Below are 57671 nucleotides of genomic sequence, written 5' to 3' on the forward strand. Positions count from 1 at the left end.
TTCCGTTATTACCGCTGCGACAGCGCCTCGGCCATCGAGGCCGGCAACGACATCCGCACGGCGCTGGTCTGCTTCGGCATCGACGCCTCGCACGGCTACGAGCGCATCCACGCCGACGCGCTGGAGAGTCTTGTGCGGCTGCTCGTGCTGTACCTGCAGAGCCCGCCGCGGGATTGAGGGGAACGACCTTTCAGCAGCCCGCCCCGTCCCGCCGCACCTCCTCGAGCACGCGGCGCAGCTCGCCGGGGTGCAGCGGCTTGTGCAGGAAGGCACAGCCGCGGCGCTGGCCTTCCAACAGGGATTCTGGCGCGGTCTCGCCGGTCAGCACCACCGCCGGAATGTCGGCCTTGAACAGCTTGCGCACGCGGTCGATGACGTCGAAGCCGGACACCTTCCCCGGCAGGCGCAGGTCGGTCAGAATGGCGTCGGGCGGTCCCTCCAGCCCATCGACAGCAGCGAACACCTCGCGCATGTTGGAGGCCGAGACGAAGGCGCAGCCCCAGCTTTCCAGGGTCAGCAGCAGACCGGACAGCACCATGCTGTCGTCGTCCACCACAAGGATGCGCATGCCGTCCAGCGGCACCCCTTCGGTGCCATGTTCGGACGCCGACGCCGCGGCGGGCGCATCGGCCGGCACGTCCTCCCCCTCCAGGCGGTCGACGGTGACGGCGAAGACGGAGCCACGGCCCGAGCGCGACTGAACGTCGACCGGGGCGTGCAGCAGGACCGACAGGCGCCGCACGATGGCAAGCCCGAGGCCGAGCCCGCGCGTGGGGTCGCGGGCGGGATTGGTCAGCTGGTGGAACTCGTCGAAGATGACGTCCAGCTTGTCCTGGGGAACGCCGAAGCCGGTGTCCCACACCTCGATGCGCCATTGACCGTCGCGCTTGCGCAAGCCGAGCAGGATGCCGCCGCGCTGGGTGTAGCGGATGGCGTTGGCCAGCAGGTTGCGGATGATGCGGCCTAGCAGGACGGGGTCGCTGCGGGTGACCGCCCGGCAGGGCAGATGGACGCGCAGGCGCAGGCCCTTCTCTTCCGCCTGCGGGCGGAATTCCTCGGCCAGCGATTGCAGCAGCGAGTCGAGCGACACCGCCTGCATGTCGGCCTCCACCGTGCCGGCATCCAGGGTGGAAATATCCAGCAGGGCGTTCAGCAACTGCTCGCCCGCCGTCATCGCATTCGCCAGCATGCCGGCGGTGCGGGTGGCCCGCGCGTTGCCCTCCACCTGGGTGGTCAGCGCGTCGAGGAACAGGCGCATCGCCTGGAAGGGCTGGCGCAGGTCGTGGCTGGCCGAGGCCAGGAAACGCGACCGCGCCGCGGTGGTGCGCGCCACCTCCGCCCGCATGGTCTCCGCCAGTTGCGCAATCGCACCATCCAGTGTCGCGGTGGCCAGCACCCCGACAACGCGGCCGTCGACCAGCAGCGGCGCAGCACGCAGGCTCAGCGGCGGGTCGGCCGGCAGAGTGAGCAGAATGCTGTCGGGGGGCGTGGCCGGGCTCTGCGCGCCGCCATCACGGTAGAGCGGCCCCAATGCCTCGGCCACCGCGGTCCAGACGCCAGGCAGCAGGGTCGGACCGCTCTCGTCACGCGTGGCGGCGCGCGGGCGGTTCAACAGGGTGGCCAGGGACTCGTTGCAGCGGACGGCCGCCATTTCCGGCCCGCCGACCACCAGCATGGTCGGCACTGTTCCAGCGGCACAGACACGCCGCGCGTTCTCAAGGCACTCGCGATAGCGCAGATCGGTCGGGGACATGGGGGTGGCCGAAGATCGGTGCATCGCGTCTGAATCTCTTGCGTCGGTGTCTCTGGAGATCGGGGGCTCACGGACGGGCTGGAGGCTGATCGCCATTGGAATCGGCACCGGCACCGGTCGGTCCATCGGACAGTTTCAAAAAGCCCGCAGAGAATAAACGGACAAGACGGCTTCCGAAATCACACGATGGCTCTACTCCCCTCCTATGCGGAAGGTGCAGGACGCGGCGAGCGGATCAGATGATCCTCCACGAAGTATTTACGGCGCAGAAGCGCCATCAATCTGATCTTGAGGACATCCATCGTCTGCCCCTTTCCGACGAAGTCGTCAGCACCCGCTGTCAGGCTTATCATCAGCTGCTCCTCGTCATCCTGACTGGTCAGGATGACGATTTGGAAAAACAGGCCGCGCTGGCGGCGGAACCGGTCGAACCGCTCGCAAAGCTGGGTGCCGCTGGTCCCCGGCATCACAAGGTCGAGGATGACGCAGTCCAATCCATCACCAGCCAGCGCCGCCACCGCCTCGTCGGCGTTGCGGGCGGCTATGACGGTGCAGCCCTCCTGCTCAAGTTCGGCACGCAGGAACTCGCGGTAGGTCGCGCTGTCATCGACGATCAGTATGCGGGCACGACTGAAGATCTCCGGCGCCGTCGGCGGGGCGCTGCGCCGCTCCATCAGCCCGCAGGCGGATTCGACCACCGCTTTGGGATCGGATGGGTCGCTCTCCCCCTTGCCACGGCCAAGCACGATGACGGCGGCGTCGGTGCGGGCGCGCAGTTCGGCCAAGCCGGTGGGGCCGGCAAGCTCCCCCTCGACGATCAGCAGATCCTGCGGAGTTCCGGCGATCTCCGCCAAAGCGGGCTCGACGCCGTCGACGCAGATGGTCTCCACGCCGCGTTCCTCCAGCAGCAGCTTCAGCAGAAGCCCCTGCGTCTGGGAACCCATGACAACCAGAGTGCGGAGTCCGTTCATGACGCCATCTTATCGTCGGAGGTCAGTTGCAGCAGCCGTCCGGCCACCCGGTCGAGCGGCAGTTCCTCCACCGCACCGCCCAGCCGCACCGCGGTGCCGGGCATGCTGTGGATAACCGCCGTGGAGGCGTGCTCCGCTATGGTGTAGGCACCGGCCCTGTGCATGTCGGCCAGCCCCCTGGCGCCATCCTCTCCCATGCCGGTCAGCAGCACGCCGATGCCGGATGCGCCGTAGGCGCGCGCCATCGACTGGAACAGCACCTCGCCCGACGGGCGCTGGCCGCACACCATCGGGTCCGCCGACAGGCGTATCGTGGCGCCGTCCACCAGCAGGTGCCGGTCGCCCGGCGCAACATAGACCGTGCCCGGTCGCGGCGTCAGCCCAGCCTCCCCCAATTGCACAGGCAGAGGGGAGACGGTGCCGAGCCAGCTGGCGAAACCGGCCATGAAAGGCGCGCCCATATGCTGGACCACGAAGACCGGCAGCGGGAAGTCGGCCGGCATGTCCTTCAGGATCTTCGCCAGCGCCGCCGGGCCGCCGGTGGAGGCGACGAGGCCCACCCCGCGGAAGCGCCGCCCCCGCCCGTCGGCCGCCACCGCCGCCGTCGGCAACCGGCTGTCCTGAGACGGCGCATCCGCCGAAACTCCTGCGGAAACACTGGAGGCAGGGCGTGAGCCGCGGGCAGCGATGCGGTGGCGGATCACCTTCACCTGGCTCATGATGACAAGCTGGGTGCAGAGATGGTGCGCGACCGTCTGGTAGTCGGCACGAGCCATGCTCCCGGGCTTCTCCACCACCGCCAGCGCACCGGCCTGCAGCGCCCGCATCGGGATGTCGAGGTCGCGCACGTCCGACGCCACCACCACGATCGGCAACGGGTTCTGCCGCATGATGCGGCTGGTCACCTCGAAGCCGTCGATGCCCGGCAGCCGGATGTCGAGCGACACCACATCGGGGGCGGTGCGGTCGATCATGCGCAACGCCTGCTCGCCGCTGGAGGCGATGCCCGCCACCTCCAACCGCGGGTCGGCGCTGATGACGTGGCTCAGGAGTTGCTGGATTACGGGGCTGTCCTCGACCACCAGCACGCGGATGCGCCTGGAACCGGTGGTGGGGGTGCCGCTGTTGCCCGTCGCGCTCACAGCAGCCGCCGGATGCCGGCCAGAAGCTCGTTCTGGTCGAAGCGGGTCTTGACGATGTAGGCGTCGGCGCCCAGGCGCAGGCCACGCTCGCGGTCCTCGTCGCTGGCGCGCGAGGTGACGAGGATCACCGGGATCTCGGCAAGCCGCTTGTCCGCCTTCACCGCCTGCAACAGGGCGAAGCCGTCCATCCGGGGCATTTCGACGTCGCTGATGATCAGGCCAACCTCCATCCCTTCCGACAGGCGCTCCAGGGCTTCGCGCCCGTCCACGCAGAGCGTCACCCGATAACCATGGGCTTCGAGAATGCTCTTTTCCAGCGTGCGGGTGGTGATGCTGTCATCGACAACCAGGATATGCGCCCGGTCAGGGGTAACCTCTTCCGCCGGGCGTGCCGGGGCCGGCAGGGTGCTGCCGGGCAGCGGCATCAGGCCGGGAATGTTGAGCACCAGCGCCGGACCGCCATCGTCCATCAGCACGGTGCCGAGATAGCGGCCGGCGTCCAGCCCGGTCTCCTCCGCCGCGGTCACCACCGTCTCGCGGGTGGCGATGAAGCGGTCGACCGCCAGCGCCAGCCGCCGGTCCGCCGCCCGCACCACAACCAGCGACAGACCACGCTCGGCCGACGGCACCACCGGCGCTTCCATGCCCAGCAGGGCAGCCAAGGAAGTAACAGCGATCTCCTCCTCCCCGATGCGGATCATCGGCGTGCCGACGCCGGAGAACAACGTCTCCGCCGCCGCGGTGCGCAGACGGACCACGTCGGCGGACGGGATCGCCAGGATCTGGTCCTGCACCGCGACGAAGACCAGCCGCTGACTGAGCAGGCTCAGCGGCACCTCGATGATGACGGCGGTGCCGCCGCCGGGGCGGTCGGCGATGGTCAGGTTGCCCTGCAGCCGTTCCACCTCCCGCCGCGCGATGGCGAGGCCCATGCCGCGTCCGGCCAGCTCTGTGGTGTGGGAGGCCGTGGAGAAGCCGGGGTGGAACAGGAACTCGGTCAGCCGCTCCAGCGGCAGCTCGTCGGTCGAAGACAGCTCGTCGGCATCGATCAGGCCGCGTTCGGCCGCCTTACGCAGGATGGCGGCACGGTCCAGTCCACGACCGTCATCCTCGATGCGCAGGCGCAGGCGCGCGCCCTCCACCGACGCGGCAATGGTGACGCGCGCCGCCGGCCGCTTGCCCAGCGCCAGCCGCTCGGCCGGCGTTTCGATGCCGTGGCTGATGGCGTTGCGGGCGATGTGCAGGATCGGATCCTTCAGCCGTTGCAGGACGGCGCGGTCGGCCTCCACCTCCAGGCCGCGGACGTCGACCTCGACCTCCTTGCCCTCGGTCCGGCTGATGTCACGGACCATGCGGCCGAGGCCGCTCAGCTGGTTTTCCGCCGGCAGCATGCGCAGGCGCCGCATGTCCTGCTGGAAGCCGCCGCCCCAGCGCCGCATCGACCACAGGAGCCGGTCGTGGCTGCGGTGCGCGGTGTCGAGCGCGCCACCGAGAGCGCGGAAGCGTCGCTCGAAAGCCATCAGGGCAGGCAGCGCGCCGCGGCCGTCCAGCGCGTCCGCAGCGGCCCCACGGCCGATCTGCACCCGCAGATGCCGCCATGCCCGGTCGAGCGCCCGCCATTCCTGACGCATGGCGCGGAGCTGCTCGCCAAGCCCGGCCTGGGCCTCCACCTCCGGCAACAGGGCCGACGCGGTTTCCGACAGGCGCTCCAGCCCTTGTGCCGCGATGCGGACCAGGGCGGCGGTGTCGGCCTCTGTAGCGCCATCACGCTGGCGCGCGGGCCGACGCTCGGGGTTGCGGGTGGGGACTGCCGAAATGGCGGCGGGGATCGGCCCGCCGATGCGGCCGGCGGCCAGTGCGTCGAGGTCGGCGAGCACGCCGGCCGTCTCCACCTCGCCGCCGCCCTGGAGAGACCAGCCGACCAGATCCTCGATGGCGTCGAGCGAACGGCGGACCACGCCGACGGTGACGGGGTCCAGCGCGATCCCGCCCTTCTGCACGGCGATGAAGGCCGCCTCCAGCCGGTGGGAGATCGCCTCCACCTCCGGCAGGTCGACGGCGCGGGCGGCGCCCTTCAGGCTGTGGGCACGCCGGTGGATGTCGACGAGGTCCGGCGCGTCGCCCGTCGCCTCCGCCTCGCGCAGCGCGGTGCGAATCGCGGCGAGATGCTCCTTGTGCTCCAGGTCGAAGGCGGCGAGCAGACGCTGGCGGATGTCCATCAGAGGCTCCGCATCACACCCGATAGTTCCGCACCGCCTCGACCAGCCCCTGGCCGAGATTGTTCAGATTGGCGGCCGCCCCCTCCAGCTGGCGGGTGCCGGCCGCCGTCTGGCTGCTGGCCTCGCGGATGTTCTGAAGCGCCTGGATCACCTGCTCCAGACCGATCTGCTGCTGGTTGGTGCCGGCGACGATCTGCTGGAAGGCCAGAACGCTCTCCTGGATGTTCTCCGCCATGGTGCGGATGGTCGATTGGGTGGCGTCGGTCTGGCGCTTGCCGGCGGCGACGCGCTTCACCGCCTCCTCCGTCAGCATGACCGAGGCGTTGATGCCGTGCTGGATCTCCGACAGGTTGGAGCGGACCTGGGCGGTCGCCTCCTTCGACTGGTCGGCGAGGCTCTTGATCTCGCCGGCGACGATGGAGAAGGTGCGGCCATGCTCGCCGGCCGCCGCCGCCTCGATGGCGGCGTTCAGCGCCAGCAGGTGGCAGCGCTCGGCGATGTCGTTCACCGTCACGATGATCTCGCCGATCGCCTGCGTGCGTTCCGACAGCATGACGATGTTCTCGGCCACCGCCTCGGCCTGTTCGCGGATGGCGTCCATCGCCTGGATGGTGTCGTCCACCGCCTTCATGCCGGAATGGCTGGAGGCCGCCACCGTCTGGGCGCCGTGCGAGACGTCCTGGGCGCGGCGGTTGATCTGGGCGCCGGATTCGGTGATCTCCGACAGGGTCGCCGTGGTCTGCTCCACCGCCGCCAGCTGTTCGGCGACGCTGGCCGACTGCTGCTGGGTCGAGGCGCGGATCTGGGCGGTGGCGGCGTGCACGCTCTCGGCCGTCTCCCGCGTGGTGCGGGCCATCGACTTCAGCCGCCCGGCCATCTCGTTCAGATGCTGGCCCAGGATGGCCAGCTCGTCCTTGCCGGCGATCACGATCTCCTGCGTCAGGTCACCGTGGCCGATCTTGGTGACGAAGTCGATGGCACGGCCGAGGCGGCGGGTGATGGAGCTGCCGATCAGATAGGCGACCGCCACCGCGATCAGGAAGACGACGACCAGCGCAATGATCGAGGACTGGATGGCGGAATTGTAGATCGCCCGGATATCGTCGCGGCCGGCGGCTGTCAGATGGTCGATGGCGGTCTGGGCGGCATCGATGCGCTGCTCCATCACCTTGCGCAGCTCGTCCACCCGCTGGCGGCGTTGCAGCGCGTCGGCGATCTGGTTGCGCTCCAGCAGGGTGTAGATCGTCCGCGCCTCGTCCCCCACCGCGCCGATGGCGCGGTTCATCTCGTTCACCGCGGTGTCCAGCTCCACCCAGCCCTTGCGGCGGCTGTCGGTCACGCTGTTGGTCGAACGTTCGGCGACCATCCCTCGCAGCTTGCCCAGCGTCTCGCGCAGCTTGGCGCCGACCTCGTCATATCGGGTGCGCAGCGGCGCCATGATGGTGGGGATGTCGGCGACCCGCCCTTCGGCATTGGCGACCGACACCGCGTTCAGCGCCGTTTCGCGCGTGCTGCGCAGCTCCGCCTGATAATTGCCGACCGCCGTCACCATGTCGGCCGCCTCGGTGTCGTAGGTCGAAACCGCGATGATGACCGACAGCGCGTCGGAGAAGCGCGACATCTGGTAGAGCGCCAGCAGCGCGGTCAGGACGCAGACCACGCCGAAACCCAGGACCAGCTTATGGGCGACTTTCATGTTCATTCTTCTGCTCCGGTCCCGGACGGCTCTTGAGTTGGATCGGCTCTTCAGAGGGATGGGTCGTTCTTCAGGTCTTCACGACGTCGAGCAGCGCCGTCATGTCGATGACCGCCATGCGCTCAGCGGTAATCGCCCGGATCAGCGGCCCGGCCTCCACCGGGGCGGATGCGCGTGGCACCATGATGTCGGCCACCCGCTCCACCTCGCGCAGGCGCAAGGCGGCCGGACGGCCGGTGCCGGTGCGCAGCACGATGGCGTAGCCGGTCTGGTCGGCCTCGGCGCTGCCGGCGGCCCCCCGGGCGGACGTCCCGCTGCACAGCCGGTCGAGGTCGAACAGCCGCATCACCCGGCCGGCGACGGCGATCACCCCCAGGACGGCGGGCGGCGCGCCCGGCACGCGGGCCAGCCGCGGCATCGGCACGATATGGCCGAGATGGCGCAACTCCAGCCCATAAAGGGTCTCCACCCCGCGCGCAATCAGCATGGACGTGCCGATGCCGGCCTCGTCGTCGGGCTGCGGAGTTTCCGCCAGCTCCTCGGCCCGGCGGGCAAGCACGGCGTCGGCCCAGGGGCCACGGCCGGCGAAGATCGCCTCGAGATCGGCGGTGCGGCGCGCCAATTTCTCGCGCACCGCATCCCAGTCGATGGATGCGCGGGCGGCGGCGCGGTCCGGCGACGCGCTATCGAGTGCGGCGATGAGCGGTGCGGCTCCAGGGCCGGCGCCGGCAAGCGTCTCGTCCATCAGCCCTCCTCACCGGTCAGCCAGAGGTCCAACATGCCGCGCAGCTCCTGAACGGTCAGGCCGCCGCCCTCGGTCACCGCTTCGTCGTCGGGACGGCTCTCCAGCGCCTCGCGCGCATTGCGGAAATGGCGCTGGGCCGGAACCAGCCGGCCGCGGCGCCAATAGGCCAGCGCCAGATGGTAGTCAGCCAGGACGAAGCGCGGGTCGAGATACAAGGCCCGCTTGAAGGCCGCCACCGGATCGCCGACGCCGAGCTCCTCCTCCACCAGCCCCAGATGATAGTGGGCGGCCGGGTCGAGCCGCTGCGCCTCCACCCGCGCCAGACAGGCTTCCAGCACGGAGGAGCGCTCGTTGGTCTCAGGCGCATCCGGCGGGGTGGGTTCGACGGACGAAGACGCCAGTACGGTCCTGCGGGAGCGCGGGGCGGAGACCGGTCCGGCGGCATCGGTTGCGAGCTTCGCCGCAGACCTTCCGGCCCGACGCGGCGCGATCGTGGCGACCGGCGCGGCCGGTGCCGGAACGGCGGTGGCGCTGCGGATCGGCGCAGCCGTGGTCGTCGTTTCGGCCTGTTTGCGGTAGAGCGTCGCGCCCGGGACCGAGACCGGGATGAACAGCTCGTTCATCTGCGGCCCTGCCTCGGCATGGCCGACCACCAGCCAGCCACCCTCGGCCAGCGCCTTGTGCAGGTCGCCCAGCAGCCGGTGCCGCGTCGCCTCGTCGAAATAGATCATGACGTTGCGGCACAGGATGATGTCGAAATGCCCGATCCCATGCGGATAGGAGGGGATCGCCCCATCCACGAGGTTGAAGGGCATGAAGCTGGTCCATTGCCGGTATTTCGGCTTCACCGACCACAGCCTGTCCCGGCGGTCGAAACAGGCCTCCAGCGTTTCCGGCGACAGGCCGCGCACCGCCCAGTCGCCATAGGCGCCGCGCCGTGCCTGCTCCAGGAAGGCGCCGTTGATGTCGGTGCCGACGATATGGACCTGCCAGCCTTCCAACTGGGCGGCGAAATGTTGCTTCAGCAGGATTTCGATGGTGTAGGCCTCCGGCCCGATCGAACAGCCGGCGCTCCAGATCCGCAGCAGGCGGCTCGACTGGTTGCGGCGCAGGCATTCGGGAATGGCGACGGCGCGCAACGCGTCGAACTGTTCGACATAGCGGAAGAAGAAGGTCTCCCCCACCGCCAGCTCGTTGATCAGTCCCTGGTATTCCGGACCGCCCGGCCCCTCCGCCTCCAGCGCCGCCAGATAGCCGGCGACCGTGGCGATGGGACCGAAGGGCAGCCGGCGGTTGATGCGTTCGGCGAAGGCGGCGTCCTTGTCGGCGTAATAGGCGAGACCGGTGGCGTCGATCACCATCGCCTTCAGGCGCGGGAAATGCGGGTCGCGGCGGATCGACTCGATCGTTGCGGAAGGGTTGGGCATCATACGCCCCCCTCCCCGGCGGCTGTCGCGTCCCGAGGAGAGGCATCGAGGGGATCGGCAGGCTCCTGCCACTGCGCCAGCCGCCGTTCGGCCACCGTGCGGAAGGCGTCGAGCAGCCGGCCCTCCGCCTCGCTCAAAAGCCGGTCGGGGTCGATCAGGGTCACGCCGCCGCCGCGGCCGGTCACCCGGTCCGGAAAGGCGCCGACGGCGCAGCCGTTGAAGCTCAGAGACGGGTCGGACGGCGTGCGCTCCCGCGGATCGACCGCCGTTTCGCCATGGACCTGATCGGCCAGCAGCGCCGCCGGCCGGCCCTGCCATGTGACAAGGAGAAGCGGCGAATAGAGGCCCGGCACCATTCCGCCGGCCCCGAGATCGAGCAGGACATCCAGGCGCAGGACCGGCACCACCTCTCCCTGATAGCGGAACACCCCCTCCACGGGCAGCGGCGCCGTCGGCAGCCGCTCCAGCCGCGGCAACGGCAAGAAACGCCGCACGGTTTCCACCGGCAGTGCCAGAGCCTGCCCGGCGACCGAAAACACGACGCAGCGGAAGGGCGACAGCATCGACGTGCTTGGGGTGTTTCTGGGCGTGGGGAGTGGTGACATCCGTCCGTCGATGGTCAGGAATCCGACCGGGACCATGCCCGATCCCAACAGGAATGCGAATTACGCCAAAGGTTTACGCCATAGGACCTATGCCGTGGTGCTGCAAATCCCTTCCCTTTGACGGGCGATCCGGCCGGGCTACTCTTTGGCCGCAACGATAAGACTTTACCCGAGGGAGAAACGACACGATGCCCGGCCGCCATTTCGAGGATTTCCGCATCGGCGAGGTGTTCGATTCGGAAGGAGCGACCCTGACCGAGAGCCAGATCATGGATTTCGCCCTGCGCTTCGACCCGCAGCCCTTCCACATCGACGCGGTGGCGGCGGCGGACGGGCCGTTCCAGGGGCTGATCGCCAGCGGCTTCCACACGCTGTCGCTGACCTTCCGGCTGTTCCGCGACACCGGGCTGATCACCGGCACCAGCCTGGGCGGGTCCGGCATGGACGAGTTGCGCTGGTTGCGGCCGGTGCGGCCCGGTGACACCATCCGCGTCCGGGTGGAGGTGGTGGAGACGATCCCGTCGCGCCGCGGCGGCCGCGGCACGGTGCGGCTGGCCTACACCACGCTGAACCAGCGCGGCGAACCGGTGATGACCTGCATCATGAACCACATCGTCGCCGGACGCGGCGGCGCGGAGCCGACGATCGCAGTGTGAGGCGATAACCGTGTGACGGGCGATGGTCGATGACGGGGCCATTTGAAGGACGGGCGGCGTCGGATATGATGCCGCCATACAGTTGCGAGGCTTTCCCCGAATGCTGCCGAACGCCACCGTGGTAGAGACCCAGATGGGCCGGTTCCTGCTGTTCGATGCGGTCGACGGCATCACCCGTCACCTGCGCCGCGACGGCCAGTGGGAGCCGGTGACCCTGATGGTCGCCAAGGCGCTGGTCCAGATCGGGGACGGTGCCGGCCACGACCGGGGCTGCCAGGCCGGCGGCACCATCGTGGACGGTGGCGCCAATGTCGGCGCCTTCACCATTCCGACGGCGCTCACCTTCCACGACAGCCACCGTGTGGTCAGCTTCGAGGTGCAGCGGCCGCTCTACCACCTGCTCTGCGGATCCGTGGCGCTGAATGGGCTCGACAATGTCCTGGTCCAGAATCTGGCGCTGGGCGAGCGGATGGACATGATCGAGATCCCCATCCCCGATTATGCCAACGACCGCAACCTGGGCGCGCTCAGCCTTGATCCCGAGGTGCGGCGCGCCCGGCGCGACGCGGGGCTCGGCTGCGACACCGACGCGCCGGGGGTGCGGATGGGGCAGGCCAGCATGGTGCGGCTGGACGATTTCAGCATCACCGACCTTTGCCTGCTGAAACTGGACGTCGAAGGAATGGAACTGCCGGTTCTGAAGGGGGCGACGGAGACGCTGAAGCGTTGCGCCTATCCGCCCGTCCTGTTCGAGCTGTGGGATGCCGATTCCATGCCGGGAATCCGTGCCCCGCAGGAGGCGCTGCTGTCCTATCTGCACGGGCTGGGCTACGAACTGCTGATCTGCGGCGAAATGGCCATCGCCCAGCATCTGAACCGGCGGTCCTATCTGAGGCTGCGGATGGAGGCCGACGGCCTGCGCCAGACTTTCGAACAGGCGGAGCGCTGAAGCGGCCCCCGCCTCACGCCCGTGCAGCCAGGGTGCGGATCGCCAGCGCGGCGGCGGAGGCGCGGTTTTCGACACCCAGCTTGGTGAAGACCTGCTCCAGATGCTTGTTCACCGTGCGGGGGCTGATGCCCAGGATCTCGCCGATGTCGCGGTTGGGCTTGCCGTTGGCAATCCACAGCAGAACCTCCGCCTCGCGCGCGGTCAGGCCCAACGCGTCGCGCAGTATGCCCTCCTGACGGCCGGCGGTCGGCTCGCTGAGGCGGAACAGATATTCGTCGGGATTGGCAGGGCTGAGATAGGTGAACTCCAGCCGCCGCACACCGTCCCCATCAGGCAGCTCAAGCGTGAAGTTCTCCCCCGCCCCGCCGGGGGCTGAGGTCCGGCGCAGCCCCGCCAGACCGGCGGCCAGCGCGGCTGCCGCTTCCGGGTCCAGGCCGGCCAGCAGCCGTTCCGCCTGCGGGGTGCACCACAGCAGCCGGCCCGTCCCGTCCGTCGCCAGCAGGAAACGGCCGGTGGCGTCCAGCGCCGCACGGGCGGCGTAGGCGACGCGGGCGTTGGTCAGATGGACGCGGATGCGGGCGATCAGCTCGTCCACCACGATCGGCTTGGTGACGTAATCGACGCCGCCGGCCTCCAGCCCCTTCACCACATGTTCAGTGTCGCTGAGGCCGGTCATGAAGATGACGGGAATATGCGACAGGTGGGGAACCTGCTTCAGCCGCCGGCAGGTCTCGAAGCCGTCGAGGCCGGGCATCACCGCGTCCATCAGGATCAGGTCCGGCGTGATCTGGCCGACGAGGTCAAGGGCACTCTCGCCGTCGACAGCGACCAGCACGGTCAGGTCGGCCTGTTCGATGGCCTCCGTCAGGAATCCCAGCGTGTCGGGGGTGTCGTCCACCACCAGGATCATGTCGCGGCGCTTCATCCCGTCACGGCCCCGTCTTCTGTCCGATTCTCATGCTGCTGCCTCGCATTCCGCTGCGCCGCCGCCTCTTCCACCGCACGCATATACCCCTTCAGATCGAAGGCGCGCACCAGCGTTCGCAGCCGTTCGACAAATGGCAGGGTGGCGGCGTCCTCCGTCTCGATCTCGCGCAGCTTGGCTTCGATTCCGCGAATATAGCCGATCCGCCCAAGCTGGCGCAGGTCGTCGAGATGACGCAGCGCCGCCTCAGGCAGATCTGATGCCGGCTGTCCGGCAGGCATGGGAAGTTGATCGGACGGCCCTGTGACCAGGGCAAGCGCTTCCGCCGGCTTTTCCTGTTTTTCCGGGGCATGGATCCATTCCAGCCCGGTCAGCGCCTGCAACCGGTCGAGCAGCGCATGGATCTCGATCGGCTTGGCGACAAAGGCGTCGTGCGGCGCCCGGCCGTCGCCCGGGCCCTGCGCCTCGTAGGCATTGGCGGAGACCATGATGATGCGGATGCGGTCGGCGAACTGGCGCCGCAGCTCCTCCGCCACGTCCCAACCGCTCTCGCCGGGCATGGAGATGTCGAGCATAGCGACGTCGGGCTTGCATTGCGCAGCCAGCTCCAGGCAGGCGGTGGCGTCAGACGCGGTGAACAGCACGAATCCCAGCGGGCGCAGGATGTCGGTCATCAGCGCCAGATGGTCGCGGTCGTCGTCGGCCAGCAGGATGGTGATCTGCGGCCCGGCATAGCCGGTGATGGCCCGGCGCTCCACCTGCTCGCCCGGCCGGTGCATCGCCTCCGACAGCAGCAGGCGGACGGTGAAGACGCTGCCCTCCCCCGCCTTGCTGCGCAGCGCGATGTCGCCGCCCATGATGCGGGTCAGCACCCGCGTGATGGTCAGGCCCAGACCGGTGCCGGCCACCGCCCGCACCGCCGCTCCACGCCCGCGCTCGAACGGTTCGAAGACGCGGTCGAGGTCTTCCTCGCGGATGCCGATGCCGCTGTCGGCGATCTCGAACTCGGCGATCTGGCTGCGGTAGCGGACGGTCAGGGCGACATGGCCGGTCTCGGTGTATTTCACCGCGTTGGACAGCAGGTTGATCAGGATCTGGCGCAGGATCTTGCTGTCGGTGTGGACCCAGGCCGGCAGGTGCGGAACGCGGGTGTAGCGGAACTCCAGCCCCTTGGCGGCGGCCTGGATGCGGAACATGTCGGCCAGCTGGTCGAGGAAATCGATCAGCTGCACCTTGTCGCGGCTGAGCCGGCGCAGACCCGATTCGATCTTCGAGATGTCGAGCAGCCCGTCGATCAGGTTCGACAGATGCTCGGCACTGCGGCGGATGACGCGGACGGCGTCCTGCGGGCGCTGGGTGCTGTTGCTCTCCAGAAGCTGGGCATAACCGGATATGGCGTTCAAGGGTGCGCGGATTTCGTGGCTGACGCCGATGATGTAGCGGCTCTTGGCGGCGTTGGCGGCCTCCGCCACCTCCTTGGCCTTCTGCAATGCTGCGTCGGTGCGTTCGTGGGCGGCGATCTCGTCCATCAGCATGGCGGTCTGGCGGGCGGTCTCCTCCTCCGCCTTGCGGCGGCTCTCATGGGCCAGCACCAGCAGCCAGGCGGCGACACCGGACAGGATGAACAGGCAGACGAAGACGGAGACCAGCGCGGTATGGATCGCCGCCCGCTCCGCCGCGTCGGCATTGGCGTACTGGAAGTCGATGACCACCAGCACCCCGCCCAGCACCAGCGAGAACAGCGTCATCACCCCGATGAAATGGCCGGTGCGGGTGTGGACCCCGGCGGCAATCCGCTTGGGCAGCACCCGTTGCAGGCTGTGGGCGATCTGGTCGGCGAAGCGGCTGTCCTTCTTGCAGAGGTCGTGGCAGCGCGCCTCCAGCGTGCAGCAGAGCGAGCAGATCGGCGCGTCATAGGCCGGGCAGAAGGCCATGTCCGGCCGCTCGAACTGGTTCTCGCAGATCGAACAGCGGACGGTCGCGCCATCGCCGGGCAGCTTGTCCGACTTGCGGGCGAGGTAATAGCGGCCCCCGGTCCTCCAGGCGATCAGCGGGGCGGCGGCGAAGGCCACCACCAGCCCGATGAAGGGGGCCAGCGCCTGCGCCACCGGCCCGAGAAGCCCGAAGAAGGCGGTGGTGGAGCACAGCACCGACAGGCCCATGGCGCCGGTGCCGACCGGGTTGATGTCGTAGAGATGGGCGCGCTTGAACTCGATCCCGGGCGGGCTGAAACCCAGCGGCTTGTTGACGGCCAGATCGGCGGCGACCGCGCCCAGCCAGCCCACCGCGACGTTGGCGTAGAGCCCGAGGATGCTCTCGATCACGCCGAGAATGCCGATCTCCATCAGCAGCAGGGCGAGCAGCACGTTGAACACCAGCCAGACGACACGGCCGGGATGGCTGCGGGTCAGGCGGGAGAAGAAGTTCGACCATGCGATGGAGCCGGCATAGGCGTTGGTGACGTTGATCTTCATCTGGCAGACGACGACGAAGATGCCGGTCAATGCCAGCGCCACGGCGGGGGAGCCGAACACGTCGAGAAAGGCGACGTGGTACATGGTGTTGGGCTGTACCGCATCCTCCACCGGCAGCCCGTGCTTGATGGCGAGGAAGGCCAGCAGCGATCCGGCCGCCAGCTTCAGGCTGCCGATCAGCACCCAGCCGGGCCCGCCGGCCAGCAGCGCCGTCCACCAGCGCAGGCGCCCGATGCGGGCCTGCGAGGGCAGGAAGCGCAGATAGTCGACCTGCTCGCCGATCTGCGGCAGGAGCGACAGCAGCACCGAGGCGGCCATGCCGAAGGGCAGCAGCGACAGCCCGCCATCCGGAGCGTAGACGCCGGGAAGCGAGGTCCATTGCGCCAGCGTTTCGCGGTCGAGCAGGAAAAAATAGGCGAAGGGCACGCATTGCAGCAGGATCCACACCGGCTGCGTTGCCCATTGCATGCGGCTGATGAAACGGATGCCATAGACGGCGATGGGGATGACCGCCAGAGAACTGATGACGTGGGCGACCGACGCCGGAATCCCCAGCACCATGGTCAGCCCGGCCGACATGATGCTGGCCTCGATCGAGAACAGGATGAAGGTGAAGGAGGCGTAGACCAGCGAGGTGATGGTGGAACCGAGATAGCCGAATCCGGCGCCGCGGGCCAGCAGGTCGATGTCCACCCCGGCCTTGGCCGCATGGTAGGTGATCGGCAGGCCAACCAGGATGCTGAGCAGCGCCACCGCCAGGATGGCGGCCATGGCGTTCTCGAAGCCGTAGGTCAGGGTGACGGCGGCGCCGATCGCCTCGCAGGCCAGGAAGGAGATGGCGCCGAGTGCCGTGTTGGCGACGCGCCACGCGCTCCAGCGCCGCGCCCGTTCCGCGGTGTAGCGGAGCGCGTAGTCCTCCAGCGTCTGGTCGGCGGCGAGCTGGTTGTATTGCCGGCGTTCACGGACGATCCGTTGCCTCGCGCTCATACCTGTCAGCCATTCCCGCCCGTTGCCAGTCCCCATCGCATCGTCGGGAGTTTCCCCGTGGTTGGCAAGCCGCAAGCGCGTTGACAGCGCCGGGGCCGGCCTCTAGCTCTCGGGTCGTACGAACCGGAAAACTGCTGAAAGCCCAAGCATGACCGTCGAGCTTGTCGTCTGTGAAACCTGCCGCCGTCCGGAGGATCCGCCCGAAGCCGTCAGGCCGGGGGCGGAACTGGTGGCGCTGATGGAGCGGGCGTTGGCAGAAACCCCCGATCTTGCGGCGCAGGTGCGGCTGCGTCCGATGCGCTGCCTGATGAGCTGCCGCCGGCCCTGCGCCGTAGCGGTGCGCTCCGCCGCCCGGATGAGCTATGTGCTGGGCGACTTGGCCCCGGACGAGATGACGGTGGAGACGCTGACCGCCTATCTGCGTGCCTATGCCGCCACCGAGGACGGAATCGTTCCGTTCAAGCAATGGCCCCAGGGTGTCAAGGGCCGTTTCATATCCCGACTGCCGCCGCTGGAGGAATGCGGTACCTAAGTCCTTCACCCGGCCCTGAAGGATGGATTTGACAGACGAAGGTGGCGTGCCAATTATTGTTGGTCAGACCAACAGAGTTCGCCCCTTGCGGGCGAGGAGGAACGCCCGATGAAGGTCGACCCCGAGGTCCTGAACTGCGCCACCGGCCTGCTGCACATGGCACGAGAGGCTGAGCGCTCCAATGGCTGGGAAGCCGGTGACCTCCTGCGCACCACGCTGCGCCTGCTGGTGGTCGCCGGCGCCGACGGCCACGGCTGGAACGCCGACGACCTGTCGGAGGAAGTCCGCGATCTGGTGGAAGCCGTGCGGACGACGAACGGGGTGGCAGAGCTGGTGGTGCATTGAGCGGGCACTTTACCCCTCAAGCCCCTATCACCCCTCCGAAACTTCCGGGTTCAGCTGGATCAGCACCTTGTCGATGCGGCGGCCATCCATGTCGACGACCTCGAAGCGGATGCCGTTCCAGTGGAAATGCTCCGCCGCGGTCGGCACATGGCCGAACTGGTCGAGCAGGAATCCGGCGATGGTGTGGAAATCGCCCTCCCCCTTCATGTTCTTGACGCCGACCAGCGCCTCGACCTCCTCGACCGGGGTCATGCCGTCAACCAGCCAGCTGCCGTCTTCGCGCTGGACGGCTGCGGCGTCACCTTCCTGGGTGCTGTCGGGCAGTTCGCCGGCGATGGCCTCCAGGATGTCGGTCATGGTGACCAGACCCTCGACGCTGCCGTACTCGTCGACCACCACCGCCATGTGGACGCTGGCCTGCTTGAACAGGTCGAGCAGGCGGAAGACCGGCGTGCCGTCATGGACGACCAGCGGCTGGACCATCGCCGACCGCAGGTCGAAGGCGACTCCCTTCAGCGACTGGTCGAGAAGTGCCTTGGTCGAGACGATGCCCTGCACCTCGTCAACGTCGCCGCGGCAGACCGGGAAGCGGGAATAGCCGCTTTCGCAGATCTCGCGGGCGACCGTTTCGGGGTTGTCGTCGATGTCGAGCCAGATCAGGTCGGGGCGCGGCGTCATGATCGACCGCACCGTGCGGTCGGACAGGTGCATCACCCCCTCGATCATCTGGCGTTCGGCCGGCTCGAAGACACCGCTCTGGGTGCCTTCGGCGATCAGGGTCTTGACCTCCTCCTCCGTCACCGTCTGCTCGCGCGAGGTGGGCAGACGCAGCAGCTTCAGCACCGCGTCGCTCGACACCCCGAGCAGCCAGACCACCGGTGCCGACAGGCGCGACACCGTCCGCATCGGGGCCGCGACCAGAGAAGCGATCCGCTCCGACGAGATCAGGGCCACCCGCTTGGGCACCAGCTCGCCGATGATCAGCGAGAAATAGGTGATGGCGGCGACCACCAGCGCGAAGGCGACGGTATGGCCATAAGGGGCGATCCAGGCGACCTGTTCGTCCAGCACGCCGCCCAGCCGTTCAGCCAGGGTGGAGCCGCCATAGGCGCCGGCGATGATGCCGGTCAGACTGATGCCGACCTGCACGGTGGACAGGAAGCGGCTCGGGTCTTCCGACAGTTCCAGCGCGGCGCGGGCGCCGGCGCCACCCTTTTCCTCGGCCATCTGCTGAAGCCGGGCGCGGCGCGCCGACACCAGCGCCATCTCCGACATCGCGAAGAAGGCGTTGAGCAGGATCAGCAGGACGATGACCAACAGTTCCCAAATCATGGCTTTTTGCCCTTTGGGGGCGCTCCCTCAACCGATCAATTGTTGCGCCACGGCGATCGCCGCCTGCCCGAGACCGAGCAGGACGGCGGCGACGATGGCGATGGCAAGAAGGCCGGCGACAAGGCCGGCCGAGACGAAGACGCCGTCGGATTCCATCAGCCCCAGCGCTATCAGCGCGATGGCGAAGGCAGGGGGCTGGTTTCCGAAGACGATGGGAAGGGCCAGGATGCCGGCCAGAACCACCACCGCCAGCCCCAGCAGCCGTTCGGCGGTGGGGCCGGCCAGCGCCGGCAGACGCGGCCGCAGGTGACGCTCCACCCGCTCCGCCCACGGCTTGGCCCGGCGGATCACGCCCAGAAAGGCCTTGCGGTCGAAGCTGGCCGCCAGCGTGCGGCGGGGCAGCCAGGGGCTGTGCCGGCCCGCCGCCATCTGGGCGCCGAGCAGGATCATCGGCACGCCGGTGGCGGTCGACAGGCCGGGAACCGGCAACACGTTGGGAATCGACAGGATCAGCAGCAGCGCGCCGAAGGCACGGTCGCCCAGCGCATCCATGATCTCGCCAAGCGAGATTTTTGAGGGGATCTCGCCAAGCGAGATTTTTGAGGGGATCTCGCCCGCCTGGATGCCGGCCGAGACAGAACCGTCCGGGGTGGGATCGCCGCGCGTCAGGAAGTCGTCCAACAGGTCGGAAACGCGCGCACGGGACCGGTCCGCACCGGAATCGCGTGCGTCATACGACCTGGGGGACGACCCGGAAGGTCGGTCTTTGCTCACGGCTCTCCCCGATGCCGGAAACGGGATCGGAGCGGGCCGGGCGAAGGATGGCAGGAACCCATGGACCTTTCGCGTCGCGGCGGCAGTGATCTCCCTTCTACAGGAAGGACGGCGAAAGCGCCAGCACGGGTTGCGGTGCGCAAAAAGGGCGCGGACCGCCCACCCGGGCTATTGCCGTTTCTGGATGACGAAGGTCAGGCGCTTCATCAGGTCGGCCTTCGACACCGGCTTCACCAGATAGCCGGAGATGCCGTAAGCGATGGCACGCTTGACCACATCGGCCTCCCGGTGACCGGTCAGCACCAGAACCGGCAGCTCCGACAGCGGGTTGCCGGTTGCGGTGCGTAGCGCGTGCAGCAGGTCCAGCCCACTCATGCGTGGCATTTCCAGGTCGCAGATCACCACGTCCACCTCCTCGCCGCTCTTGCGCAGGATGTCGAGCGCCTGGATGCCGTCCGCCGCCTCGAACACGGTGCGGAGCCCGATGTCGTGCAGCAGCCGGTAAATCAGTTTGCGGGTAAAATCGTCATCCTCGACGAGAAGCACACCAAGATCGTGAATTGTCCGGACCTGGCGGGTCCGGTTGCCTGCCTCCACCACCATGACGCTCTCCGATCCGCGAGTGTTCCACGGCCGCTATCCGCATTGCCGATCGACACAGTTTTCTTATTGTATTGTTGCGCAGTCGTTAACGGAATCGCCATGACGCCGTGAAAGGCACCACTCTATTGGCTGTTTCTCCTGGCCGGATAATGGCAATCGGTCGCGCAACGGCCTATTCTTGACCTTCGCGCGCCCTCCCCGAACCGATCAGGATCCGCCCTTGTCCGCGCCGCCCGCCCTCCCCGCGCCGCCTTTCGGCAATTCGCCCGACATGGCGATGCTCGCCGCCGTGGTCGAGGCCAGCGGTGCCGGCATCTTCGTGGCCGACGCCACCCGGCCCGATCACCCCATCGTCTATTGCAACCGCGCCTTCCTGGACATGATCGGCTATGAGGCCGGCGAGGTGATCGGGCGGAACGGCGATTTCCTGCACGGTCCGGGAACCGATCCGGAGACCGCGGCGGCCATCCGCGGCGCCATGGCTGAGGCGCGCCCCCTGTCGGTGGAAGTGCTGAATTACCGCAAGGACGGCGGCGCCTTCTGGAATGCGCTCACCCTGCGGCCGGTGCCGGGGCCTGGGAAGGGTTCCGATGGACACGCGCGCTGGATTGCCGGGTCCTGCGCCGACGTGACCCACAGCCACCGTTCGCAGGAGGAACTGCGCGCCGCCGAGGAGCAGCTGACCCGGCTCGCCGCCGAGACCTTCGCCCTGGCCGAGAAGCTGGACGGCGCGCGCGAGGATGCCGAGGCCGCCCGCGTCGCGGCGGAGAACGCCAGCAGCGCCAAGTCGCGTTTCCTGGCGATGATGAGCCACGAACTGCGCACACCGATGACCGCGGTGATCGGCATGGGCGACCTGCTGATGGGCACCGGGCTGAACGACCAGCAGAAGGCCTTTGTCAAGACGCTGCGGTCGTCGGCCGACACGCTGATGACCATCCTGAACGATGTTCTGGATTTCTCGAAGATCGAAGCGGGACAGCTGTCGCTTGAGGAGATCGACTTCTCCCTTCCCCGGCTGGTCGAGGATGTGGTTCAGCTTTTCCTGGTGCGGGCGGCAGCCAAGGGACTGAGCCTGTCGGCCTCCATCGCCGAGGACACGCCGCGCCACATCCGCGGCGACCCGACTCGGCTGCGGCAGGTGCTGTTCAATCTGGTGTCCAACGCCATCAAGTTCACCGACCGCGGTGTCATCGAAATCGCCGTGTGGTCTCCGGATCCGCCGGCCGACCAGCCATCCGCCTCCGCACCGTCCAGCGCGCCGGTCACCCTGCGGTTCGAGGTACAGGACAACGGCATCGGCATGACGACGGAACAGCGCGCCCGCCTGTTCGACGCGTTCGTCCAGGCCGACGCGTCGACCAACCGCAAATATGGCGGCACCGGCCTGGGGCTGGCGATCTGCAAGCGGCTGGTCGAGGCGATGGGCGGCGAGATCACCGTCACCAGCAGCCCCGGCCGCGGCTCCACCTTCCGCTTTTCGATCCGCAGCCGGCTGGCCGAGGCGCCGCCGGTCGGCGAGCTCAGCGCCCGGCCCTTGCCGGGCAGCGTGGCCGAGTTGCCGGAACCGACACGGGTGCCGCTGCGGCTGTTGCTGGCCGAGGATAACGACATCAACCGCATGTTGGTTGTCGCCATGATGACCCGCATCGGCCACCGGATCGATGCGGTGGCCGACGGGCGGGCAGCGCTGGACGCACTGGCGGCAGCGGACTATGACGCGCTGATCCTGGACATGGAAATGCCTGTGCTGGACGGGCGGTCGACCGCCCGGGCGATCCGCCGGATGAACGGGCCGGTGGCGCGCATCCCCATCGTCGGACTGTCGGCCGACGCCCTGCCGGAACATCGCGACGGCCATATGGCGGCCGGACTCGACGCCTATCTGACGAAGCCGATCGACTGGGACCAGCTGAATGCCGTGCTGGTCGATCTGGCGACCCGGCCACTGGACGGGCGCGTCGTGCCGATGCCCAGCCGCCCGGCGACCGAGGACGGCCAATTCTCGGCGCTGCCGCTGGTCGACCGGGTAAAGCTGGCCGAACTGCGCCTGGCCCTGGGCGGAGAGGCGCTGGACGGCATGCTCCAGTTGCTGCCGGAAACCGCGTTGCGTGAACTGACGGCCATCCGCTCCGCCCTGCAGGCCGGGCGGCCGAAGGAGCTGAAGCAGGCGGCCCACACGCTGGCAGGGCTCGCCGCCAATTTCGGCACGCCGCGCATGGCCGCCATCGCACGCGCCATCAACGACAGCACGACCGACACCGAAAAGGTCGCGGCGCTTCTGCCCCTGCTGGAAACCGCCGTAGCCGCCACCAGCAGCCTGGTACGCGAACCGGCGGGATATGATGATTGAGGGGGCTTGGCCAGACGCGCGGTTGAGCGGTGCAAGGCCGATCTGCTAGAGACTGCCTTTTGCCAGAGACTTGGGCACCATGAAGAAAGCAGCGCCGAAGCGACGCGGCGGGTCGCCGCGCGTCACCCATCCCGACCAGTTCGATCTGCTCGACGTGCCCGAGCCGACGGCGGTCATGATCACCTATTCGGGCCGCACCGTCGATCTGGAGCGGCCGGATTTCGGCCCCTTCGACATCGAGGACATCGCCCGGCCGCTGGCCTACCAGTGCCGGTTCGTCGGCAACACCCAGCGCTTCTTCAGCGTTGCCCAGCATTGCGTCCTGGCCAGCCGGCTGGCGCCGGAGGGCTATGCCTACGACGCGCTGATGCATGACTGCGAAGAGGCATTTACCGGGGACTGGCCGACGCCGTGGAAGGTGCGGATCGGCCGCGACGCCATCCGGCAGGCAGTCGAGCCGATCAAGAGCGCCCTCGCCCAGCGCTTCGGCTTCCGCCATCCGGAGCCCAAGGCGGTCAAGCTGGCCGATCAGCGGGCGCTGGCGACCGAGTTGCGCGATCTCTGTGCGCCGCACCGCGTCAACTGGCGCGACCTGCCGGACCCTGACGAGGCCGCAATCGTGCCGCTCGGCCCCGAGGAGGCACTGGCCGACTTTCTGGAAAACTATCGGCGGCTGAAGCCGGCCTGAGGTTATCGGGCCGGTTTCGGTCAACCGGTCTCAGGCGTGGCCGCCCTGCTCCGCCCGGCGGCCACGGCCGCGCTTGGGCGCCGGCGCCCCACCGGCCGCACCGCTCGATTGTGCGCTGCCGTCGGCCTGCTGTTCGGCACAGCGCTCTGCCAGTTCACGGATGGCGGCGCGGATCTGCGGATCGCGGATGCTCTGGAAGTAACGCGCCAGCATCAGCGCCTCGCGCGATTGCAGGGTGTTCTCCTGCTCCTCACCGCCACCGACCGCCGGCGCCTCGCCACCCTCCACCGCAGGCTGACGGTTCTCCAACCCTTCAAAGAAGACGGAGACGGGGACACGGAAGAACTGGCCCAGCTTGAACAGGCGGCTGGAGGACACTCGGTTGAATCCGCGCTCGTACTTCTGCAATTGCTGGAAGGTCAGCCCCAGGGCCGAGGCGACGTCGCTCTGGCTCAGGCCGGCGAGCATGCGCAGCTCCCGCAGGCGCTGGCCCACGAACACATCGACCTCGTTGAGGCCTTCCTTCTTTTCGCGGCCACGCCGTTTCATGGCTCTTTCCCTTCGATCCTGTACTGGTCCCGGCAGCCGATTCTTCCCGCCGCCATCCGGAACGCCGGTCAGGCCCTTTACGCCGTACAGCATCGCCTTTGGCGCAGGAGCTTAAGAACACCCCGCCGGGAAGACGAATCGGCCGGTTTCGGGCATGGAATGCAACTCAGCTATGACCGCGACCCACCGATGTCAACCTTGGCTGGACCAGCTACCTCTTTTGGACAGTGGTTCATTCGCGGGAACCGGCCTGTTGGTCATAGAGGCGCACTCTTTTCGCGCATCGGGTGGTATTGCTTTACCCATGGTCGCGCGACTGGTGCGCTTCCGCCTCGGCGGCGGATTGCCCGCGTCATTGTGACCCATGGTTGCGAAAGCCGCTGCAATGCCACCGTCGCAGGGCTGCAACATTTGCGGGGCACTAGGCATATTTTGCCGGTTACCCGGCAAAAACTGCCGCCGATTAACCCTCTCTTCATCAAGACGACGCAGCATGCCTCAACGTAGGCAAGACCGGCGCGGAACTTGCAGAAACCGTCTCGCATTCGCGAACGGAGACTGTGTGGAGAGCATGCCGGGAAGACTTCCGATCGGGGACCGCGCGTGAACAACCTGCTGCAGACCTTGCGCAATCTCGGACCCGCCCGCCTTGCGGCGATCGGCGGCGTCGGACTTTTGCTGATCGGATTCTTCGTCTACCTGACCACCCGGCTGTCGACGCCGGAGATGGAGCTGCTTTACGCCGACCTCCAGCAGACGGAGGCGGCGGCCATCGCCAAGAAGCTGGACGAGGCGAAGGTCCCCTACTCCGTCGACAAGTCGGGCACCAAGATCATGGTCCCGGCCGATCAGGTCGGGCCGATGCGCATGCGCATGGCCGCCCAGGGACTGCCGTCCGGCGGTTCGGTCGGCTATGAGCTGTTCGACAAGGGCGAAGGCTTCGGCGCCACCAGCTTCATGCAGAACATCAACCACCTGCGCGCGCTGGAAGGCGAGATGGCGCGCACGGTGCAGACACTCAACGGCGTCCAGCAGGCCCGTGTCCATCTGGTGCTGCCCAAGCGCGAGCTGTTCGCCCGCCAGCAGAACCCGGCAACCGCCAGCGTCTTCCTGAAGCTGCGCCCCGGCGCCCAGCTGAGCCGCGAGAACATCCAGGCGATCCAGCAGCTGATCGCCGCCTCGGTTCCCAACCTCGACCCCAACCGCATCTCCATCGTCGACGACAAGGGCAAGCTGCTGGCCCGCGGCACCGGCAGCGACACCGCCGAAGCTATGCTGGCCAATGCAGAGGAAAAGAAGCAGGCCTACGAGAGCCGGCTGGCCCGCACCATCGAGGATCTGCTGGGCCGCACGCTGGGCTACGGGAAGGTCCGGGCGGAGGTGTCGGCCGACCTTGATTTTGACCGCATCACGACCCAGTCGGAAATCTTCGATCCGGAAAGCCAGGTCGTCCGCTCGACCCAGACGGTGACCGAGTCGAACGAGAGCAGCGACCGCGACCCGCTGGCTCCGGTTTCAGTGGATCAGAACCTGCCGACTGCGCAGGCGAGCAGCAGCGCCAGCCCGTTGTCGTCGAACAAGTCGAACCGCAACGAAGAGACGATCAACTACGAGATCACCAAGACCACCAAGTCGCACGTGCGCGAGGCAGGGCAGGTCCGCCGCCTGTCGGTCGCCGTGTTGGTGGATGGCACCTACCAGCTCTCCAAGGATGCCCCCCCGGCCTATCAGCCGCGCAGCGAGCAGGAGGTCGAGAGCATCAAGGCGCTGGTGCGCTCCGCCGTCGGGCTGGACGCCGTGCGCGGCGACACGCTGGAAGTGGTGAACATGCGCTTCTGGTCGCCCGAGGACGACATCCAGAAGCCCGACGAGCTGTTCATGGGCATGACCAAGGACGATCTGTTCCGCATCGCGGAGATGGTGGTCCTGGGCATCGTCGCCGTCCTCATAATCCTGCTGGTCATCCGCCCGCTGATCTCCCGCGCCTTCGAGAAGGCGGAGATGCAGGAGGAGGACGAGATGGACCGCCTGCTGACCGACCAGGCCGGCATGCCGGCCGCCCTGGCCGCCCCGACCGGCGCGCTGGCCCAGGATCTGGCGCTGGAAGCGGCACAGGCCGACGAGGAGCTGGAGCAGATGATCGACATCAACCGGGTGGAAGGCCGCGTCCGCGCCTCCTCCCTGCGCAAGGTCGGCGAAATCGTCGACAAGCACCCGGAAGAGGCTGTCTCGATCCTGCGCAACTGGCTGTATCAGGAGAGCTGAGCGATGCCGGCCTCCGTTTCAATTCCGTCTGAAGGAGGATCGCGGCGATGAGCGTGCGCAAATTCCTCTTCGACGAGTCCTTCGACGTGGACGCGGTTCCCCGCATGACCCATGTGGAGGACGACGACCTGCTGCCCGAGGACGAGCTGTCGGCCCATCCCGACCCCGAACCGGAACCGGAGCTGCCGCCGGAACCGACCTTCGGCGAGGAGGAACTGGCCGCCGCCCGCGCCCAGGCCTATGAGGAGGGTCTGACGGCCGGCAAATCCGAAGGGACCGCGGCCGGCTACGGCAAGGGGTTCACCGACGGCATGGCCGCCGGCCAGAACACCGGGTACGAGCGCGGCAAGATGGAGATCGAGGCGACGGTGAACAACCGCATCGCCAATGCGCTCTCCCAGATTGCCGACGGCGTGGCGCATCTGCTTGCGGCACACGAGGCGGGCAACGCCGCGCGCAGCGAACAGCCGGTCCATCTGGCCCTGGCGATCGTCCGCAAGCTGATGCCGGAATGGGCACGGCGTGGCGGAATGGTCGAGGTGGAAGGGATGGTCCGCGCCTGCCTGACCGACCTGATCGACGAGCCTCGGCTGGTCATTCGGGTGGCGGAGGACACGATGGATCTGGTGCGCGGCCATCTCGACGAGACGGTCGGGTCGCGTGGCTTCGGCGCCAGACTGATGGTGATCGGCGATCCGTCGATCGCCCCCGGCAGCTGCCGCATCGAATGGGCCGAAGGCGGCATGGAGCGGGACACCGCCCAGTTGCTGGCTGAAATTGAACGCCGCGCGGCGCACATGCTGGAGGCTCCGGCCCCCGTCTAAGGGGTGTCCGGAATGAAGGAGGTCCGAGACCGACATGCCGAGCGACAATTTTTCGCTGAACGATCTGCACGGTGGCGATGGCGACGAATATGCCAGCCCCGGAATCACCAAGGATCTGGAGGCGGTGTACGATATTCCCGTCCAGATCTCCGCGGTGCTGGGCAAATCGACCATGCAGGTGGCGCAGCTGCTGAAGCTGGGCCGCGGCGCCGTGGTGGAGCTGGACCGCAAGGTCGGCGAGGCCATCGACATCTACGTCAACAACCGCCTGGTCGCCCGCGGCGAGGTGGTGGTGGTGGAAGACCGGCTGGGCGTGACCATGACGGAAATCATCAAGTCGGACCGCGGCTGATGGCGGTTTCGTCCGATACCGGCGCAGCACGCGCCAAGTCGGCTCCCGGCGGCGGCACCCGTGCCGCAGCGCAGGGCGAGCCGGCCTCTGCCCCCACCGGCGCGACGGCGCCTGGGCGGAGCGTGCGGCTGCGCGGCGGGCTGGACGTGGCGACGCTGGTCGGGCTGGCGGCGGCGGCCGGGGTGATCCTGATCGCCATCACCACCGGCGGATCGGCCCGCGCCTTCCTCGATCCGCCGTCACTGCTGATCGTGCTGGGCGGGACGCTGGCGGTCACCACCGCCTCCTTCTCGCTGGGTGACGTGGCGGTGGCGTGGAAGAACGCGGCGGCGGTGCTGGTCCACCAGACGCTCGACCCCAAGGGCGTGGCGCGGCAGGTCCTGCTGCTGGCCGAAGCAGCCCGCCGGGCCGGGCCGGAAACCCTGCGCAACGTCCTGCCGGAACTGCGCGGCGAGCCCTTCCTGTACCGCAGCGTCACCCTGATCACCGAGGGGCTGCCACCCGACGCCATCGAGCGGATGCTGACCGGCGAGGTCGAGGCGACCGTCGGCGGCCACGGCAAGAGCGCCGGCGTGCTGCGCCGCGCCTCGGAAGTGGCGCCGGCCATGGGCCTGATCGGCACGCTGGTCGGGCTGGTGCAGATGCTGGGCAGCCTGAGCGACCCGTCGGCCATCGGCCCGGCGATGGCGCTGGCGCTGCTGACGACCTTCTACGGGGCCGTGCTCGGCAACGTCGTCCTGTCTCCGCTCGCCGCCAAGGTGGAGCGGGCGGCGGAGGAGGACGCGCTGGTCAAGACCCTCTATACCATTGGCGCCGTGTCCATCGCGCGCCAGGAGAATCCGCGGCGTCTGGAGATGCTCCTGAACGCCGTCCTGCCGCCTGGAAAGCGGATCCAGTATTTCGACCGGGAAGCCCCGAGAGTGGGAGCGTAAGGCTATGCGTCTGCTGATCGTTGGAACGTTGGAAGGCTACATCACCGCCGCCGGCAAGATCGCCATGAAGCGGGGGGCCAAGGTGTCGCACACCGACAGCATCGAAGGGGCGCTGACCGCCTTGCGTGCCGCCGCGGGTGCCGATCTGGTGATGATCGACGTCAAGCTGGACATCGCGACCTTCATCGACAGCCTGAAGTCGGAGCGGATCACCATCCCGGTGGTCGCCTGCGGCATCGGCACCGATGCGGCCGCCGCCGTGCGCGCCATCCGCGCCGGCGCCAAGGAATATCTGCCGCTGCCGCCCAATGCCGAGCTGATCGCCGCGGTGCTGGAGGCGGTGGCGGAGGAAAGCCATTCGATCGTGTGCAGCGACCCGGCGATGCTGGCGACGCTGCGGCTGGCCGAGCAGGTGGCGCCCAGCGACGCGTCGGTGATGATCACCGGCGAAAGCGGCACCGGCAAGGAGCTGATGGCCCGTTTCATCCACCGCAAGAGCCGGCGGGCCAACGAGCCCTTCGTCGCGGTGAACTGCGCCGCCATCCCGGAAAACCTGCTGGAATCGGAACTGTTCGGCCACGAGAAGGGCGCCTTCACCGGTGCCGTCGCCCGGCGGCTGGGCAAGTTCGAGGAGGCCAACAACGGCACCCTGCTGCTGGACGAGCTGTCGGAGATGCACCCCCGGCTCCAGGCCAAGCTGCTGCGCGCCATCCAGGAGAAGGAGATCGACCGCATCGGCTCCAGCCAGCCGGTGAAGGTCAATGTCCGCCTGATCGCCACCTCCAACCGCAACCTGGAGGCGGAGGTGCGCGCCGGCAACTTCCGCGAGGATTTGTATTTCCGCCTGAACGTGTTCAGCGTGGCGATCCCGTCCCTGCGCGAACGCCCGGCCGACATCCCGATGATCGCCGAGCATTTCCTGAAGAAATACGCGGAAGCCAACGGTCTGGGCGACAAACGCCTGACCGAGGACGCGATGCTGATGCTCCAGTCCCATCACTGGCGCGGCAACGTGCGCGAGCTGGAAAACACCATGCACCGCGCCGTCCTGCTGTCGCGCGGGGAAGAGGTCGGGCCGGAAGCCATCATGCTGACCAGCAAGATGCTGGCCCCGGAAGGCAGCGCCCAGGCCTCCATTCCCACCGACTCGCCGGTCGCCAACCCGTTCGCCGGTCCCGGCGGCACGGTGCCGGCAGCCGCTCCGGCGCAGCCGGCTGGTCCCCTGGTGGTGCCGCCGCAGGGCGGCCTGCCGAATGGCTATGGGTCGACCGGCTATGGTCCGCCCAAGGGCGGCAAGCCCGGCCCCTATGGCATGCCCGCCAACGGCGGTGCGGCAGCCGCTGCCGCGGCGGCTTCCGCCAACACCAGCAGCGCCGCCGGCCTCGCGGCGCTGATCGGTCGCACGGTGGCCGACGTCGAGCGCGACCTGATCCTGGAGACGCTGACCCATTGCCTGGGCAACCGCACCCACGCCGCCAACATCCTGGGCATCTCGATCCGCACGCTGCGCAACAAGCTGAAGCAGTATGGCGACGAAGGCCGCAGCGTGCCCGCCCCGGGCAACGATGAACGGGCGACGGCCTGACGCCGCCTCGCGGTCCTGGGTCTGAGCGGCGGGAGCATTCATGGCACTGACGGAGCAGAATAGCGGCGGAGGCGGGGGCGGCGGTCCCGGCAACATGGCCGCCTTCGGCGAGATGTGGACGGTCGCCAAGTCGTCGCTGAAGCGCGGCGACGTGGCGATGGCGATCGGCATCCTGATCGTCGTCGTCGGCCTGATCATGCCGCTGCCCAGCGTCATGCTCGATATGATGCTGGGGCTGAACATCACCGTCTCCATCCTGATCCTGATGGTGGTGCTGTTCATCGAGAAGCCGCTTCAGCTGTCCTCATATCCGACGATCCTGCTGATCACCACGCTGCTGCGCCTGTCGCTGAACATGGCCTCCACGCGCCTGATCCTGACGCAGGGGCATGAGGGAACGTCGGCCGCCGGCCATGTGATCGAGGCCTTCGCCAGTCTCGTCATGGGCGGCGATTTCGTCATCGGCGTGATCATCTACGCCATCCTGACGATCGTGAACTTCAAGGTCATCACCGCCGGTTCGGGCCGCATCGCCGAAGTGGCGGCGCGCTTCACCCTGGACGCCATGCCCGGCAAGCAGATGGCCATCGACGCCGACCTGTCGGCCGGCATGATCGACGAAGGCACGGCGCGGGCACGGCGCAAGGAGCTGGAAGACGAGAGCGCCTTCTTCGGCTCGATGGACGGTGCATCGAAGTTCGTGAAGGGCGACGCTGTCGCCGGCCTGATGATCATGTTCATCAACATCATCGGCGGCGTGACCATCGCGGTTCTCCGCCACGACATGCCGGTGATGACGGCGCTGGACACCTTCACCAAGCTGACCATCGGTGACGGCCTCGTCTCCCAGATCCCGGCGTTGGTGATTTCGATCTCCGCCGGCTTCCTGGTGTCGAAAGCCGGCATGGGCGGCTCCACCGACAAGGCGGTGGTGGGGCAGCTGACCGGCCACAGCCAGGCGCTGGCCCTGTCGGCCGGCGCCATCGGCGTTCTGGCCCTGCTGCCGGGCATGCCGATTCTGACGCTGGCTCCGGTCATCGGCGCCGTGGGGTTCGCCGCCTGGTACATGCCGCGCCTGCGCGCCAAGAAGGAGGCGGAAGAGGCCGCGGCGGCAGAGGAAGCGGCGGCAGCCGGCGGCGCACCGGGCGGCATGCCGGGTGCCGGGCCCGCGCCGGACGAGCCGATCGCCACCGCGCTGGCCATCGACCTGATCCGGCTGGAGCTGGGCTATGGCCTGCTGTCACTGATCAACCAGCCCCAGGCGGGCAGCCACCGGCTGACCGACCAGATCAAGGGCCTGCGCCGGCAGATCGCCGGCGAGGTCGGCTTCGTCATGCCGGCGGTGCGCATCCAGGACAACCTTCAGCTTCCGCCCAACACCTACATCATCCGCGTCAAGGAGATCGAGGCCGGACGCGGCGACATCCGGCCGAACATGCTGCTGGTGATGGACCCGCGCGGCGACGCCATGAGCCTGCCCGGCGAACAGACGGTGGAGCCGACCTTTGGCCTGCCCGCCATCTGGATAGAGCCGGGATACCGCGAGGAGGCTCTGTTCAAAGGCTACACCGTGGTCGATCCGTCGACCGTGGTGACCACCCACCTGACCGAGCTGATCAAGGACAACATGCCGGAGCTGCTGTCCTTCACCGAGACGCAGAAGCTGTTGGACGAAACCGACAAGGAACATCAGAAGCTGATCGCCGATGTGGTGCCTGGACAGATCACTGTGGGCGGATTGCAACGGGTGTTGCAGAATCTCCTTGCCGAACGGGTCTCTATCCGGGATCTTCCCACGATATTGGAAGGGGTATCCGAAGCGACCAGCCAGACCCGCAGCATCACCCAGATCACCGAGCATGTGCGTTCCCGCCTTGCCCGGCAGATCTGCGACGCGAACACGAACGAGATGGGCTTCATCCCGCTCGTCACCCTGTCGCCCGAATGGGAGCAGGGCTTCGCGGAATCGCTGGTGGGCGACGGCGACGACCGGCAGCTGACGATGGCCCCGTCCCGCCTGCAGCAGTTCATCACCTCCGTCCGTCAAACCTTCGAGCGACATGCCATGATGGGCGAGAGCCCCGTTCTGTTGACCAGTCCGCTGATCCGTCCGTTCGTCCGCTCGATTGTCGAGCGGTTCCGGCCGGCGACCGTGGTCATGTCCCAGAACGAGATCCACCCGAAGGCACGCATCAAGACCCTGGGGCAGATCTGATGGTGCGTGCCGTTCCCATCCCCTTAGCTGACGGAAGGCGCTGCCGATGCGGCTGAAGTCCTTCCACGCCAAGACCATGTCCGACGCCATGCGGATGGTGCGCCAGTCGCTGGGCGACGACGCCATCATCGTCGCCACGCGCGAGGAGGAAGGCGGCGGCGTGCGTGTCACGGCGGCGGTGGAAGAGGACGACCTACCGCCGGCGCCGTCCTCCGGCGGTTCGCGGGGCGGCCGGGGCAAGGCGCCGGTCAAGCCGATCGAACCCGAAATCGACGTCGGCGAGATGGTGGCCGACGCCCTGCAACGCCACGGCGTGCCGGCGGCGCTTGCCGAACAGCTGATCGATGCGGCATCGGGGCTGGACACCGAGGATCCGCGGCTGGCTCTGGGCTCGGCGCTCGATTCCTTCTTCACCTTCAACCCGCTGCCCGATGGCCGCGCGCCGGTGAAGCCGCTGGCGCTGGTCGGCCCGCCGGGTTCGGGCAAGACCCTGGTGGCGGCCAAGCTGGCAGCGCGGGCCGTCTTCAGGAAATGCTCGGTCGGCGTCATCACCACCGACACGGTGCGGGCGGGCGGCGTCGATCAGCTGGCCGCCTTCACCCGGCTGATGAAGCTGAAGCTGGCGACGGTCGAAGACCCTGATGCGCTGGCCGGCGCGTTCGAGGTGCATCGCCGCACCGATCTCGTTCTGGTCGACACCGCCGGACGCAATCCGTTCGACGCAGACGACATGCAGGATCTGCGTGCAATGCTGTCCGCAGGCGAGGTGGAGCCGGTGCTGGTGCTGCCCGCCGGGCTCGACGCGCTGGAAGCCGCCGACATGGCGATGGCCTTCAAGGCGGTGGGCGTCCGGCGCATGCTGGTGACCCGGCTGGACATGGTCCGCCGGCTGGGCAGCGTGCTGGCGATCGCCGCGCGGGCCCGGCTGTCCTTCTGCGACGCCAGCATCTCCTCCAAGGTGGCCGAGGGGTTGACCGCCCTGAACCCGCTGGCGCTTGCCCGTATGATGATCCCGGCCGAGGAGAAGGCTCCCGCCGCCAAGGAATCGGCGCCGCGCCGCACCGCCCGCACTGCGGACTGGGACGAGGATGACGACGGCGACGACCACGGGGACGACAGGGGCCAGCCGGATCGCGAGCCGAGCCATCCCCCCGAGCGCAAGCCGAACTTCGGACGGGGCTATGAGCCCGAGGACGAGGATCCGGAGATCGAGCCGGCACCGCCCCCACCACCACCGCGCAGGGCCGCCGCGGCCGCCAAGCCGACCAAACCCGCGACCGCAAAACCCGCAACCAAGGCCAAAGCCGCCAGTTCCCCCTCGTCGAGGACCCTGCCATGACCGATCCGGTGTTCCCGGCCGCCCTCAAGAACGTTCGCCCGCTGCGCGGCGCCAACGTCATCGCCGTGGCCAGCGGGAAGGGCGGCGTCGGCAAGACGTGGTTCTCCATCACGCTGAGCCACGCCTTGACCAAGGCGGGCATGAACACGCTGCTGTTCGACGGCGATCTCGGGCTCGCCAATGTCGACATCCAGCTCGGCTTCTCGCCCAAGAACGACCTGGGCGCCGTCATCAACGGCGAGGTGACGCTGGCCAAGGCGGCACAGCGCTTCCCCGACACCGGCTTCGACATCATCGCCGGCCGTTCGGGCTCGGGCACGCTGGCGCAGCTGCCGAGCCAGCGCCTGTCCGGCCTGCGCAACGATCTGCTGGAACTGGCGAAGAGCTATGACCGGGTGGTGATGGACATGGGCGCCGGCGTCGACCGCACGGTGCGCACCCTGTCCGGCCCAGCCGGCACCACGCTGGTGGTGACGACGGACGAGCCGACCTCGCTGACCGACGCCTATGCCTTCATCAAGCTGACGCACGCCACCAATCCGTCGGCCGACCTGAGGATCGTGGTGAACATGGCGCAGAGCGTGAAGGACGGCGAACGGACCTACGGCACCATCCTGAAGGCCTGCCAGAACTTCCTGAAATACAAGCCGGCGCTGGCGGGCATCATCCGCCGCGACCTGAAGGTGCGCGACGCCATCCGCAACCAGACCCCGCTGCTGACCCGTTCGCCCGCCAGCGACGCGGCCCGTGACGTCGAGGCGATCGTGCAGCGGCTGCTGGCCAGCGCCAAGTAACGGGCGGGGATGGGCAGGCATGGGCGGGGCCATCCCACCATCGGTCACGCCGGCCGCCGCAACCGCCGCGGCAGCCCCCGCCACGCCTGCACCCGTCACGGCCGAGGCCACGGTCGTCCAGCTTCCCGAACGGCTGCCGGAGGTGACCCGCCCGGTGGTGCTGACAGGGACCGTCGCCGGCCAGACGCCGGAGGGGCTGACAAGGGTGCGCACCGCGGCGGGCGAACTGCTGCTCGACAGCACGGCTGATCTGCCTGCCGACAAGCCGGTCACCGTGCAGATCACGCCGGGAAGCCAAGCTTCGGCCAGTCCCCCTACCACCGCGCTTCCTGGCAAGCCGACGGCGCTGATCCTGCTGCAATCCCCGGGCAGTCCGGCCACGCCATCCACCGGCTCCACCACGCAGACCACGCCTGCGGGCAGCGGTGCCACGCCCGCCGTCCTGCTGCCCACCCCCACACCAGCCGCGACGCCAACCAACCTGCCGCCGCTGCTGCCGGGCACCGTGGTGCCGGCACTGGTGCTCGCCGGCGGGTCCGGCGCCAAGCTGCCGACATCCGCCGCCCCCCTTTCGCAGAGTGCGCCTGCGGCACCCGCCACAGGCACACCGGACGGAACAGCAAGGCCGGGGTCTTCCACCACCGGGTCACCGACAACGCCGACCGGCGGTTCGCCGACGCCCACCCCGACCATGGGTGGCGGCAGCGCTACTTTCGGCACGCCGGTGCAACTGGGCGGCGACGCGGCCCATCCCGGCGCAGAGACGCCGACGGGTCCCGGTTCAGCGGCCCCCGCACCAGCGGATGAGACCGCCGGCAATCCCGAGCCGCCCGAACTGCCGCGCGGCGCCACAGTCGCCCTGAAGATCCTGACCGTCACCCCGCCACCGCAGCAGCCACGCCCACCCGGCGACCCCGGGACCGGCGGGCGCAACGGTCAGGCGGGGAACCAGCAGAGCCAACCACAGTCCGGCGGGCAGCCCGGCGGACAACCCGCCACCCTGCCCGACGAGGCGGCGGTGCCGCCCGACACCCCCGTCCTGCGCGGCACGGTGGCCGGCAGCACGCCGCAGGGGCAGCCGATCCTGGCGACCAAACAGGGCATGCTGGCGCTTAATGTCCCCGCAAGCCTGCCGCAGGGGGCAAAAGTGACGGCGGCGCTGGCCGACCTCGCCCGCGCCACCCAGGCGGCGGCCCCCACCCTGCCCGGGCCGCCGGGTCCGCTGGACGGACGCGACTGGCCGGCGATGCGGCAACTGATGGCAACGCTGGCAGTGGCCGATCCGGCGCTCGCCAAATCGATGCTGGCGACGATGCCGCAGCCGAACCGCAAACTGACTGCGGCGCTGGGCTTCTTCCTGTCGGCGATGCGTGGGGGCGACGCCCAGGGCTGGCTGGGCGACGATACGGCCTCCGCCCTCGACAAGGCCGGGCGCCGCGATCTGCTGGAGCGTCTGGAAAAGGACTTCGACGGCCTGCGCCGCGAGGCGGCCGAGCCGCTGCCCGGCGACTGGCGCAGCTACACCATCCCGCTGATGGACGCCAATGGGCCGAAGCCGATCAAGCTGCACGTCCATCCGCTGAAGGAGGACGAGGAGAATGGCGGCAAGGAGCGGTCAAAGCCCGGCAGCCGCTTCGTCATCGACCTCGACCTCAGCCGCTTCGGGCCGATGCAATTGGACGGTCTGGTGCGGCCCAACCATTTCGACCTGATCCTGCGCAGCCACGCCGCCCTGCCGCCGGACCTGCGGGTGGAACTGATCCAGGTCTTCGCCGACAGCGTCCGCGCCGTCGGCTACACCGGCGGCCTGTCCTTCCAGTCGGGCGCCCGCAGCTGGGTGAAGCTGACCCGAGCCGGTCAGGCCGGGCTGGGGATGTCGGCATGAGGCGGGAGCGGCTGTCCACCCGCCCCTCCCCCGATGCCCGCCATGATTTCCTGGTGGAGTTGAACGGACAGCCGCTGCCGGGGGTAAGGCTGACCTTGCGGCTGGTGCCCGACCTGCTGGTGCCCGAGCCGGCGTCGGTCGTGGCCTATCTGGCGGAGTTCGCCGGCTTTGGTGGCACCGGCGGCTCTGCCGGTGGGCTGGAGGCGCTGGCCGTCGCCATCCTCGACGACCTCAACAACGAGTTGGTCCCGCGCTGGGTCGAGGTGGCGGTGGAGAGCGACGTACCCCTGCCCCACCGCGTGGTGATCGAGGACCGGCAGCCAACCTGGGACAATCCACGGCTGCTGGGGCGTCTGCGGCTGCTCTGACAAGGGTCAGTCGTCCTCGTAGAGACCCTGCTCCGCCGTCCGGTGGCAGGCCTCGCAGTTGCTCTTGGCGCCGACCGTCCTGCGACTCCAGATCGAGGGGGCGAAGTCATGCTTGCGCAGCCACCAGCGCTGTTCGGTGATGCGGATCAGACGGCCGTCACCACTTCCGGCGCTCTGCGTCAGATAGCTGCGGATGGCCGCGGCGGTGTCGGCGGGCAGGCTGGCATTCTCGCCGAAATGGTCCTGAAGCCCGTCCATGATGCGGCTCCAGGACGCCGCCGGCAGCAGGCCCGGCTGAAAGGCCATGTGACACTCGCCGCATTCCTTCTGCGTGGCGGCGTGGGTAACGGGACGCACCCGCTCGAACTCGCTGGCGATTGCCGTTCCGGCGCTCAGGGCCAGCAGGACGAAGGCTGCAGCGCCGGTCAGCGCGCGGAAATTCGGATTGGATGTCATCGGCTGCTCGCTATTGGTTCGACAGGAAGGTGATGAAATCGCCCTTCTCCCGCGCAGTGCAGGCGCGGCCGAGCACGTTGACGCAGTCGCGCTCGAACCGCTTTTCGACCTCGGCGGGATCGGTGAAGCGCTTGGGGTTGGCGGACACCGCCATCGGCAGGATGTCGCGGCCAGTCTTGTAATGGCGGCCGGTCCCGGCCGGATCGCGGGTGTGGCAGCTGGCACAGGCGGGCGTGTCGGCCACCTTGCCTCCAGCATGCGGCCCGAGATAGAGCGCACGTCCGCGGTCCACCGAGAAGCCGGTGAAGTCGGGCGATTTCGCCTGGGCGGCATAGCCATCGAGGATGCGCGCACGTTCCTGATCGCCGGACTCCGCCAGCGCGACGCCGGTGCCGAACGCCACCGCGGCGGCGAGAAGAAGGACCGTTTTCATGGGATCACCCGGTTGGTCGGGGTTGAGCGCCACGCCGTCAGGCGCAACGCAAGGCCGGGCGGCAACCGCTTCAGGCCATGCAGCGCGAACACCAGGGCGATGTGCGCCAGGATCAGCGGGAGGGAGGCCTCGCCGATCTCCTTGTGCAGATGCTCGACCGTGACGAGAAAATCGGCGACGGCACCGGTCGCCGCCGCCAGCCCGACACCGCTCAGAAGGACAGCGGCCATCCAGGCGGTCAGCGGGCTGCGTTCCGCCCGGGCCTTGGCGTCACCGGCGAACAGCCGCCGGAGCCATCCCGCCACCGCTCCGGCGGAGGGGCGCGGCAGTCGCAACGGGCTTCCCGCCGGAGCCAGCAGGCCGGCCCCCACGCGCAGAAGGATGGCGGCGAGGGCGGCATAGCCGGAGAAGACATGCATGCCGTAGGTGTCCTCGTCGCCGGTCAGATAGGCGACGATGAAGGCGCCCGAGACCGTGGCGTGGAAGGCCAGCAGCGCGGTCATCTCGGCGGCACTTGGCTTGCGGGCGGACATGGTGGTCTCCGTTTTCCGATGAGGTCAGTCGTCGTTGCCGGTGGTCAGCAGCGCGACGATGCCCGCGGTGCCGTCCGCCCTGGCCTGATAGGCGGCGGCGAGAGCGCCGACGACCAGGGCGGCGAGCAGGGTATGGAGGATCATCCTCTTCAGCATGGCGGGGCTCCGCTCAGTCGTCGTCGCGGTCGCCGTGACGGCCCTTCTCGTGGCCGTTCTCACGACCGTGGCGGCCTTCCTGCATCCGCATGGCGTCGCGGCCGAAGGCGGCGCCGTCCTGGCGGATGATCTGGCCAGCCTGGATCGCCCCCTGGCGGACCCCGCCGACCACAGTGATCTGGTCGCCGGACTGGATGCCGTCGGGAAGGAACCCACGGCTGGCGACGTCGATGCGGTCACGGCCGTCGGTCAGAACGAACCAATTCGCCGCCACCTTCTCCACGGTGCCGCTCACAGTGCCGCCGCCAGCCTTCATCACCTCGGCGATGGACTGCGGGCTGGTCGGCTGGAGGGCCGCGGCGCGATGGTGGTCGCCGGCCAGGGCGCTGCCGGTCGCGAGCGTGGCGGCGAGCAGGGTGGCGGCAACGAGAGTGGGAAGGGTAACGGCTTTCAACACGGCATCACCTGTGGTGTGGAGGGAGCGCCGAAGCGCCCGATGGACCACACTCTGCCCCACCCGCCCTGAGCCGAGCCTGAACGGGCCGTTCATCCGCCGTTCAGACTGCGATGACCGACAGCAGGGATGTCCGATGGCAGGAAAGACGCATTCAGCGGCGGTTCAGGGATGCGACGATATGCTGGTTCGATTGCGCGCTCCCGTCGCGCGATGCTGTCCAAGGCAAAGAGGTCGATCATGAGAACCGGTCCCGCATTGCTCCTTATTGCCCTGCTCGTCGCGGCAGGATCGGGTGCGCGTGCCGGCGACGACCATGAGCGCGCCCGCGCCGCACTGCGCGAAGGGCGCATCCAGCCGCTGGAACGGATCATCCAAAACGCGAAGCAGCGGTTCGGCGGCGATGTGCTCGACGTCGATCTGGAGGATGAGGAGGACGGCTTCCGCTATGAGTTGAAACTGATCGCTCCCGACGGCCGGATCCTGAAGCTGGATTACGACGCCGCCACCGGGGAGTTGCTGCGGATCAAGGACCGCCATCGTTTCCATGGCGGGAACCCGGGCGGTAGTCGTGGCGAAGGGAGGTGACGCCATGCGCGTGCTGGTCGTCGAAGACACGCCGGATCTGGCCCGGCAACTGAAACAGCGGCTGGAGGGCGAAGGCTATGCGGTGGATGCCGCCGCCGACGGCGAGGAAGGCCGTTTCCTCGGCGAGACCGAGCCCTATGACGCGGTGATCCTTGATCTCGGGCTGCCGAAGGTTGACGGGCTGACCGTGCTGCGGTCCTGGCGGCGGGCGGGCATGGCCGTGCCGGTGCTGATCCTGACGGCGCGCGATGCCTGGAACGAGAAGGTGCAGGGCATCGATGCCGGCGCCGACGATTATCTGGCCAAGCCCTTCAGCATGGAGGAGTTGCTGGCCCGCGTCCGCGCGCTGATCCGCCGCGCCAAGGGCCATGCCAGCGCCGAGATCGCCTGCGGCGAGGTGGTGCTCGACACCCGGACCGGGCGGGTCACGGTGGGTGGCGAACCGGTGGAGCTGACCGCCTTTGAATACAGGGTGCTGTCCTACCTGATGCACCGCAAGGGGCAGGTGGTGTCCCGCACCGAACTGACCGAGCATGTCTATGCCCAGGATTTCGACCGCGATTCCAACACCATCGAGGTCTTTGTCGGCCGTCTGCGCCGCAAGCTGGGGGTGGAGGTCATCAAGACGGTGCGCGGGCTGGGCTATCGCGCGGACGAGCCCTGAGGCCATGTCGGGGAGCCGGTCATGAGATGGACGGAATCGCTGCGCTTCCGCCTGCTGGCCGGTGCCGCGGTGTGGGTGGCGCTGGCGCTGATGCTGGCGGGATGGATCATCGCCGACCTGTTCCAGACCCATGTCCGCCAGCGCTTCGAGGCGGAGCTGACCAACCATCTGGAACAGCTGGCGGCGGTGCTGGAGATCGACGCCGACGGCAAGCCGGCGCTGCGCCAGCCCTTGAGCGATCCGCGCTTCCGCCGGCCGCTGTCAGGCCTCTATTGGCAGGTGGGGGAGAGTGCGGCCACGCCGCTGCGCTCGCGCTCGCTGTGGGACAGCGTCCTGGTGCTGCCCAACGACCGGGTGGAGAATGGCGGGCTGCACCGGCATGACGCCACCGGACCGGCCAACCAGTCGCTGATCGCGCTTGAGCGCTTCGTCCTGCTGCCGGAGCGGGCGGAGCCGGTGCGCATCGCCGTAGCCGCCGACCGGGCCGAGCTTGCCGGCGTCACCCGCGCCTTCAATACCACGCTCGCCCTGTCGCTGGCCGTGCTGGCCGCCGCCCTGATCGTCGCGGCGCTGATCCAGGTGCAGATCGGGCTGATCCCGCTCTCCCGCCTGCGCGGCGAACTGACCGAGGTGCGGGCCGGCCGGAAAAAGCGCTTCGACGTGGTGATGCCGACCGAGATCCGGCCGCTGGTGGAGGATTTGAACGCCCTGCTTGCCCATGCCGAAGAGGTCGTCGGCCGCGGCCGCCTGCAGGCCGGCAATCTGGCCCATGCGCTGAAGACCAACCTCGCGGTGCTGGCGAACGAGGCCGGCATGCTGGACGAACGCAACGCGCGCACGGTGGGCGCGGCGATGGTCCGGCAGGTGGAGCTGATGCGCCGGCATGTCGACCACCACATGGCCCGCGCCCGCGCCGCCGCCGCCCGCAGCGTGCCGGGCATCAGCACGCCGGTGCCGGACTGTGTCGCGGCGCTGGCGCGGGTGATGCGCAAGCTGCATGCGCAGGCGGGGCTGGACATCACCGTCGATACCCCGGCCGGCCTGCTGTTCGCCGGCGAGCGGGAGGATCTGGACGAGATGCTGGGCAACCTGCTGGACAACGCCTGCAAATGGGCGCGCGGCCGGGTCGACGTTACCTGCCGCGCGGAAGGTGGCGGCATGCTGAGCATCACGCTCGACGACGATGGTCCCGGCCTGCCCGACGACTGCCGCGAGGCGGCGCTGGAGCCGGGCGTCCGCCTGGACGAAAGCACGCCGGGAACCGGGCTCGGCCTTGCGGTGGTGCGGGATGTGGCACGGCTCTATGGGGGCGATGTCAGGCTGGACGCCTCACCGCTGGGCGGGTTGCGGTCGGTGCTGCGATTGCCTGCGTTGGGGATGTGACGACGACCATGGACAGCCTGAGCACGATGCGCCGGCCCCCATCATATCGGCCGCCATCATGCCGTCAGCCAGCGCGCGATGTCCTCGGCCTTCGGCAGGCCGCCGGCATGGACGAGCTTGCCATCCACCAGCAGACCCGGCGTCGACAGCACGCCATAGCCGGCGATGGCCGCATAGTCGGTGATCTTGTCAATATGGACTGGCACGCCGAGGCGGTCGGCCTCGGCCCGGACCAAATCCGCAGTCGTCTGGCACCGCTTGCAGCCGGGGCCGAGCACTTTCACGTCCTTCATCGCGTCCTCCAGCGGTCAAGCGAACAAGGCATTGAACAGAAAGCCCACGGCAAGAATGCCGAGCGCCACGACCCCGGTGAACAGAGCGATAAGGCGAACGGTCAGCACCTTGCGCAGAATAATCATCTCCGGCAGCGACAGGGCGATGACCGACATCATGAAGGCCAGCACCGTGCCGATTGCCGCTCCCTTGCCGATCAGCGCCTCCACCACCGGAATTATGCCGGCGGCATTTGAATACATCGGGATTCCCAGAAGGACGGCCGCCGGGACCGACCACCAGGCATTCCGGCCCATGATGGCTGCCAGCAGGTCAGCCGGGGCATAGCCGTGGATCAGGGCCCCGACGGCGACCCCGGCGACGATCCAAATCCAAACCCGACCGACGATGTCCCGCACGGCTTCCACTCCGGCGCGGACGCGGTCGATGAGGGAGGGCGTCTCTTCCAGCGGAACAGCCCCGCCTCCGCGCACGGCCAGCACCCAGGGCTCCAGCCAGCCTTCCAGATGCAGGCGGCCAATCACCCAGCCGGAGACGATGGCGACCGCCAGCCCAAAGCTAAGATAGGCCAGCGCCACCCGCCAACCGACCAGTACGAACAACAAGCTGAGTGCCACCTCGTTGACCATCGGCGCCGCAATCAGGAAAGAGAAGGTCACGCCCAGCGGCACGCCGGCCGACACGAAACCGATGAACAGCGGCACGGCGGAGCAGGAACAGAAGGGCGTCACGATCCCCAGGACGGCGGCGGCGATGTTGCCGATCCCCTCCCGCCTGCCAGCGAGCAGCGCCCGCGTCCGCTCCGGCGAGAAGAAGCTTCGGACAACACCCATGGCGAAAACCACGAGCGTCAACAGCATCAACACCTTCGGCACGTCGTAAATGAAAAAGCGAATGGATTCGACGGCGGCACTGTCGGGAGCCAGCGGCAGAAGTGAAGCCACCCAGCCGGACAGGGCAACAAGCTGGCTATAAAGCGCCGCCCAGGCTACCAGGGCTGCCAGGGTGGCCGCGAACCACAGGCCCGCGTTCGGGCGTCGGGGATTCGCCGGCGATGCAGTGGTCATGGCCGTCATCCGCCATAATGCATGAGCGTATTCTAATGCCTGCGCCATGCTGCCGGCAATTGCTGGGCGGTAGGGCATGCTGTCACAGGCAGGCAAGGTCTTGCGCCGCAAGCATTGCGGCCATGCACCGGCCCCACGCTGGCGCGCCACCGAATCGTTTTACTACAAGGCATTGTCATGCTTATCAGACGTATTCCAGGTTTCAGGCCGCGCCCACGCAGCCTCTGCGACAAGCTGGCGCGGGCACCACTCCATAAGAGTGGCCTAATATTATGGCGGGGGTGCTGATTTCCGACGGGAGGTTCCGATGAAACGCTTCCTCATGACCGCGCTGTGCGCGGGGCTGCTGATTGCAGGCTCCGCTCTTGCCCAAACCGGGACGGGTTCCGGCATGGGACAGGGTATGGGTCAGGGCATGGGTCAGGGCATGGGTCAGGGCATGGGTCAGGGTATGGGTGGCGGCACCGGTGCAATGCACCAGCAGATGTTCGACCAGCTCGATACCGACAAGGACGGCGTCATCAGCAGGAATGAGTTCGTCGATGCACCGCGTGGCGGTCCCGGTTCGATGACCGACATCGCAAAGTCGCGCCGCGGCGCCCGTTTCGACCAGTTCGACAAGAACAAGGACGGCAAGCTGACGCCTGAGGAATGGGGCGCCTGGACGCCGGCCAAGACCAAGTGAACGCACCCAACCAGGAGCAATCAAGAAATCACACAGGCTGGAACCGGGCCAATGCCCCTCCGATACCATTTCCACCGTCTCGGAAATGGCCGTCGAGGGGCATTGGCGTCACCCGCCCAGCTTCACCCGCCACCCATCCTTCACGCTCTGTATGCCGTCCCTCCTGCGGCAAACTGTCCGGCGGCAGCTTCGGGAACGGATGTGGTTTGCCTTTCGCTCTGATATATTAGTATAATAATCTTACGATCCACCCGGTGAGGCCGAGCCATGACCGCGGACCCATTGGAGACGGCGCTGCTCCTGCGCGTGGCGATGGTCCTGGGGCTGCTGCTTCTCGGTTTTTTCTAACCTCTTCCACAGGGATGCCTGACCATGGCGACCGACCTCAAGCGAGAGAATTTCTCCGCCACCATCGACGGCAAGCCGGTGGATTTGTTCACTCTGCGCAATGGGCGCGGCATGGTGGTGCGCATCACCAATTACGGCGCCAAGATCGAGCAGATCCTGGTCCCCGACCGCTACGGCGCGCTGGGCGACGTGGTGCAGGGCTATGACGGGATCGAGGGCGTGATGGGCGGTCAGGCGTCCATGGGGTCCTTCATCGGGCGCTATTGCGGGCGCATCCCCGACGGGCGCTTCACGCTGGACGGCGTCGCCCATCAGGCCGCGGTCAACAGCCCGCCCAACACCCTGCATGGTGGCCAGCGCGGCTCGCGCTTCCGCGTCTTCGACGCCCGGCAGCTCGATGAGAGCAACCTGGAGTTGACCTATGTCTTCCAGGATGGCGAGGAGGGCTTTTCCGGTACCCTGCCGCTGCGGCTGGTCTATACGGTCGGCGACGACAATACCCTGACCATCGCCTGGGCTGCGGTGGCGGCCGACAGGACCACCATCGCCAACTTCACCGACCACACCTTCTTCAACCTGTCGGGCGATCCGGGATCATCGATCCTCGACCATGTCGCCACCATCCATGCCGGCCGTTATCTGGCGCTCGGCGAGACGGCGGTGCCGACCGGCGAGATGGTGGATGTCACCGGCACGCCGCATGATTTCCGCACCCCGGCGGCGCTGGGCGCCCGCATCGAGGCCGATGACCCCATGCTGGCGCTCGGCAAGGGGTACGACCTGCATTACGTGATCGACAAGCCGGCGAGCGGCGGGGCGCCGGCCCTCCACGCCCGCTTCGTGCATCCCGCCAGTGGCCGGACGCTGGAGGTGCTGTCGACCGAACCGGGCCTGCAACTCTACACCGGCAATGCCCTGGAGGGAAAAACCCCGCGGGACGTCGGCAAGGGCGGCACGCTCTACACCAAGCACAGCGCCTTCTGCGCCGAACCGTCGAAATTCCCCAACGCCGTCAACATTCCCTCCTTCCCCTCGACGGTGCTGCGTCCCGGCCAATGGTATGCCGGGTCCATCGTCTACCGGTTCGGGGTCGCCTGAGGCGGCGTACCGCCGCACGCCCCCATTCTTTTCGGAGTCCCTATCGTCATGAACAGTGCCAAACCGATCCGCCGCTACCGGCAGACGAAGATCGTCGCCACGCTGGGTCCGTCCTCCTCCACGCCCGAGATGATCCGCCGGCTTTTTGAAGCCGGTGTCGATGTCTTCCGCCTGAATTTCAGCCACGGCAGCCACCAGGACCATGGCGAGCGCGTCCGCGCCATCCGCGCGCTGGAGGAGGAATCCGGCCGTCCCATCGCCATCATGGCCGATCTCCAGGGGCCGAAGCTGCGGCTCGGCCGCTTCGCCGACGGACCGGTGACGCTGACGCCCGGCCAGTCCTTCTGCCTCGACCTGCTGGCGGAGCCCGGTGACGCCCGCCGCGTCGGCATGCCCCATCCGGAGATCTTCGCCGCCCTGGTGCCGGATGCCGAACTGCTGCTGGACGACGGCAAGGTCCGGCTGCGGGTGACCGCCTGCGGCGCCGACTTCGCCGAGACGGTGGTGGTGTCGGGAACGAAGCTGTCCGACCGCAAGGGGGTCAATGTTCCCGGCGTGGTGCTGCCGCTGTCGCCGCTGACCGCCAAGGATCGCGCCGACCTGGATTTCGCCCTCGACCAGGGGGTGGACTGGGTGGCGCTGAGCTTCGTCCAGCGGCCGGAGGACGTGGCCGAGGCGCGCAAGCTGATCGCCGGCCGCGCCGCCCTGCTGTCGAAGCTGGAAAAGCCGCAGGCGATCCAGCATCTCGACCGCATCGTCGAGCTGTCGGACGGCGTCATGGTGGCGCGCGGCGACCTCGGCGTGGAGATGCCGCCGGAGGACGTGCCCTCGATCCAGAAGCGCATCATCCGCGCCGCCCGTTTGGCCGGCAAGCCGGTGATCGTCGCCACCCAGATGCTGGAATCGATGATCTCCGCCCCCGCCCCGACGCGGGCCGAGGCGTCGGACGTCGCCACCGCGGTGTTCGACGGCGCCGATGCCGTGATGCTGTCGGCGGAGACCGCATCCGGCGACTATCCGGTCGAGGCGGTGTCGATCATGGACCGCATCGCCCGCCGGGTGGAAGGCGATCCGCTCTATCGCGGATTGATGGACGCGCAGCATGCCGATCCGGAACAGACGGAATCGGACGCCATCACCGCGGCCGCCCGGCAGGTCGCCCATACGGTAAAGGCGGCGGCCATCGCCACCTACACCACCAGCGGCTCCACCACGCTGCGGGCGGCACGCGAACGGCCGGAGGTGCCGATCCTGTGCCTGACCGAACAGGCAGCCATCGCCCGCCGGCTTGTGCTGGCCTACGGCGTCCATGCCGTGTTGACGGAGGATGTGCAGAACTTCTCCGACATGGTGCACAAGGCGGCACGGCTGGCCTATGTGCATGGACTGGCCGAAGAAGGACAGCGGCTGGTCATCACCGCCGGCGTGCCGTTCGGCATGCCGGGATCGACCAATATCCTACGGATCGCCTGGGTCGAAGCACCGAGCCGCCCGGAGCACGAACGCGAAGCCCGCGCCCGTCAGCCGATGCATTTGGCCGACGCCTGAGCGCATCCCGACGGTCATATTCTCCGCCGACCGCCAAGCTTCCGTTTTGAATAAGCGGGAGCTTGGCGGAGTAACAGGGACACGATGACTCGGCCTTGCGTCCTATCGACTTCTATGCCCTTGACACCGGCAAAATAAAGATAGCTTTTTAGCTAACTGCCGAACGTTGCCCGGCACGCGTCTGTGCGGGAGATGAATGCCCCACGACAGGACTCGGGGTTTCCCCGTCTTGAAGTCAAGCCGGCGGCACGGACAATCAGGAAGACCGGCGGCCATCAGGTGCTTTCAGGAGAGTCGTGGATGTCGATCGAACTGGCCGGACTATGCTTCACGTCGGCGTCCGGCCTGCCGTTCTCCCACGACCATTGGCTGGTGGCGCTGTCTTATGCCGTCGCCGCATTCGCCTCCTACGCCGCACTGGACATGGCGGAGCGGATGCACCGCACCGGCGGCGCCGCACGCACGATGTGGCAGGCTTGTGCCGCGGCGGCCCTGGGCGGCGGCATCTGGGCGATGCATTTCATCGGCATGCTGGCGCTGACCATCGACACGCCGATCGCCTACGATCCGGTGAAGACGCTGCTGTCGCTGGTCACCTCTGTCGCCTTCGTCGCCCTCGGCTTCCACGTCATCCGGAACCGGCGCTCCCCCGCGGCCATCGCCGCGGCCGGCATCATCGTCGGGCTCGGGGTCGCGGCCATGCATTATCTCGGCATGGCGGCCATGGTGCTGCCGGCCCGCATCGCCTACGAGCCCACCCTGTGGGGCCTGTCGGTCGCCATCGCCGCGGCGGCCGCAACGGCGGGGCTGTGGCTGGCCAGCCGCATCCACCGACTGCGCGAACGCGCGCTGGCCGCCCTGGTGATGGCAGTCGCCGTCTGCGGCATGCATTACACCGGCATGGCAGCACTGGTGGTGCAGGTCGATCCGATGCTGATGACCGCCGATGGCGGTCTGAGCAACGGTCTGGGGAACGGCCTGGGCGACGGTGGGGTGTCCAGCGGTCCGCTGGCCGCGATGGTGGCGGTTGCGGCCTTCGGCCTGCTGCTGCTGGCACTGGTCTCGACCGCCGCCGACCGCCGCATCTCCGCCGCATCCGCCCGCGAGGCCGCAGCACTCCGCGTCGCGAATCTGGAGCTTGAGGCCGCCCGCCTGCAACTGGAGGCGACGCAGCGCGAGATCATCCGCCGCCTGTGCAGCGCTGGCGAATTCCGCGACAACGAGACCGGCCAGCATGTGGCGCGGATGGCGCAGATCGCCCATCAGCTGGCCCTGGCTGCCGGCAGCCCTTCCGCCTTCGCCACGCAGCTGCTGGAGGCGGCCCCCCTTCACGACATCGGCAAGATCGGCATCCCCGACCATGTGCTGCTGAAGGCCGGCCGGCTCGACGCACAGCAATGGATGATCATGCGCCAGCACGCGACCATCGGGCAGCGGCTGCTGGCCGGCAGCGGGCTGCCCCTGCTCGACCTCGCCGCCGAGATCGCCGGGACGCATCACGAGAAATGGGACGGCACCGGCTATCCCGCCGGCCTGCGCGGCACCGACATCCCGCTGTCCGGCCGCATCGTCGCCATCGCCGACGTCTTCGACGCGCTGCTGTCCCCACGCCCCTATAAAGACCCCTGGCCGCTGGAGGCCGTCGTGACCCACATGCGTGAGCAGGCAGGCCGTCACTTTGATCCCGATCTGGTGACGGTCTTTCTCGACAAACTCGACCTGATGGTGGCGATCAGAGCGCGTTTCGTCGACGAAGAGCACACTCCACTGTTGCTGACACAATTCGGCACCACGGAGTGAGGATCAGGGTTTCCCCCAATGGAAATTTTCATGACAACTTAACGCGCAAGGCTAATTCTTTGTTAATTTTAGTAGATTTCTTTGATTCTGTTGGTGCCAACCACTATGGGGCATTAACTTTTTATTTGGCGATGCGGGAATAATCGTCTGCTCCGGCCTTCCCGCCGGTCAACGTTATCCTTATCGCTCCGGGACGATGCATCAAACCCTGACCGCCGAGTTCGACTGGCTCTCGGATTGCGAGCCCCTGCGGAAAACTGCGCTGTTCGACGCCCTTCCGGTGGGACTCGCATTTCTGGACCGCCAGTTCCGCTGCCTGCGGCTGAATCGGCGCATGGGGGCACTGGCTGGCGTCCCCTCCGCCGCCGCGTCGGGGTTGCCCTTTCCCAATCTTTGGCCCGGTGCGGAAGACACGCTGCTCGCCGCAGTTCCATCGGTGCTGGCCGGCTCGGTGGTGGAGAACATCCGCCTCACCGGGCCGGACCGTCTGCTGGTCGCCACCCTGCATCCGCACAGCGACGGCGATGGTACGGCACTTCTCTGCATCGTGGAGGACCGGACCGAACTTCAGCGGAGCAGGGCTGAAGTCCGCCGTATCAAGGATCTGCATCGCCATACGCTGGAACTGAGCGACCTGTATCCCTGGTGCAGCACCCCTGACGGCACGCCGCGCACCACCCGGCGCTGGCGCGAGCGCACCGGCTTGGACGCGGTCGAAACCGCGACCGCGCTGGACTGGATCGCGGCACTCCATCCCGATGATCGCGCGCGTTTCGAGGCCGCCTGGACCCACAGTCTGGCCGATGGCGTCGCTCTGGAGATCGACCTGCGCCTGCGCGTGGCCGGGGATGGCGGCAGCGGAACCCACCGTTGGTTCCGGCGCCGCGCCTCGGCCCGGCGGGATGAGGATGGACGCATCGTCCAATGGTACGGCACCGATGAAGACATCCACGAACGCCGTCTTGCCGAAGACGCCCTACGCGAGAGCGAGGGGTTCGCCCGCCAGATTCTGGACAACAGTCCGGAATGCGTGAAGGTGCTGGACATGGAGGGCCGGCTGACCTTCATGAACATCCCCGGCCTGCGCCTGATGGAACTGGACAGCTTCGACCGCGTGGAGAACCAGCTTTGGGAGAGCTTCTGGCCGCAGGATTGGCCGGAAGAGCGGAAACCAAGGCTGCGTGAAACGATCGAGATCGCCAGACAGGGCGGCACCGGCCGCTTTCTCGGTTTCTGCCCGACGGCCAAGGGCACGCCGAAATGGTGGGACAATCTGGTCTGCCCCCTGCCCGGCGCCGATGGGCGCCCGCAACGGCTGCTCGCCATTTCCCGCGACGTTACCGACATCCAACTGGCCAGGCAGGCGCTGGAGGAGACAACCGCCCTGCTGTCCGGCGTGCTGGAAAGCACCACCGACAGCGTGGTGTTCGTCGACCGCGACTGGCGCATCACCTACCGCAACCCGGCCGCCGCCACCATCCATGAGGGGCGCGGCATCCGGCTGGGCGACGACTTCTTCGCCGTGTTTCCGCAGCAGACGGAAAACCGCAACCGGTTCCGCAAGGCCATGGCGGAGCAGACACCGGCGATCTTTGAAGAATTCGTGGTGGCGCTGGGCGAATGGACGGAAATCCACGCCTTCCCCACGGCACAGGGATTGTCGGTCTTCTTCCGCAACGTCACCGAACGCCGGCGGCTGGAGGAGGAGCGGCGCATCGCCCAGGACAAGATCGCCCGTCTGGCCCGGCTGGATTCGCTGACCGGCCTTTCCAACCGCCTCCATTTCCAGGAACGGCTGGAGCAGGCGCTGCGCGACGCGGCCGACGACCGCAAGATGGCGGTTCATTACATCGACCTCGACCAGTTCAAGGCCGTGAACGATACGCTGGGACATCATGCGGGCGACGCGCTGCTGCGGCAGGTCGCCGACCGGCTGCGCGGCTGCATCGGTCCGGCCGATCTGGTTTCCCGCTTCGGCGGCGACGAGTTCGCCATCCTGCAAACCGGTCTCTGGGGGCCGGCGGAGGCGGAGGAGCTCGCCCGCTGCGTCACCTCGGCCCTGGCGGAGCCCTTCGACATCGACGGCGCCCAGATCCGGACCGGCACAAGCGTCGGCATCGCGATGTTCCGGCGCGACGGCGACGAGGCCGACGCCCTGATGAAGGCCGCCGACATCGCGCTCTACCGCGCCAAGGCCGATGGCCGCAACACCCACCGCTTTTTCGTCCCCGAGATGGCGGAACGGCTGAAGGCCTTTCACGACCTGAAGCTGGGCCTGCACGAAGCCTTGCGCCGGGGCGAGTTCGAACTGCATTACCAGCCGCTGGTCTGCACCGACCGGATGCGCATCCGCGGGTTCGAGGCTCTGATCCGCTGGCGCCGTCCGGGCCGCGGCCTCATCGGTCCGGGCGACTTCATCCCGGTGGCGGAGGAGACCGGTCTGATCGGCCCGATCGGCGATTGGGCGCTGCGCGAGGCCTGCCGCGAGGCGGCGCGCTGGCCCGACGACATCAGGATCAGCGTCAATGTGTCCTCCGTCCAATTCCGCAACAAGGGGTTGGTGGAGTCGGTGCGCCGGACGCTGGCCGACACTGGACTGGCGCCCGAACGACTGGAGTTGGAGATCACCGAGTCCGTCCTGCTTCAAGACGACGATTCCAACCTCGACACCCTGCGCGAGTTGCGGACGCTCGGCATCCGGATCGTCATGGACGATTTCGGCACCGGCTATTCAGCGCTGGGGTATCTCTGCCGTTTCCGCTTCGACAAGGTGAAGATCGACCGCAGCTTCGTCGCCGACCTGCCGCGCTGCGACGGTTCCACCGCCGTCGTGCAGGCGGTGGCTGGGATGGGGCGCAGCCTGGGCTTCGTCATCACCGCCGAAGGGGTGGAGGACCAGACCCAGCTTGATGCCGTTCGCCGGCTGGGCTGCCACGAGGCCCAGGGCTATCTCTTCTCCCGTCCGGTTCCGGCGGCGAAAGTGCCGGCACTGATCGCCGCCGGATAGCCATGGCGTAGGGAGCGCTCCCCGCTCGGAGCGGGAGCGGCATGGAATCAGACAGACAGCATGGCCGCCCAATCGTTCCGCTGCGGTGCAAACATGCCGGCATGGTGGTTGGCCACTTCTGTCGGGAAGGCGGCCGTTCCAAAGATCAGAGGTTGCGACTCTGCCGCCTGAAGCCCGCCGATCACCGACTTCAGGTCGGCAGGCGCGGCATCGACGGCGCCAGACTGCAATGCGGCTTCACCTTGCGGCGGCATGGCTGCGGCCTGTGCCGCCGGCGCCGCTGCCGGAGGAATGGTGGAGTCCAAGACCTTGTAGGCGACACCTTCGAAATTGTAGGTGGCTGAGAAGGTCTTGATGATGTTGTCGCGTTCCGCCTCACTGGCCGTGTAGAAATGGCTTCCCGTTGTCTTGTTGAAGAAGCGGTAGAGCGACTTGGCATTCGGGTTGGTGCTGTCGGAGGACAGCGCCTTGTAAGCCTCTCCTTCAAACGAGTAGGTGTCTGAAGAATTGGCGATCACATTGTCCCGCTCGCCTTCATTCGAGGTGAAGAAATGCGTGCCGGTGCGCTTGTTGAAGAATCTGTACACCGTAATCGGGTCGGGCGTCGTGGCTGTCGCCGCATTGAAAGCCGGCCCCTCGTAGGAGAAATTGCTGAATTTCTTGTAGATATTATCGCGCTCACCCTCCGAGGAGGTAAAAAAATGAGTTCCAGTTGTCATGTTGAAGAATCGGTAAATCGGACGTCCTGAGTCGACAACCAATCCCGGCGTATTCTTCGAATCTCCTCCAATATCCTCGGTCACGACCAGAGGAAAAGAAGCACTGCTTCCATCTGAATTTCCACTAATACTTATATAATAAAGCCCGCTATAATCCGGCTTAAATGACTTAATCTCCGTCGGAGCATAGGAATTCAAATAAAGACCGCCTGGACTCGGGTTGACATCAAGCAAATACCCCGACGAGTCGTACAGCGTCATGACGCGTTTTTCCGGAGGATCAAAATAAATATTATAGGTCGCATCAGACCTCATTCTGAGAGTCACGAATCGAACAAATGGAGAAGGTTGCAAATCAGACACAGAACCAATCGCCTCATATGAACTTGAGTCGCTGGGCGAGAAGGCAACTGTTCCTGCCGGAAGCTTCCAACTCTGGAAGGAGCGCGTAATTGTAGCGTTTGAACCTGGCCAGGATGGATTTCTACCCATTCCTATATCTCCTTTTGCCTAGCACACGTGATGCGGACATCGATTTATTCAAGGAAAATAACTGCGTCACGCCTATGCAACCTAAAGGCATTGTGCAAAATGGGTAAACTTCTGTCGACTCTGATGGAAGAAAATTTTGCATGCGGGCGCAGGATTTTTCGTCGCAGGACGTAGACGCCGACCATGGAAGGTTCCGAACCCGGCCCCCCGATTGACACGGTGTCTTCCATGACCATCGATGACGGCACTGTCAGCAGGTCTGTCGAGCCTTGCGATTGCGCAGCAGCTGAGCGTCCCTGCTGCTGCGGCAAACCCATTGCTCGGAAGTCACCTGCCGGCCAAGTCAGCCCGCAAACATTGGAAAAGCCGTCACCGTCCTGATTTGACGCAAGCTGAGTGCACACAGCGCTCCCTTGGCAACACAACCACACGCGATGAGCGATGTGGCAGCGCCTCGACAAAGCCCTTACAATCCATTCCCGACCAAGCGGCCGGAGGAACAGTGGCGGAGGAGCGGAGGCGAGCGACCGCGGTGGATGTGGCGCGGCTGGCGGGGGTATCGCAGTCTGCCGTGTCCCGGTGCTTTACCGAGGGGGCCAGCGTTTCGGCGGAAATGCGCACCCGCGTGCTGGAGGCGGCACGGCGGCTTTCCTACCGTCCGAACGCCATTGCACGCAGCCTGACGACCCGGCGCACCAACCTGATCGGCGTCGTCATGGGCGATCTGGACGGCCCGTTCCAGCCTTACCTGTTCGAGACGCTCACCCGCGGGCTGGCCTCGCGCGGCAAGCAGCCGCTGCTGGTGCGCGGCGACCCGGCGGATGCGCTGGACGGCACGGCGATGGCCGCTCTCGACTATCAGGTCGATGCCGTGGTGGTGACGGCCGGCAGCGTGTCTCCGGCGGCGATCCGCGGGCTGATGGCGCTCGGCGTCCCCTTGCTTCTCTATGGCCGGGCGGTGGAGGCGGACGGGGTGGACAGCATCTGCTGCGACAATCCGCTCGGCGCAAGGCTGGTGGCGCAGGCGCTGGTCGCCGCCGGCCACCGTCGCATCGCCTATCTCGGCGGACGCCCCTCCGCCTTTTCCGAGCAGGAGCGCGGCGGCGCCTTCCGGGCGGCCTTGGCGCAGCTTGGGATGCCGCTGACCGCCACGGGAGATGGCGACTACACCTACGACAGCGGCTATCGCGAGGCTCTGCGCCTGCTGGCCGGTCCCGACCGTCCGGACGCCCTGTTCTGCGGCAACGACGCCATGGCCTTCGGCGCGCTCGATGCGGCCCGCACCACGCTCGGCCTCCGGGTGCCGGACGACCTGTCCATCGTCGGCTTCGACGATGTGCCGATGGCCGGCTGGCCGAGCTTCTCCCTGACCACCATCCGCAATCCGGTCGACGACATCGTGGCGATCCTCCTCGACATGCTGGAGCGGCGGCTGGCGGACCCCGATGCACCGCCGGTCCTGCACCGCCCGGCCCCGCTGCTGGTCAGGCGTGGATCGGCACGCCTTTGACAGGCGGCGGCACCGCAGTCACCGCAAGCGGCGGAGCCGCATTCACCAAAGCATCACAATTCCATCATCCGCACTTCACGCTTCATCCCTAAACCCTGCGTCAGCGCCTTTGCATACGCATGCAACGACGCTGGCCACTTCGGGAAATGCGGGAAGTCTGCGGCGATGGCGGAATTGCATGTCGAGAATCTGACCGTCGCCTATGGCGGCTCGCGCGTGCTGAACGGCGTCAGCCTGCATGTCCGCCCCGGCGAGTTCGTGGCGCTGCTGGGATCGTCGGGCTGCGGCAAGACCACGCTGCTGCGGGCGGTGTCGGGCTTCGTGCCGGTGGATGGCGGGCACATCGCCATCGCCGGACGCGACGTGACCAAGGCACCGCCGGAGCGCCGCGACACCGCGATGGTCTTCCAGTCCTATGCGCTGTGGCCGCACATGACCACCGCCCAGAACATCGGCTATGGCCTGAAGCTGCGCCGCTGGCCCCGCCCGCGCATTGCCGAGCGGGTGGCCGAGATGCTGAGGCTCCTGAAGCTCGACGGGCTGGCCGACCGCAACGTCACCCAGCTGTCGGGCGGCCAGCGCCAGCGCGTGGCGCTCGGCCGGGCGTTGGCGATCAATCCCGACATCCTGCTGCTGGACGAACCGCTGTCCAACCTGGATGCCCGCATCCGGCTCGAACTGCGCCACGAAATCCGCGCGGTGCAGCAGCGGCTCGGCATCACCGCCGTCCATGTGACGCATGACCGCGAGGAGGCCATGGTGATGGCCGACCGCATCGTCATCCTGAACGCCGGCAGCATCGCCCAGATCGGCACGCCCGAGGAGATCTACCGCCGCCCGGCCAGCGCCTTCGTCGCCAGCTTCCTCGGCGCCGACAATGTGGTGCCCTTGCAGGCGACCCGGACGGACCGGACGCTGGAAATCGCCGCCGGCCCGAACCACGACGCCGTCAGCCTGCCGCTCGGCAATGACGGCGCGCAGGTCGAGATGCTGGGCAGCGGCGCGGTCGCCGCGCATTTCCGCACCGAATCCGTGCGGCTGGCGTCGGCGGGCCAAACCCCGGCCGACGCGCTGGTCCTGCGCGGCCACATCACGCAGGCCGCCTATCCCGGCGGCCGCTGGCGCTATGGCGTCGCGGTCGGCGGCACCGTTTTTCTGGTCGACGACGACGAACGCCGCACGGTCGGCGACGCCGTCGCCATCGTCATCCCGCCTTCGGCCCTGCATTGCTTCCCGCTCCGCCGGGAGGCGGCGGGAACGGCCTGAGGCGATCTCAACCATTCGGTCCACCATCGGGGAAGAAGGGGGATTTTCATGAAGCTCATGACGCTGAGGACGCTGCTCGCCGGGGCCGCCGGTCTTGCGCTTGCCGCCGGTCTTTCCGCTGCACCGCTGAAGGCCGAGACGGTGCTGACCGTGCTCACCGCCGGCGACCAGAACATGGTCGATTACGTCAACGAGTATCTGGCACCGAAGTTCGAGGCGCAGAATCCGGGTGTGAAGGTGCGCGCCGCCGGCACCGGGCCGGGCGACGGCGGATCGCAGAAGATCTACGAGAAGCTGAGCGCCGAGGCCGCCGCCGGAGCCGCCAAGTGGGACGTCGACGTCGCCGTCATCCACCAGAAGATGGCCGGCCAGATGGTGCAGGAGAAGATGCTGTCGGCCTATGTCGGCGACGTCAAGACCGGCACGCTCGCCAGCCGCGACAGCGCGCGCAACGCGCTCGGCACCGACGTCACCGGCTATGTCCTGCCGATGTTCCACAGCCAGATCGCGCTGGCCTACAACCCGGACCTGGTGAAGGCGCCGCCGAAGACCTATGCCGAGCTGGCGGAGTGGGTGAAGGCCAATCCGAAGGCCTTCGGCTACAACGGCATCAAGGGCGGCATGTCCGGCGTCGGCTTCGTCACCGGCTGGACCGCCGCCAACATCGGCGATGCCGCCAGGCTGGAGAAGGGCCCCTACGACGCCGCGATGAAGCCGGCGATCGAAAAGGCTCTGTCCGGTCTGAAGGAGTTCAACAAGAGCGTCACGCTGACCCCCGGCAATGCCGGCACGCTCGACATGCTGAACCGCGGCGAGATCGCCATGGGGCCGGTGTGGGTGGACATGTTCTACAGCTGGCAGGCCGACGGCCGCCTCAACCCGGCGATGAAGCTCCAGCTGATCGGTCCGGGCATGCCGGGCCAGCCGATGTACTACGCCGTCCCGGCCAAGGCCGCCAACCAGGAGGCCGCCCGCAAGTTCATCGAGCTGGCGACCAGCCCCGAGGTGCAGGCCGACGGCATCGTCAAGCGCTTCAACTGGTATCCGGGCATCGATGCCACTTACGTGCAGCCGAAGCTGGACGCCCAGACCTGGGCCAAGCTGTTCACCGACGTGAAGCCGGACGAACTGGCGAGCAAGGGCAAGCCCTTCCCGCTGTCGGGCTATTTCACCGACATCATGGAAGCCTATGAGCGCACCGTTGCCAACTGAGGCCGCCGGCCGGCCCGCCACCCTCCCCCGCTCGCGCGGGGGAGACGGCGCCCCCGCCCTGCCCGCCGCCAGGATCGTTCCCGACTGGCTGTGGGGGGTGCTGCTGGTCATGCCGGCGCTGGCAATGGTGGCGTTGTTCTTCCTCTACCCGCTGGGTCTGTCGGCGGTCAGCGCCTTCCAGGGCCGTGACGGCGGCTGGACGCTGGCGAACGTCGTGAAGGCGTTCGAGCTGTACAGCCTCGACATGGCCTTCACGCTCGCCATCGTCCTGCTGTCCTCGGCGCTGGTGGCGGTGCTGTCGGTGGCCATCGGCGGCTATCTGACGCTCGGCGAGAACCGGCTGGCGGTCACCCTGCTGCGCTGGCTCTACCGCTGGCCGCTCTTCATCCCCTTCATCGTCGCCGCCCAGATGATGCGTTCCTTCCTCGCCAAGAACGGGCTGATGAACAATCTGCTGATCGGCAGCGGCGTCATCGAGCCCTTACAGGCGGCAAGCCTGCTCGACTGGCGCGGCGTGGTCGTGACCTTCGTCTGGAAGCAGACTCCCTTCGTCGCGCTGATGGTGGCGGGCGCCATGGCCTCGCTCGACCGCTCGACCATCGAGGCGGCGCGTGATCTCGGCGCCGGGCGGCTGCGCATCCTGGGCGAAATCGTTGTTCCCCAGATCCGGCCGACGCTGACCGTCGGGCTGATCCTCAGCTTCGTGACCATGCTGTCCGTGATGTCGGTGCCGATGATGATCAATCCCAACAGCCCGACCATGATCACCGTGGACATGGCCTATCGCATCAACGCCCATGGCGACTATGGCGTCGCCAACGCCCTCGGCTTCGTCTCCTATGCCATGGCCGGTCTGGTCGGCTGGTTCTACCTGCGGCACGGCGTGCGCCAGGGCGGTGCGCGATGACCTCCTTCATCCCGACGCGGGCGCTCGCCCAGACATTCGCCTGGATTCCGCGCGGGCTGGCCCTCGGCGTGCTGGCCTTCGTCATCTTCGGGCCGCTGACCAATCTCGGCCTGTGGGCGGTGGCGGAGAAATGGTACTTCCCCCACACGCTGCCCCTGCAATACGGCTTCTCCTTTTGGGAGCGGGTGTTCGCCCCGCGCTCCAACGCCATGGCCTCGCTGGCGACCAGCGTCACCATCGCGCTGCTGACGGTGGCGGCCTGCCTTGCGGTGTCGGTTCCCGCCGGCTATGCGCTGGCCCGGCTGCGGCTGCCCTGGCGCGGGGCGATCCTGCTCGCCTTCCTGCTGCCGCAGGCCTTTCCCAGCGTCGCCGTCTACATCAACGTGGCGCACATCTTCTACACGCTGGGCCTCAACGGGACGGTGGCCGGCGTGGTTCTCGTCCACACCGTCCATGGGCTGGTCTTCTCCGTCTGGATCACCGCCGCCGCCTTCGGCGCGGTCGATCGCTCTTTGGAGGAGGCGGCGCGCGACATGGGCGCCGGCCCACTGCGCAGCTTCTTCGGCATCACCCTGCCGCTGGCGGCGCCGGGGGTGATGGCAAGCTCCATCTTCGTCTTCCTCGAATCGCTGGACGAGTTCACCGGCACCTATTTCGTCGGGGTGCCTGACATCTCCACCCTGCCGCTGCTCATGTTCAACGCGGGCATGGGCGGCAATTTCCAGATCGCCGCCATCACCGCCCTGATCCTGCTGGTTCCCTCGGTG

The 57671-nt window shown here is 67.7% G+C and carries 52 protein-coding genes (2 of these 52 cut by a window edge); 30 read left to right on the forward strand and 22 right to left on the reverse strand.

What is annotated here, in order from left to right; genetic code table 11:
- Positions 1–177, forward strand: partial view of an osmoprotectant NAGGN system M42 family peptidase gene (locus E6C72_RS13330; protein WP_199228793.1) — the final stretch only. Its footprint begins 882 nt before the window's first position; 177 of the gene's 1059 nt are visible here — the last part of the coding sequence; its start codon lies beyond the left edge, outside the window; the stop codon is at positions 175–177.
- A gap of 13 nt (positions 178–190) precedes the next feature.
- Here E6C72_RS13330 and E6C72_RS13335 read toward each other — a convergent pair whose 3' ends face one another.
- The 8 genes from E6C72_RS13335 to E6C72_RS13370 all read right to left on the reverse strand — a co-directional run bounded on the left by E6C72_RS13335 (position 191) and on the right by E6C72_RS13370 (position 10516).
- A complete protein-coding gene (locus E6C72_RS13335; protein WP_247875825.1) occupies positions 191–1753 on the reverse strand; it encodes a hybrid sensor histidine kinase/response regulator in 1563 nt (520 codons plus the stop codon).
- 203 nt (positions 1754–1956) lie between these two features.
- Positions 1957–2724, reverse strand: coding sequence for a response regulator transcription factor (locus E6C72_RS13340; protein WP_109086834.1), 768 nt, complete (start codon positions 2722–2724; stop codon positions 1957–1959).
- On the reverse strand, positions 2721–3866 hold the full coding sequence (gene cheB / locus E6C72_RS13345; RefSeq protein WP_247875824.1) for a chemotaxis-specific protein-glutamate methyltransferase CheB: 1146 nt from the start codon (positions 3864–3866) through the stop codon (positions 2721–2723). Before cheB ends, E6C72_RS13340 begins: the two co-directional genes overlap by 4 nt.
- Positions 3863–6085, reverse strand: coding sequence for a response regulator (locus E6C72_RS13350; protein ID WP_109086833.1), 2223 nt, complete (start codon positions 6083–6085; stop codon positions 3863–3865). Before E6C72_RS13350 ends, cheB begins: the two co-directional genes overlap by 4 nt.
- A 13-nt stretch (positions 6086–6098) precedes the next feature.
- Positions 6099–7781, reverse strand: coding sequence for a methyl-accepting chemotaxis protein (locus E6C72_RS13355; RefSeq protein WP_247882137.1), 1683 nt, complete (start codon positions 7779–7781; stop codon positions 6099–6101).
- A gap of 70 nt (positions 7782–7851) precedes the next feature.
- Complete coding sequence (locus E6C72_RS13360; RefSeq protein ID WP_109086831.1) at positions 7852–8526, reverse strand: chemotaxis protein CheW; 675 nt, start codon at positions 8524–8526, stop codon at positions 7852–7854.
- On the reverse strand, positions 8526–9956 hold the full coding sequence (locus E6C72_RS13365) for a protein-glutamate O-methyltransferase CheR (RefSeq protein WP_109086830.1): 1431 nt from the start codon (positions 9954–9956) through the stop codon (positions 8526–8528). Before E6C72_RS13365 ends, E6C72_RS13360 begins: the two co-directional genes overlap by 1 nt.
- Positions 9953–10516, reverse strand: coding sequence for a chemotaxis protein CheW (locus tag E6C72_RS13370; RefSeq protein WP_247875823.1), 564 nt, complete (start codon positions 10514–10516; stop codon positions 9953–9955). Before E6C72_RS13370 ends, E6C72_RS13365 begins: the two co-directional genes overlap by 4 nt.
- 230 nt (positions 10517–10746) lie before the next feature.
- Between E6C72_RS13370 and E6C72_RS13375 the strand changes: the two genes are divergently transcribed.
- The gene (locus tag E6C72_RS13375; RefSeq protein ID WP_109086828.1) at positions 10747–11214 is read left to right on the forward strand and encodes a MaoC family dehydratase; all 468 of its coding nucleotides are present in this window, start codon (positions 10747–10749) and stop codon (positions 11212–11214) included.
- 100 nt (positions 11215–11314) lie between these two features.
- Complete coding sequence (locus E6C72_RS13380; RefSeq protein ID WP_109086827.1) at positions 11315–12163, forward strand: FkbM family methyltransferase; 849 nt, start codon at positions 11315–11317, stop codon at positions 12161–12163.
- 13 nt (positions 12164–12176) lie between these two features.
- Here the strand turns inward: E6C72_RS13380 and E6C72_RS13385 are convergent, their stop codons facing one another.
- Together E6C72_RS13385 and E6C72_RS13390 are read right to left on the reverse strand one after the other, a co-directional pair.
- A complete protein-coding gene (locus tag E6C72_RS13385; protein ID WP_109086826.1) occupies positions 12177–13088 on the reverse strand; it encodes a response regulator transcription factor in 912 nt (303 codons plus the stop codon).
- Positions 13085–16549: an ATP-binding protein gene (locus tag E6C72_RS13390; RefSeq protein WP_109086825.1), complete on the reverse strand. Its 3465-nt coding sequence runs from the start codon at positions 16547–16549 to the stop codon at positions 13085–13087. The genes E6C72_RS13385 and E6C72_RS13390 overlap by 4 nt, the downstream gene beginning before the upstream one ends.
- A gap of 148 nt (positions 16550–16697) precedes the next feature.
- Here E6C72_RS13390 and E6C72_RS13395 point away from each other — a divergent pair, with 148 nt between their 5' ends.
- Positions 16698–17081 (forward strand): DUF1636 domain-containing protein, encoded by a 384-nt coding sequence (locus E6C72_RS13395; RefSeq protein ID WP_109086824.1) that lies wholly within the window; start codon positions 16698–16700, stop codon positions 17079–17081.
- A gap of 108 nt (positions 17082–17189) precedes the next feature.
- Positions 17190–17426: a hypothetical protein gene (locus E6C72_RS13400; RefSeq protein WP_109086823.1), complete on the forward strand. Its 237-nt coding sequence runs from the start codon at positions 17190–17192 to the stop codon at positions 17424–17426.
- Between the two features lie 27 nt (positions 17427–17453).
- Here E6C72_RS13400 and E6C72_RS13405 read toward each other — a convergent pair whose 3' ends face one another.
- From E6C72_RS13405 to E6C72_RS13415, 3 genes are all read right to left on the reverse strand, one after another.
- Positions 17454–18758, reverse strand: coding sequence for a hemolysin family protein (locus E6C72_RS13405; protein ID WP_109086822.1), 1305 nt, complete (start codon positions 18756–18758; stop codon positions 17454–17456).
- 27 nt (positions 18759–18785) lie between these two features.
- Complete coding sequence (locus E6C72_RS13410) at positions 18786–19439, reverse strand: exopolysaccharide biosynthesis protein (protein ID WP_247875822.1); 654 nt, start codon at positions 19437–19439, stop codon at positions 18786–18788.
- 261 nt (positions 19440–19700) lie between these two features.
- Positions 19701–20135, reverse strand: a complete 435-nt coding sequence (locus tag E6C72_RS13415) for a response regulator (RefSeq protein ID WP_109086820.1) — start codon at positions 20133–20135, stop codon at positions 19701–19703.
- A 220-nt stretch (positions 20136–20355) separates the two neighbouring features.
- On the opposite strand from E6C72_RS13415, the gene E6C72_RS13420 reads away from it, so the two are divergent.
- Positions 20356–22488, forward strand: a complete 2133-nt coding sequence (locus E6C72_RS13420; protein ID WP_109086819.1) for an ATP-binding protein — start codon at positions 20356–20358, stop codon at positions 22486–22488.
- Between the two features lie 79 nt (positions 22489–22567).
- Positions 22568–23176, forward strand: coding sequence for a transcriptional regulator (locus E6C72_RS13425; RefSeq protein ID WP_109086818.1), 609 nt, complete (start codon positions 22568–22570; stop codon positions 23174–23176).
- 30 nt (positions 23177–23206) lie between these two features.
- Here E6C72_RS13425 and E6C72_RS13430 read toward each other — a convergent pair whose 3' ends face one another.
- On the reverse strand, positions 23207–23725 hold the full coding sequence (locus E6C72_RS13430) for a helix-turn-helix domain-containing protein (RefSeq protein WP_109086817.1): 519 nt from the start codon (positions 23723–23725) through the stop codon (positions 23207–23209).
- Positions 23726–24328: 603 nt separating this feature from the next.
- On the opposite strand from E6C72_RS13430, the gene fliF reads away from it, so the two are divergent.
- The 10 genes from fliF to E6C72_RS13480 are packed head-to-tail and all read left to right on the forward strand — an operon-like array spanning position 24329 to position 36284.
- A complete protein-coding gene (gene fliF, locus E6C72_RS13435; RefSeq protein ID WP_109086816.1) occupies positions 24329–25990 on the forward strand; it encodes a flagellar basal-body MS-ring/collar protein FliF in 1662 nt (553 codons plus the stop codon).
- A gap of 47 nt (positions 25991–26037) precedes the next feature.
- Entirely contained in the window at positions 26038–26814 is a 777-nt protein-coding gene (locus E6C72_RS13440; protein ID WP_109086815.1) for a FliH/SctL family protein, read from the forward strand.
- A gap of 34 nt (positions 26815–26848) precedes the next feature.
- Entirely contained in the window at positions 26849–27166 is a 318-nt protein-coding gene (gene fliN, locus E6C72_RS13445; RefSeq protein ID WP_109086814.1) for a flagellar motor switch protein FliN, read from the forward strand.
- Positions 27166–28098, forward strand: coding sequence for a motility protein A (locus E6C72_RS13450; RefSeq protein WP_109086813.1), 933 nt, complete (start codon positions 27166–27168; stop codon positions 28096–28098). The genes fliN and E6C72_RS13450 overlap by 1 nt, the downstream gene beginning before the upstream one ends.
- Positions 28099–28102: 4 nt before the next feature.
- A complete protein-coding gene (locus E6C72_RS13455; RefSeq protein ID WP_109086812.1) occupies positions 28103–29683 on the forward strand; it encodes a sigma-54 dependent transcriptional regulator in 1581 nt (526 codons plus the stop codon).
- A gap of 40 nt (positions 29684–29723) precedes the next feature.
- Positions 29724–31898, forward strand: a complete 2175-nt coding sequence (gene flhA / locus E6C72_RS13460; protein ID WP_109086811.1) for a flagellar biosynthesis protein FlhA — start codon at positions 29724–29726, stop codon at positions 31896–31898.
- Between the two features lie 46 nt (positions 31899–31944).
- Positions 31945–33237, forward strand: coding sequence for a GTPase (locus E6C72_RS13465; RefSeq protein WP_109086810.1), 1293 nt, complete (start codon positions 31945–31947; stop codon positions 33235–33237).
- Complete coding sequence (locus tag E6C72_RS13470; RefSeq protein WP_012975714.1) at positions 33234–34031, forward strand: MinD/ParA family protein; 798 nt, start codon at positions 33234–33236, stop codon at positions 34029–34031. The genes E6C72_RS13465 and E6C72_RS13470 overlap by 4 nt, the downstream gene beginning before the upstream one ends.
- 19 nt (positions 34032–34050) lie before the next feature.
- Entirely contained in the window at positions 34051–35916 is a 1866-nt protein-coding gene (locus E6C72_RS13475; protein WP_109086809.1) for a hypothetical protein, read from the forward strand.
- On the forward strand, positions 35913–36284 hold the full coding sequence (locus tag E6C72_RS13480) for a hypothetical protein (RefSeq protein ID WP_109086808.1): 372 nt from the start codon (positions 35913–35915) through the stop codon (positions 36282–36284). Before E6C72_RS13475 ends, E6C72_RS13480 begins: the two co-directional genes overlap by 4 nt.
- A gap of 6 nt (positions 36285–36290) precedes the next feature.
- Here E6C72_RS13480 and E6C72_RS13485 read toward each other — a convergent pair whose 3' ends face one another.
- The 5 genes from E6C72_RS13485 to E6C72_RS13500 are packed head-to-tail and all read right to left on the reverse strand — an operon-like array spanning position 36291 to position 38316.
- The gene (locus E6C72_RS13485) at positions 36291–36740 is read right to left on the reverse strand and encodes a diheme cytochrome c (protein WP_109086807.1); all 450 of its coding nucleotides are present in this window, start codon (positions 36738–36740) and stop codon (positions 36291–36293) included.
- 10 nt (positions 36741–36750) lie between these two features.
- Complete coding sequence (locus E6C72_RS13490) at positions 36751–37173, reverse strand: DUF1924 domain-containing protein (protein WP_109086806.1); 423 nt, start codon at positions 37171–37173, stop codon at positions 36751–36753.
- Positions 37170–37706 (reverse strand): hypothetical protein, encoded by a 537-nt coding sequence (locus E6C72_RS13495; protein ID WP_109086805.1) that lies wholly within the window; start codon positions 37704–37706, stop codon positions 37170–37172. Before E6C72_RS13495 ends, E6C72_RS13490 begins: the two co-directional genes overlap by 4 nt.
- A gap of 24 nt (positions 37707–37730) precedes the next feature.
- Positions 37731–37862, reverse strand: coding sequence for a hypothetical protein (locus E6C72_RS32555; protein WP_256379126.1), 132 nt, complete (start codon positions 37860–37862; stop codon positions 37731–37733).
- Positions 37863–37875: 13 nt separating this feature from the next.
- Positions 37876–38316 (reverse strand): cytochrome c maturation protein CcmE, encoded by a 441-nt coding sequence (locus tag E6C72_RS13500; RefSeq protein WP_109086804.1) that lies wholly within the window; start codon positions 38314–38316, stop codon positions 37876–37878.
- A 240-nt stretch (positions 38317–38556) separates the two neighbouring features.
- On the opposite strand from E6C72_RS13500, the gene E6C72_RS13505 reads away from it, so the two are divergent.
- From E6C72_RS13505 to E6C72_RS13515, 3 genes are read left to right on the forward strand one after another with little or no spacing between them, the layout of a single operon-like run.
- Positions 38557–38904 (forward strand): PepSY domain-containing protein, encoded by a 348-nt coding sequence (locus tag E6C72_RS13505; RefSeq protein ID WP_247875821.1) that lies wholly within the window; start codon positions 38557–38559, stop codon positions 38902–38904.
- A gap of 4 nt (positions 38905–38908) precedes the next feature.
- On the forward strand, positions 38909–39568 hold the full coding sequence (locus E6C72_RS13510) for a response regulator transcription factor (RefSeq protein WP_109086803.1): 660 nt from the start codon (positions 38909–38911) through the stop codon (positions 39566–39568).
- A 21-nt stretch (positions 39569–39589) separates the two neighbouring features.
- Positions 39590–40951, forward strand: a complete 1362-nt coding sequence (locus tag E6C72_RS13515; protein ID WP_109086802.1) for a sensor histidine kinase — start codon at positions 39590–39592, stop codon at positions 40949–40951.
- 56 nt (positions 40952–41007) lie between these two features.
- On the opposite strand, the gene E6C72_RS13520 is transcribed toward E6C72_RS13515, so the two are convergent.
- Both E6C72_RS13520 and E6C72_RS13525 read right to left on the reverse strand, forming a co-directional pair.
- Positions 41008–41244 carry a thioredoxin family protein gene (locus tag E6C72_RS13520; protein WP_109086801.1) on the reverse strand — a complete coding sequence of 79 codons (237 nt, stop codon included), beginning with the start codon at positions 41242–41244 and terminating at the stop codon, positions 41008–41010.
- 15 nt (positions 41245–41259) lie between these two features.
- On the reverse strand, positions 41260–42312 hold the full coding sequence (locus tag E6C72_RS13525; RefSeq protein WP_109086800.1) for a permease: 1053 nt from the start codon (positions 42310–42312) through the stop codon (positions 41260–41262).
- A gap of 307 nt (positions 42313–42619) precedes the next feature.
- Here E6C72_RS13525 and E6C72_RS13530 point away from each other — a divergent pair, with 307 nt between their 5' ends.
- The 5 genes from E6C72_RS13530 to E6C72_RS13550 all read left to right on the forward strand — a co-directional run bounded on the left by E6C72_RS13530 (position 42620) and on the right by E6C72_RS13550 (position 50798).
- Positions 42620–42997, forward strand: a complete 378-nt coding sequence (locus E6C72_RS13530; RefSeq protein WP_109086799.1) for an EF-hand domain-containing protein — start codon at positions 42620–42622, stop codon at positions 42995–42997.
- Positions 42998–43369: 372 nt separating this feature from the next.
- Positions 43370–44443: an aldose epimerase family protein gene (locus E6C72_RS13535; protein WP_247875820.1), complete on the forward strand. Its 1074-nt coding sequence runs from the start codon at positions 43370–43372 to the stop codon at positions 44441–44443.
- A gap of 48 nt (positions 44444–44491) precedes the next feature.
- Positions 44492–45991: a pyruvate kinase gene (gene pyk, locus E6C72_RS13540; protein WP_109086797.1), complete on the forward strand. Its 1500-nt coding sequence runs from the start codon at positions 44492–44494 to the stop codon at positions 45989–45991.
- A 300-nt stretch (positions 45992–46291) separates the two neighbouring features.
- A complete protein-coding gene (locus E6C72_RS13545; protein WP_158280192.1) occupies positions 46292–47791 on the forward strand; it encodes an MHYT domain-containing protein in 1500 nt (499 codons plus the stop codon).
- Positions 47792–48071: 280 nt separating this feature from the next.
- Positions 48072–50798: an EAL domain-containing protein gene (locus E6C72_RS13550; RefSeq protein ID WP_169055204.1), complete on the forward strand. Its 2727-nt coding sequence runs from the start codon at positions 48072–48074 to the stop codon at positions 50796–50798.
- Positions 50799–50845: 47 nt separating this feature from the next.
- On the opposite strand, the gene E6C72_RS13555 is transcribed toward E6C72_RS13550, so the two are convergent.
- The gene (locus E6C72_RS13555) at positions 50846–51778 is read right to left on the reverse strand and encodes a hypothetical protein (RefSeq protein ID WP_136700758.1); all 933 of its coding nucleotides are present in this window, start codon (positions 51776–51778) and stop codon (positions 50846–50848) included.
- A gap of 802 nt (positions 51779–52580) precedes the next feature.
- On the opposite strand from E6C72_RS13555, the gene E6C72_RS13560 reads away from it, so the two are divergent.
- From E6C72_RS13560 to E6C72_RS13580, 5 genes are all read left to right on the forward strand, one after another.
- Positions 52581–53519: a LacI family DNA-binding transcriptional regulator gene (locus tag E6C72_RS13560; protein ID WP_247875819.1), complete on the forward strand. Its 939-nt coding sequence runs from the start codon at positions 52581–52583 to the stop codon at positions 53517–53519.
- A gap of 165 nt (positions 53520–53684) precedes the next feature.
- Positions 53685–54785, forward strand: a complete 1101-nt coding sequence (locus E6C72_RS13565; RefSeq protein WP_109086792.1) for an ABC transporter ATP-binding protein — start codon at positions 53685–53687, stop codon at positions 54783–54785.
- 48 nt (positions 54786–54833) lie between these two features.
- A complete protein-coding gene (locus E6C72_RS13570) occupies positions 54834–55997 on the forward strand; it encodes an extracellular solute-binding protein (protein ID WP_199228792.1) in 1164 nt (387 codons plus the stop codon).
- Positions 55987–56904, forward strand: coding sequence for an ABC transporter permease (locus E6C72_RS13575; RefSeq protein WP_247882139.1), 918 nt, complete (start codon positions 55987–55989; stop codon positions 56902–56904). The genes E6C72_RS13570 and E6C72_RS13575 overlap by 11 nt, the downstream gene beginning before the upstream one ends.
- Positions 56901–57671, forward strand: the 5' portion of a protein-coding gene (locus tag E6C72_RS13580) for an ABC transporter permease (protein ID WP_109086791.1). It continues 63 nt past the right edge of the window; 771 of the gene's 834 nt are visible here — the first part of the coding sequence; it begins with the start codon at positions 56901–56903; its stop codon lies off the right edge, out of view. The genes E6C72_RS13575 and E6C72_RS13580 overlap by 4 nt, the downstream gene beginning before the upstream one ends.

Source organism: Azospirillum sp. TSH100, assembly GCF_004923295.1.
GTDB lineage: Bacteria > Pseudomonadota > Alphaproteobacteria > Azospirillales > Azospirillaceae > Azospirillum.

Bases quoted from the DNA above. Each gene is read 5' to 3' on its own strand.
- E6C72_RS13335 (WP_247875825.1), bottom strand. From the start codon at position 1,753: ATGTCCCCGACCGATCTGCGCTATCGCGAGTGCCTTGAGAACGCGCGG.
- E6C72_RS13340 (WP_109086834.1), bottom strand. From the start codon at position 2,724: ATGAACGGACTCCGCACTCTGGTTGTCATGGGTTCCCAGACGCAGGGG.
- E6C72_RS13350 (WP_109086833.1), bottom strand. From the start codon at position 6,085: ATGGACATCCGCCAGCGTCTGCTCGCCGCCTTCGACCTGGAGCACAAG.
- E6C72_RS13355 (WP_247882137.1), bottom strand. From the start codon at position 7,781: ATGAAAGTCGCCCATAAGCTGGTCCTGGGTTTCGGCGTGGTCTGCGTC.
- E6C72_RS13360 (WP_109086831.1), bottom strand. From the start codon at position 8,526: ATGGACGAGACGCTTGCCGGCGCCGGCCCTGGAGCCGCACCGCTCATC.
- E6C72_RS13365 (WP_109086830.1), bottom strand. From the start codon at position 9,956: ATGATGCCCAACCCTTCCGCAACGATCGAGTCGATCCGCCGCGACCCG.
- E6C72_RS13370 (WP_247875823.1), bottom strand. From the start codon at position 10,516: ATGCTGTCGCCCTTCCGCTGCGTCGTGTTTTCGGTCGCCGGGCAGGCT.
- E6C72_RS13375 (WP_109086828.1), top strand. From the start codon at position 10,747: ATGCCCGGCCGCCATTTCGAGGATTTCCGCATCGGCGAGGTGTTCGAT.
- E6C72_RS13380 (WP_109086827.1), top strand. From the start codon at position 11,315: ATGCTGCCGAACGCCACCGTGGTAGAGACCCAGATGGGCCGGTTCCTG.
- E6C72_RS13385 (WP_109086826.1), bottom strand. From the start codon at position 13,088: ATGAAGCGCCGCGACATGATCCTGGTGGTGGACGACACCCCCGACACG.
- E6C72_RS13390 (WP_109086825.1), bottom strand. From the start codon at position 16,549: ATGAGCGCGAGGCAACGGATCGTCCGTGAACGCCGGCAATACAACCAG.
- E6C72_RS13395 (WP_109086824.1), top strand. From the start codon at position 16,698: ATGACCGTCGAGCTTGTCGTCTGTGAAACCTGCCGCCGTCCGGAGGAT.
- E6C72_RS13400 (WP_109086823.1), top strand. From the start codon at position 17,190: ATGAAGGTCGACCCCGAGGTCCTGAACTGCGCCACCGGCCTGCTGCAC.
- E6C72_RS13405 (WP_109086822.1), bottom strand. From the start codon at position 18,758: ATGATTTGGGAACTGTTGGTCATCGTCCTGCTGATCCTGCTCAACGCC.
- E6C72_RS13415 (WP_109086820.1), bottom strand. From the start codon at position 20,135: ATGGTGGTGGAGGCAGGCAACCGGACCCGCCAGGTCCGGACAATTCAC.
- E6C72_RS13425 (WP_109086818.1), top strand. From the start codon at position 22,568: ATGAAGAAAGCAGCGCCGAAGCGACGCGGCGGGTCGCCGCGCGTCACC.
- E6C72_RS13430 (WP_109086817.1), bottom strand. From the start codon at position 23,725: ATGAAACGGCGTGGCCGCGAAAAGAAGGAAGGCCTCAACGAGGTCGAT.
- E6C72_RS13440 (WP_109086815.1), top strand. From the start codon at position 26,038: ATGAGCGTGCGCAAATTCCTCTTCGACGAGTCCTTCGACGTGGACGCG.
- fliN (WP_109086814.1), top strand. From the start codon at position 26,849: ATGCCGAGCGACAATTTTTCGCTGAACGATCTGCACGGTGGCGATGGC.
- E6C72_RS13450 (WP_109086813.1), top strand. From the start codon at position 27,166: ATGGCGGTTTCGTCCGATACCGGCGCAGCACGCGCCAAGTCGGCTCCC.
- E6C72_RS13455 (WP_109086812.1), top strand. From the start codon at position 28,103: ATGCGTCTGCTGATCGTTGGAACGTTGGAAGGCTACATCACCGCCGCC.
- flhA (WP_109086811.1), top strand. From the start codon at position 29,724: ATGGCACTGACGGAGCAGAATAGCGGCGGAGGCGGGGGCGGCGGTCCC.
- E6C72_RS13465 (WP_109086810.1), top strand. From the start codon at position 31,945: ATGCGGCTGAAGTCCTTCCACGCCAAGACCATGTCCGACGCCATGCGG.
- E6C72_RS13470 (WP_012975714.1), top strand. From the start codon at position 33,234: ATGACCGATCCGGTGTTCCCGGCCGCCCTCAAGAACGTTCGCCCGCTG.
- E6C72_RS13475 (WP_109086809.1), top strand. From the start codon at position 34,051: ATGGGCGGGGCCATCCCACCATCGGTCACGCCGGCCGCCGCAACCGCC.
- E6C72_RS13480 (WP_109086808.1), top strand. From the start codon at position 35,913: ATGAGGCGGGAGCGGCTGTCCACCCGCCCCTCCCCCGATGCCCGCCAT.
- E6C72_RS13485 (WP_109086807.1), bottom strand. From the start codon at position 36,740: ATGACATCCAATCCGAATTTCCGCGCGCTGACCGGCGCTGCAGCCTTC.
- E6C72_RS13490 (WP_109086806.1), bottom strand. From the start codon at position 37,173: ATGAAAACGGTCCTTCTTCTCGCCGCCGCGGTGGCGTTCGGCACCGGC.
- E6C72_RS13495 (WP_109086805.1), bottom strand. From the start codon at position 37,706: ATGTCCGCCCGCAAGCCAAGTGCCGCCGAGATGACCGCGCTGCTGGCC.
- E6C72_RS32555 (WP_256379126.1), bottom strand. From the start codon at position 37,862: ATGCTGAAGAGGATGATCCTCCATACCCTGCTCGCCGCCCTGGTCGTC.
- E6C72_RS13505 (WP_247875821.1), top strand. From the start codon at position 38,557: ATGAGAACCGGTCCCGCATTGCTCCTTATTGCCCTGCTCGTCGCGGCA.
- E6C72_RS13510 (WP_109086803.1), top strand. From the start codon at position 38,909: ATGCGCGTGCTGGTCGTCGAAGACACGCCGGATCTGGCCCGGCAACTG.
- E6C72_RS13515 (WP_109086802.1), top strand. From the start codon at position 39,590: ATGAGATGGACGGAATCGCTGCGCTTCCGCCTGCTGGCCGGTGCCGCG.
- E6C72_RS13520 (WP_109086801.1), bottom strand. From the start codon at position 41,244: ATGAAGGACGTGAAAGTGCTCGGCCCCGGCTGCAAGCGGTGCCAGACG.
- E6C72_RS13525 (WP_109086800.1), bottom strand. From the start codon at position 42,312: ATGACCACTGCATCGCCGGCGAATCCCCGACGCCCGAACGCGGGCCTG.
- E6C72_RS13530 (WP_109086799.1), top strand. From the start codon at position 42,620: ATGAAACGCTTCCTCATGACCGCGCTGTGCGCGGGGCTGCTGATTGCA.
- E6C72_RS13535 (WP_247875820.1), top strand. From the start codon at position 43,370: ATGGCGACCGACCTCAAGCGAGAGAATTTCTCCGCCACCATCGACGGC.
- pyk (WP_109086797.1), top strand. From the start codon at position 44,492: ATGAACAGTGCCAAACCGATCCGCCGCTACCGGCAGACGAAGATCGTC.
- E6C72_RS13545 (WP_158280192.1), top strand. From the start codon at position 46,292: ATGTCGATCGAACTGGCCGGACTATGCTTCACGTCGGCGTCCGGCCTG.
- E6C72_RS13555 (WP_136700758.1), bottom strand. From the start codon at position 51,778: ATGACGCTGTACGACTCGTCGGGGTATTTGCTTGATGTCAACCCGAGT.
- E6C72_RS13565 (WP_109086792.1), top strand. From the start codon at position 53,685: ATGGCGGAATTGCATGTCGAGAATCTGACCGTCGCCTATGGCGGCTCG.
- E6C72_RS13570 (WP_199228792.1), top strand. From the start codon at position 54,834: ATGAAGCTCATGACGCTGAGGACGCTGCTCGCCGGGGCCGCCGGTCTT.